This is a genomic window from Microbacterium sp. Cr-K20, assembly GCF_000708325.1.
Classification (GTDB): domain Bacteria; phylum Actinomycetota; class Actinomycetes; order Actinomycetales; family Microbacteriaceae; genus Microbacterium.
Window position 1 is genome coordinate 1 of record NZ_JARE01000021.1, and the last position, 57,243, is coordinate 57,243.

50 protein-coding genes and 1 tRNA gene (1 of these 51 only partly in view) are annotated in these 57,243 nt (G+C 68.2%); 15 read left to right on the forward strand and 36 right to left on the reverse strand.

All coding sequences use genetic code 11. The features are described 5' to 3' along the window. From GZ67_RS0103660 to manA, 3 genes are all read right to left on the reverse strand, one after another. A partial coding sequence (locus GZ67_RS0103660; protein WP_029273763.1) for a glycosyltransferase family 2 protein occupies positions 1–610 on the reverse strand: 610 nt, incomplete at its 3' end. Between the two features lie 120 nt (positions 611–730). Further along, positions 731–1,051, reverse strand: coding sequence for a WhiB family transcriptional regulator (locus GZ67_RS0103665; protein WP_081859873.1), 321 nt, complete (start codon positions 1,049–1,051; stop codon positions 731–733). Positions 1,052–1,202: 151 nt separating this feature from the next. Next, positions 1,203–2,333 (reverse strand): mannose-6-phosphate isomerase, class I, encoded by a 1,131-nt coding sequence (gene manA, locus GZ67_RS0103670; RefSeq protein WP_029261983.1) that lies wholly within the window; start codon positions 2,331–2,333, stop codon positions 1,203–1,205. A 68-nt stretch (positions 2,334–2,401) separates the two neighbouring features. On the opposite strand from manA, the gene GZ67_RS0103675 reads away from it, so the two are divergent. Then, on the forward strand, positions 2,402–3,817 hold the full coding sequence (locus GZ67_RS0103675; RefSeq protein ID WP_029261984.1) for an O-antigen ligase family protein: 1,416 nt from the start codon (positions 2,402–2,404) through the stop codon (positions 3,815–3,817). Beyond that, a complete protein-coding gene (locus GZ67_RS0103680) occupies positions 3,814–5,112 on the forward strand; it encodes an O-antigen ligase family protein (RefSeq protein ID WP_029261985.1) in 1,299 nt (432 codons plus the stop codon). The genes GZ67_RS0103675 and GZ67_RS0103680 overlap by 4 nt, the downstream gene beginning before the upstream one ends. 24 nt (positions 5,113–5,136) lie before the next feature. On the opposite strand, the gene galE is transcribed toward GZ67_RS0103680, so the two are convergent. Beyond that, positions 5,137–6,126 (reverse strand): UDP-glucose 4-epimerase GalE, encoded by a 990-nt coding sequence (galE, locus tag GZ67_RS0103685; RefSeq protein ID WP_029261986.1) that lies wholly within the window; start codon positions 6,124–6,126, stop codon positions 5,137–5,139. Between the two features lie 148 nt (positions 6,127–6,274). Here galE and GZ67_RS0103690 point away from each other — a divergent pair, with 148 nt between their 5' ends. Genes GZ67_RS0103690 through GZ67_RS0103700 form a run of 3 tightly spaced genes read left to right on the forward strand, consistent with a single transcriptional unit; the run spans position 6,275 to position 9,758 of the window. After that, positions 6,275–8,185 carry a glycosyltransferase gene (locus GZ67_RS0103690; RefSeq protein WP_029261987.1) on the forward strand — a complete coding sequence of 637 codons (1,911 nt, stop codon included), beginning with the start codon at positions 6,275–6,277 and terminating at the stop codon, positions 8,183–8,185. Beyond that, positions 8,182–9,144 (forward strand): glycosyltransferase, encoded by a 963-nt coding sequence (locus GZ67_RS0103695; protein WP_029261988.1) that lies wholly within the window; start codon positions 8,182–8,184, stop codon positions 9,142–9,144. The genes GZ67_RS0103690 and GZ67_RS0103695 overlap by 4 nt, the downstream gene beginning before the upstream one ends. Before the next feature lie 2 nt (positions 9,145–9,146). After that, entirely contained in the window at positions 9,147–9,758 is a 612-nt protein-coding gene (locus GZ67_RS0103700; protein ID WP_156027133.1) for a hypothetical protein, read from the forward strand. A 35-nt stretch (positions 9,759–9,793) separates the two neighbouring features. On the opposite strand, the gene GZ67_RS0103705 is transcribed toward GZ67_RS0103700, so the two are convergent. From GZ67_RS0103705 to glf, 3 genes are read right to left on the reverse strand one after another with little or no spacing between them, the layout of a single operon-like run. Then, entirely contained in the window at positions 9,794–10,528 is a 735-nt protein-coding gene (locus tag GZ67_RS0103705; RefSeq protein ID WP_029261990.1) for an ABC transporter ATP-binding protein, read from the reverse strand. Beyond that, on the reverse strand, positions 10,528–11,319 hold the full coding sequence (locus tag GZ67_RS0103710; RefSeq protein ID WP_029261991.1) for an ABC transporter permease: 792 nt from the start codon (positions 11,317–11,319) through the stop codon (positions 10,528–10,530). Before GZ67_RS0103710 ends, GZ67_RS0103705 begins: the two co-directional genes overlap by 1 nt. A 10-nt stretch (positions 11,320–11,329) precedes the next feature. Then, positions 11,330–12,466, reverse strand: coding sequence for a UDP-galactopyranose mutase (gene glf, locus GZ67_RS0103715; protein ID WP_029261992.1), 1,137 nt, complete (start codon positions 12,464–12,466; stop codon positions 11,330–11,332). A 61-nt stretch (positions 12,467–12,527) separates the two neighbouring features. Here glf and GZ67_RS19580 point away from each other — a divergent pair, with 61 nt between their 5' ends. Beyond that, a complete protein-coding gene (locus tag GZ67_RS19580) occupies positions 12,528–12,956 on the forward strand; it encodes a GtrA family protein (protein ID WP_051662318.1) in 429 nt (142 codons plus the stop codon). Next, positions 12,949–13,914 carry a glycosyltransferase family 2 protein gene (locus GZ67_RS0103725; RefSeq protein ID WP_051662319.1) on the forward strand — a complete coding sequence of 322 codons (966 nt, stop codon included), beginning with the start codon at positions 12,949–12,951 and terminating at the stop codon, positions 13,912–13,914. Before GZ67_RS19580 ends, GZ67_RS0103725 begins: the two co-directional genes overlap by 8 nt. Before the next feature lie 48 nt (positions 13,915–13,962). On the opposite strand, the gene GZ67_RS0103730 is transcribed toward GZ67_RS0103725, so the two are convergent. Further along, a complete protein-coding gene (locus tag GZ67_RS0103730; protein WP_029261995.1) occupies positions 13,963–15,258 on the reverse strand; it encodes a nucleotide sugar dehydrogenase in 1,296 nt (431 codons plus the stop codon). A 51-nt stretch (positions 15,259–15,309) separates the two neighbouring features. Further along, the gene (locus GZ67_RS0103735) at positions 15,310–16,383 is read right to left on the reverse strand and encodes an acyltransferase (protein ID WP_029261996.1); all 1,074 of its coding nucleotides are present in this window, start codon (positions 16,381–16,383) and stop codon (positions 15,310–15,312) included. Positions 16,384–16,467: 84 nt separating this feature from the next. On the opposite strand from GZ67_RS0103735, the gene GZ67_RS0103740 reads away from it, so the two are divergent. After that, positions 16,468–17,742, forward strand: a complete 1,275-nt coding sequence (locus tag GZ67_RS0103740) for an ArnT family glycosyltransferase (RefSeq protein WP_029261997.1) — start codon at positions 16,468–16,470, stop codon at positions 17,740–17,742. Here the strand turns inward: GZ67_RS0103740 and wecB are convergent. Genes wecB through GZ67_RS0103795 form a run of 11 tightly spaced genes read right to left on the reverse strand, consistent with a single transcriptional unit; the run spans position 17,688 to position 30,115 of the window. After that, positions 17,688–18,749: a non-hydrolyzing UDP-N-acetylglucosamine 2-epimerase gene (wecB, locus tag GZ67_RS0103745; protein WP_029261998.1), complete on the reverse strand. Its 1,062-nt coding sequence runs from the start codon at positions 18,747–18,749 to the stop codon at positions 17,688–17,690. The genes GZ67_RS0103740 and wecB overlap by 55 nt on opposite strands. A 9-nt stretch (positions 18,750–18,758) precedes the next feature. Beyond that, positions 18,759–19,853 (reverse strand): glycosyltransferase family A protein, encoded by a 1,095-nt coding sequence (locus GZ67_RS0103750; RefSeq protein WP_051662320.1) that lies wholly within the window; start codon positions 19,851–19,853, stop codon positions 18,759–18,761. Continuing rightward, positions 19,850–20,965 carry a hypothetical protein gene (locus tag GZ67_RS0103755; protein WP_081859869.1) on the reverse strand — a complete coding sequence of 372 codons (1,116 nt, stop codon included), beginning with the start codon at positions 20,963–20,965 and terminating at the stop codon, positions 19,850–19,852. Before GZ67_RS0103755 ends, GZ67_RS0103750 begins: the two co-directional genes overlap by 4 nt. After that, complete coding sequence (locus GZ67_RS19585; RefSeq protein WP_051662321.1) at positions 20,962–22,023, reverse strand: glycosyltransferase family 4 protein; 1,062 nt, start codon at positions 22,021–22,023, stop codon at positions 20,962–20,964. The genes GZ67_RS0103755 and GZ67_RS19585 overlap by 4 nt, the downstream gene beginning before the upstream one ends. 1 nt (position 22,024) lies before the next feature. Next, the gene (locus GZ67_RS0103765) at positions 22,025–23,158 is read right to left on the reverse strand and encodes a hypothetical protein (protein ID WP_029262002.1); all 1,134 of its coding nucleotides are present in this window, start codon (positions 23,156–23,158) and stop codon (positions 22,025–22,027) included. Then, positions 23,151–24,947 carry an ABC transporter ATP-binding protein gene (locus tag GZ67_RS0103770; protein ID WP_029262003.1) on the reverse strand — a complete coding sequence of 599 codons (1,797 nt, stop codon included), beginning with the start codon at positions 24,945–24,947 and terminating at the stop codon, positions 23,151–23,153. The genes GZ67_RS0103765 and GZ67_RS0103770 overlap by 8 nt, the downstream gene beginning before the upstream one ends. Beyond that, the gene (locus GZ67_RS19590) at positions 24,944–26,152 is read right to left on the reverse strand and encodes a glycosyltransferase (RefSeq protein ID WP_136025849.1); all 1,209 of its coding nucleotides are present in this window, start codon (positions 26,150–26,152) and stop codon (positions 24,944–24,946) included. Before GZ67_RS19590 ends, GZ67_RS0103770 begins: the two co-directional genes overlap by 4 nt. 49 nt (positions 26,153–26,201) lie before the next feature. After that, positions 26,202–27,188 (reverse strand): Gfo/Idh/MocA family protein, encoded by a 987-nt coding sequence (locus GZ67_RS0103780; protein WP_197021044.1) that lies wholly within the window; start codon positions 27,186–27,188, stop codon positions 26,202–26,204. Continuing rightward, positions 27,185–28,282: a DegT/DnrJ/EryC1/StrS family aminotransferase gene (locus tag GZ67_RS0103785; protein ID WP_029262006.1), complete on the reverse strand. Its 1,098-nt coding sequence runs from the start codon at positions 28,280–28,282 to the stop codon at positions 27,185–27,187. The genes GZ67_RS0103780 and GZ67_RS0103785 overlap by 4 nt, the downstream gene beginning before the upstream one ends. Beyond that, entirely contained in the window at positions 28,279–28,890 is a 612-nt protein-coding gene (locus tag GZ67_RS0103790; protein ID WP_036303408.1) for an acyltransferase, read from the reverse strand. Before GZ67_RS0103790 ends, GZ67_RS0103785 begins: the two co-directional genes overlap by 4 nt. A 46-nt stretch (positions 28,891–28,936) precedes the next feature. Beyond that, positions 28,937–30,115 carry a glycosyltransferase family 4 protein gene (locus GZ67_RS0103795; protein ID WP_029262008.1) on the reverse strand — a complete coding sequence of 393 codons (1,179 nt, stop codon included), beginning with the start codon at positions 30,113–30,115 and terminating at the stop codon, positions 28,937–28,939. 57 nt (positions 30,116–30,172) lie between these two features. Here GZ67_RS0103795 and GZ67_RS0103800 point away from each other — a divergent pair, with 57 nt between their 5' ends. Continuing rightward, complete coding sequence (locus GZ67_RS0103800; RefSeq protein WP_029262009.1) at positions 30,173–30,871, forward strand: glycosyltransferase family 2 protein; 699 nt, start codon at positions 30,173–30,175, stop codon at positions 30,869–30,871. 3 nt (positions 30,872–30,874) lie between these two features. Beyond that, positions 30,875–31,228, forward strand: coding sequence for a DUF2304 domain-containing protein (locus GZ67_RS0103805; protein WP_029262010.1), 354 nt, complete (start codon positions 30,875–30,877; stop codon positions 31,226–31,228). Here the strand turns inward: GZ67_RS0103805 and GZ67_RS0103810 are convergent. From GZ67_RS0103810 to GZ67_RS0103830, 5 genes are all read right to left on the reverse strand, one after another. Then, the gene (locus tag GZ67_RS0103810; RefSeq protein ID WP_029262011.1) at positions 31,212–33,101 is read right to left on the reverse strand and encodes a DUF6541 family protein; all 1,890 of its coding nucleotides are present in this window, start codon (positions 33,099–33,101) and stop codon (positions 31,212–31,214) included. The two genes, GZ67_RS0103805 and GZ67_RS0103810, sit on opposite strands and share 17 nt — an antisense overlap. Next, the gene (locus GZ67_RS0103815; RefSeq protein ID WP_029262012.1) at positions 33,098–33,835 is read right to left on the reverse strand and encodes an ABC transporter ATP-binding protein; all 738 of its coding nucleotides are present in this window, start codon (positions 33,833–33,835) and stop codon (positions 33,098–33,100) included. Before GZ67_RS0103815 ends, GZ67_RS0103810 begins: the two co-directional genes overlap by 4 nt. Further along, positions 33,832–34,770 (reverse strand): ABC transporter permease, encoded by a 939-nt coding sequence (locus tag GZ67_RS0103820; RefSeq protein ID WP_231481684.1) that lies wholly within the window; start codon positions 34,768–34,770, stop codon positions 33,832–33,834. The genes GZ67_RS0103815 and GZ67_RS0103820 overlap by 4 nt, the downstream gene beginning before the upstream one ends. A gap of 81 nt (positions 34,771–34,851) precedes the next feature. Then, complete coding sequence (locus GZ67_RS20050) at positions 34,852–36,924, reverse strand: cell wall-binding repeat-containing protein (protein ID WP_081859871.1); 2,073 nt, start codon at positions 36,922–36,924, stop codon at positions 34,852–34,854. Between the two features lie 100 nt (positions 36,925–37,024). Then, positions 37,025–38,098 (reverse strand): glycosyltransferase, encoded by a 1,074-nt coding sequence (locus tag GZ67_RS0103830; protein ID WP_029262015.1) that lies wholly within the window; start codon positions 38,096–38,098, stop codon positions 37,025–37,027. Positions 38,099–38,220: 122 nt separating this feature from the next. Here GZ67_RS0103830 and GZ67_RS0103835 point away from each other — a divergent pair, with 122 nt between their 5' ends. Together GZ67_RS0103835 and GZ67_RS0103840 are read left to right on the forward strand one after the other, a co-directional pair. After that, positions 38,221–39,984 carry a DUF4012 domain-containing protein gene (locus GZ67_RS0103835; RefSeq protein WP_029262016.1) on the forward strand — a complete coding sequence of 588 codons (1,764 nt, stop codon included), beginning with the start codon at positions 38,221–38,223 and terminating at the stop codon, positions 39,982–39,984. Positions 39,985–40,127: 143 nt separating this feature from the next. After that, positions 40,128–40,715, forward strand: a complete 588-nt coding sequence (locus GZ67_RS0103840) for a hypothetical protein (RefSeq protein WP_029262017.1) — start codon at positions 40,128–40,130, stop codon at positions 40,713–40,715. A 205-nt stretch (positions 40,716–40,920) separates the two neighbouring features. On the opposite strand, the gene GZ67_RS0103845 is transcribed toward GZ67_RS0103840, so the two are convergent. From GZ67_RS0103845 to GZ67_RS0103870, 6 genes are all read right to left on the reverse strand, one after another. Then, positions 40,921–42,375, reverse strand: coding sequence for an LCP family protein (locus tag GZ67_RS0103845; protein ID WP_029262018.1), 1,455 nt, complete (start codon positions 42,373–42,375; stop codon positions 40,921–40,923). Further along, on the reverse strand, positions 42,372–42,839 hold the full coding sequence (gene purE, locus GZ67_RS0103850) for a 5-(carboxyamino)imidazole ribonucleotide mutase (protein ID WP_036303450.1): 468 nt from the start codon (positions 42,837–42,839) through the stop codon (positions 42,372–42,374). Before purE ends, GZ67_RS0103845 begins: the two co-directional genes overlap by 4 nt. Before the next feature lie 144 nt (positions 42,840–42,983). Beyond that, positions 42,984–44,108 carry a 5-(carboxyamino)imidazole ribonucleotide synthase gene (locus GZ67_RS0103855; protein ID WP_029262020.1) on the reverse strand — a complete coding sequence of 375 codons (1,125 nt, stop codon included), beginning with the start codon at positions 44,106–44,108 and terminating at the stop codon, positions 42,984–42,986. Positions 44,109–44,212: 104 nt separating this feature from the next. Next, on the reverse strand, positions 44,213–44,731 hold the full coding sequence (locus GZ67_RS0103860) for a PH domain-containing protein (protein ID WP_081859874.1): 519 nt from the start codon (positions 44,729–44,731) through the stop codon (positions 44,213–44,215). An 86-nt stretch (positions 44,732–44,817) separates the two neighbouring features. Continuing rightward, complete coding sequence (locus tag GZ67_RS0103865) at positions 44,818–45,594, reverse strand: biotin--[acetyl-CoA-carboxylase] ligase (protein ID WP_029262022.1); 777 nt, start codon at positions 45,592–45,594, stop codon at positions 44,818–44,820. Then, complete coding sequence (locus GZ67_RS0103870; RefSeq protein WP_029262023.1) at positions 45,591–46,874, reverse strand: CDP-glycerol glycerophosphotransferase family protein; 1,284 nt, start codon at positions 46,872–46,874, stop codon at positions 45,591–45,593. The genes GZ67_RS0103865 and GZ67_RS0103870 overlap by 4 nt, the downstream gene beginning before the upstream one ends. 169 nt (positions 46,875–47,043) lie before the next feature. Between GZ67_RS0103870 and GZ67_RS0103875 the strand changes: the two genes are divergently transcribed. Beyond that, positions 47,044–48,069, forward strand: a complete 1,026-nt coding sequence (locus GZ67_RS0103875) for a glycosyltransferase family 2 protein (RefSeq protein ID WP_051662327.1) — start codon at positions 47,044–47,046, stop codon at positions 48,067–48,069. Positions 48,070–48,096: 27 nt separating this feature from the next. Here the strand turns inward: GZ67_RS0103875 and GZ67_RS0103880 are convergent, their stop codons facing one another. From GZ67_RS0103880 to GZ67_RS0103890, 3 genes are read right to left on the reverse strand one after another with little or no spacing between them, the layout of a single operon-like run. Beyond that, entirely contained in the window at positions 48,097–49,533 is a 1,437-nt protein-coding gene (locus GZ67_RS0103880; RefSeq protein ID WP_029262025.1) for a CDP-glycerol glycerophosphotransferase family protein, read from the reverse strand. Next, positions 49,530–50,783, reverse strand: a complete 1,254-nt coding sequence (locus tag GZ67_RS0103885) for a CDP-glycerol glycerophosphotransferase family protein (protein WP_029262026.1) — start codon at positions 50,781–50,783, stop codon at positions 49,530–49,532. Before GZ67_RS0103885 ends, GZ67_RS0103880 begins: the two co-directional genes overlap by 4 nt. Before the next feature lie 48 nt (positions 50,784–50,831). Then, the gene (locus GZ67_RS0103890; RefSeq protein WP_029262027.1) at positions 50,832–52,415 is read right to left on the reverse strand and encodes a S1C family serine protease; all 1,584 of its coding nucleotides are present in this window, start codon (positions 52,413–52,415) and stop codon (positions 50,832–50,834) included. A 98-nt stretch (positions 52,416–52,513) separates the two neighbouring features. On the opposite strand from GZ67_RS0103890, the gene GZ67_RS0103895 reads away from it, so the two are divergent. Then, a complete protein-coding gene (locus GZ67_RS0103895) occupies positions 52,514–53,716 on the forward strand; it encodes an aminotransferase class I/II-fold pyridoxal phosphate-dependent enzyme (RefSeq protein ID WP_029262028.1) in 1,203 nt (400 codons plus the stop codon). Positions 53,717–53,746: 30 nt separating this feature from the next. Here GZ67_RS0103895 and GZ67_RS0103900 read toward each other — a convergent pair whose 3' ends face one another. Further along, the gene (locus tag GZ67_RS0103900; RefSeq protein WP_029262029.1) at positions 53,747–54,556 is read right to left on the reverse strand and encodes a carbon-nitrogen hydrolase family protein; all 810 of its coding nucleotides are present in this window, start codon (positions 54,554–54,556) and stop codon (positions 53,747–53,749) included. A 94-nt stretch (positions 54,557–54,650) separates the two neighbouring features. Here GZ67_RS0103900 and GZ67_RS0103905 point away from each other — a divergent pair. Further along, positions 54,651–54,724, forward strand: a tRNA-Met gene (locus GZ67_RS0103905). A gap of 166 nt (positions 54,725–54,890) precedes the next feature. On the opposite strand, the gene GZ67_RS0103910 is transcribed toward GZ67_RS0103905, so the two are convergent. Beyond that, on the reverse strand, positions 54,891–57,243 hold the 3' portion of the coding sequence (locus GZ67_RS0103910; protein WP_029262030.1) for a UPF0182 family membrane protein. The gene runs 557 nt beyond the window's last position; 2,353 of the gene's 2,910 nt are visible here — the last part of the coding sequence; its start codon lies off the right edge, out of view — the gene reads right to left on this strand; its stop codon occupies positions 54,891–54,893.

Genomic DNA, 57,243 nt, shown 5'->3' on the forward strand with positions numbered 1-57,243 from the left:
CGCCCAGGCGCGCACGGACGCCCAGATCGAGGCCTTCGTCGGCGCCGGCGAGCGCGGGATCGGGTCGCAGCGCGTCGCGGACCTCTCCGCGGATGAGGACGCCGCGCACGTCGGAACCGAGCGCGTCGTCCATGCGGTCGTGCTGTCCCTGGTCGAGTTCCCCTGCCGCGAGTTCGACCGAGCGACCGAAGGTCGTCATGCTGACACCGAGTGAGACGATCTCCCGATCGTTGTCGGTCGCGACGAGCTTGGGCGCGACGATCGCCGCGGAGGGCGAACGCTCGAGCGTTCCCCGGAGCCGCTCCAGCGCCCGCGGATGCGGAGCCGTGTCCTGCGCGAGCAGCCAGATCGCGGAGCCTGCGTTCACACGGGGACGCGCGAGCTCCACCGCCTCAGCGAACGAGGTCGTCGTGCGAGCTTCGATGATCCCCTCGACGACGGCCGCGACGGCTTCGCTCTCGCGCAGGGAAGATGCATCGCCGCACATGACGAGCGTCACCGCCTCGGCGGGCGAGGTCTGGGAGCGAACGGCTTCGAGAGTGCGGAGGAGTTGCGCGCGGGACGAGGATCCGGGGCGCGCGACGATGATTGCGTGAACTCGGGCTGGCATGACGTCGTCAGCCTATGCGTGTCAAGACCTGCCCTGGAGCAGTGGACGCGGCGCGCCTGCGAAGCGATGCGGCCGCAGCCCGCGGCGACCGGCTCAGCCGATCAGCTGGCGCGACGCCGATCAGCTGGCGCGACGCTTGAGCTTGCGGCGCTCGCGCTCGGAGAGTCCGCCCCAGATGCCGAAGCGCTCATCGTTGTTGAGCGCGTACTCGAGGCATTCGCCACGCACGTCGCAGGTGGTGCAGATCCGCTTGGCGTCTCTGGTCGATCCGCCCTTCTCCGGGAAGAAGGCCTCAGGATCCGTCTGCGAGCAGAGGGCGTCGGCCTGCCAGGCGAGGGCGTTGTCGTCGTCGGCGGCGTCCGTGCGTCGCACCCCGGGAACACCGAGGTTGATCGGATCGACGAACCAATTCTCCGGTACGTCGGAACGGTATCCCGTCATCTCGATCTCCAACCCTGTCTCCGCCCCCCGGCGGGCCGTGCGCATGACTAATTACACCCGTGTCATTCGCTCCGGTCAAGTCGCGGATCGTAAACCCTCAATACGGTCTTGAAGGTTCATGACGATCCATCGGCGTGTCGCGGCGCGGCGTTCAGCGCCCCGGTCCGGCCACGAACGCCTCGCCCTCGCCGGACACGGTGAGCATGCTCTCGTCGCCGCCCGCGAAAGCCACGCTTCCCACGGGGACCTGCACTTCCTCGCCGGACGAAGAGGTGACCGTGATGGCCCCTGCGGTCGCGAGCACCATCGTCGGTCCCGAGACCTCGACCGTGATCGGAGCGCCCCCCACCGTGACCCTGCTGAGCGCGAAGTCGGGTACGGGAACCGGATAGACCGTGACCGCGTCGCCCTCCGCAGGCCGCAGCACCGGGACCTCACCGGGCGTCGGGTCGAGGATCGCCAGCAGCTCGGGGACGTCGATGCGCTTGGGAGTCAGCCCGCCGCGAAGCACGTTGTCGCTCGCCGCCATGATCTCGACGCCGAGACCCGAGAGGTAGGCATGCAGAAGGCCGGCGCGCAGGAACACGCCCTCTCCTCGTCGCAGCACGACATGGTTCATCAGCAGCGCCACGACCACCCCAGGATCGCCCGGGTAGTTCGCCGCCACGCCCGCGATGGCACTCAGCGTCGTGCCCCACTCCCCCGTGTCGGTTCGCTCCGCTGCCCGCACCACCGCGGCGATGATCTCGTCGACCTCTCGCTGCACGTCGCCTCCGAGCAACCACCCGATGGCATCCCGCAGCTCATCGGCTCCGCCCCCGAGACGGGCGCGGAGCTGTGCGACGCCGTCGCTGTCGTCCAGCAGGTCCAGCAGAGCGAGCGTGTCCTTCACCGGGCGCAGGCCGCTCAGCGATTCGAACCGCTCGCTGAGAGCCACGATGAGTTCGGGTTTGTGGTTGTCGTCGCGATAGTTGCGCTGCGGGTCGTCTGCGGCGAGCCCGCTCTCCCTCGCCCAGCCGTCGCGCGCCTGCGCGATCGTCGGATGCACCTGGATCGAGAGCGGCCCGCCCGCGGCGAGCAGCTTCAACAGGTACGGGAGCGTGCCGCCGGTGATCTGATCGAGGGTACCGCCACCCGCGACGTCCGCGGGATCGCCGGGATGATCCCCGAACCACACCTCCGCCTCGGGGGCACCGGTCGGCGTGCGCCCTTCGAGTCCGGCGAGGAGGGAGTCGGATCCCCAGGCGTAGTCGCGGGGTGCGTTCGTGAGGCTCAGCAGCATGCCACCAGCGTAGAGCCGCGCTGCGGCGTTCAGGCACGCGCCGAGCGCGGCGCGGTAGCCTGAACGCGATGGCCCAGTACACCAAGCACCCGGTGACAGCCCCGCCCTCGGCGCCGGAGCGCGAGTCGACGGGGCACCTTCTGCTGCGCGGTTATGTGATCCTCGTGCTCATCGTGACCTTCGCGCACACCGCGGTGTACAACCTCATCGGCATGGAGGGCGCCGCCGTCACCCTCGTCGTCTTCACTCTCGCGACGCTCGGCATCGGTATCCCGATGCTCGCCCGGAACCGCCCGCAGCCGTTCCGCTGGCGTCGCCTGCCGTGGACGGCGATGGGATACGCGACACTCGCCCTGGTCTCGGTCGCGTGGTCCCAATGGCGAGGACCGACGCTGATCACCTGGGTGCTGCTGGCGGCCGTCACCGTGAACGGGCTGTTCATCGCCCACGTGCTCACCTGGCACGAGATCATCCGGGCCCTCTCGTCCGCCTTCAAGTGGATCCTCGGGCTCTCGCTGGCGATCGAGCTGTGGGTCTCACTCGTCCTGCACGGGCCGCTGCTGCCGAACTTCGCGACCGTGCCGAAGGGGGAGATCGACCCGCAGTGGTACTGGGTCAGGGACAACCTCTTCGACGGCGGACGGATCCAGGGCATCGTCGGCAACGCGAACCTGTTGGCGATCATCTCGCTGTTCGCGATCATCACCTTCGGCGTGCTGTTCGCCGCTCGCGCCCGCTGGCGCACGACGCTCGCCCTGTGGATGCTGCTCGCGGCGTACTTCCTCTTGCGTACGTCGTCGGTCACCGCCCTCGCATGCGCGGCCGCCGCCGCGCTGGTCCTCCTCGTGGCGCTGCTGATGCGCCGCGCCCGCACCCCGGGCGCCCGCACGCGCATCTATGTGACGGCCATCGGCGGCACAGCACTGGCCGCCGCCGCCGTCTGGCTGCTGCGCGAACCGCTACTCGGACTGGTCGGGCGCAGCTCCGACCTCACCGGCCGCTCCGACCTGATCTGGTCGAAGGTGCTCGAGCGGGTGCGGGAGCACCCCCTGTTCGGCAACGGGTTCTCCAGTCCGTGGATCCCGACGGACCCCGCCTTCGACCACTGGATCGTGGATCACGGCATCACGGTGTTCCACGCCCACAACATGTGGCTCGACGTGCTGTTCCAGCTCGGCGTGCTGGGCGTGATCCTGATGGGGATCGCGTACCTGAGCCTGCTGTGGCGCTCCTGGTTCTTCGCGGTCGACCGGCCCCGCTGGGATCTCCACGCCCGACGTCCCTTCTCTCCGCTGACCCTGCTTCCGAGCCTGTTCACCGTGGTGCTGCTGGTCCAGGGCTTCTCGGAGTCGACGCCGATCATGCTCTGGGGGTGGATGCTCCTGGTGCTCCTGTCCTTCAAGCTGAAGTCGGTGCCGCTGGTGGGCGTCGGGGAACGCGATCTGGTCTTCGAACGCGGCACGCGGCAACGGCGGGTTCCGTGACACCGGTCCGGCCGTTGGTCCGCCTGCTCGGCTCCGTGGAGCTCGCGCGAGCCTTCACGCTCACGGCGCTCACCGCCATCTTCGGCTCGTACGCGATCGGACGGATGACCTCGACGGTCACCCTGGCCACGATCATCGCGGTGCTGTGCGTGCTCGGCGCCGCGATCCTCTGGGTGCGCCGCGACGAGCTCTCCCCGCTGCGCATCGCTCCCTCGTCGCTTTTCGCCTTCCTGGGCTGGGCCCTGGTGAGCATGGTGTGGACGACGGACCGCTCGGACACGTTCTTCGGATGGATGTCGCTGTTCGGGTACGCATTCCTCGCGATCACCATCGGCCATATCCGCGACACACTGCAGACCGTGCGCGCCATCGGCGACACCCTGCGTGCACTGTTGGCCCTCTCCCTCGGGGTCGAGATCCTCTCCGGCATCCTGCTCGACGTGCCCTTCACCTTCCTCGCGATCCAGGGCGACCTCGCCGCCGGCGGCCCGGTGCAGGGCCTGTTCGGCAGCCGCAACATGCTCGGATTCGTCGCGGTGATCGCCCTGATCACCTTCGTGATCGAGTGGCGGACGCAGTCGGTGAACGCTCCTCTCGCGGTGGTCTCGGTCGGCCTCGCCGGGTCTCTGGCGTTCCTCTCGGCCTCTCCCACCGTGCTCGTGCTCGCGGTCGCGGTCGGCATCGTGACGCTCGCCCTCACGATCGTGCGGCACACGTCGCCGGCGCGGCGAAACCTCGTGCAGTGGATGCTCGGCGTCCTGGTGGCGCTCGCACTCACGATCGCGTTCGCGTTGCGCCATCAGATCATCGCCCTGCTCGATGCCGGATCGGACTTCTCGATGCGCGCGTCGCTCTGGAACACGATCCTCGACTTCGTCGCCCTCAAGCCGATCCAGGGCTGGGGGTGGTTCGGCGACTGGGCGCGCGGCGAGTACCCGTTCACCTACATCAACTTCCAACTCGACGACCATCACCAGAGCGCGCTGAACGCGTTCTTCGACGTGCTGCTCCAGCTCGGGGCCGCAGGGCTGGTGCTCTTCCTGCTCCTCGGCGGGGTCGCACTGATCCGATCCTGGCTGGTCGCGAGCGTCCGGCGGTCGGTGGTCTACGCGTGGACGCCGATCATCCTCGTCACTCTCGCCGTCGACTCGATGTTCGAGAGCTTCACGCTGGTCGGAGCCGGGTGGTTCATGCTCGTGCTGTGCGCGCTGCGCGCCGGACAGTCGCGCTCCTGGCGCGAGAACATCGATGCCGCCCACACAGGCGCGATCTCGACGCTGCGTTCGCTGGAATAGCCGACGCAGTCGCCGCTCGCGGTGTCAGAGCGTGGCGCGCAGTTTCTCCGCCCAGGCGATCGCGTCGCGGACCCCGTCGTCGACCGACCGTTCGGCGTGCCACTGGAGCACCGCCGCAGCGCGGTCCACGATCGCGAATGCACCGGCCTGATCGCCGGGGCGGCGGTCGGTCTCCGTCACCGGAAGCGGCTCGCCCGTCACCCGCTCGAATGCCGCGACGAGTTCGCGCACCGTCACGCCGTCTCCCGTGCCGAGGTTGATCACCTGGTAGGGGTCGTCCGGCGTGGCGACCTCATCGAACTTCTGCACGGCCGCGACATGCGCGAGAGCGAGGTCCCAGACGTGGATGTAGTCGCGAAGACCGGAGCCGTCGCGGGTCGGCCAATCCGTGCCCGTGATGGTGAAGGCCTCCCCCGCCACGCGCGCCTGCATGATCTTTCCCAGCGCGTGCGACGGCGTCGGGTTCTGCAAACCCGTCCGCAGCCGCGGGTCGGCACCGATCGGGTTGAAGTAGCGCAGCGCGATCGCGCGGAAGTCCCCCGCCGTCGCGGCGTCATCGAGGATCTGCTCGACCATCGCCTTGGTCTTGGCGTACGGGCTCGACGGCGCGAGCGCGCCGCCCTCGTCCACGCCGTCGCCCGTCTCACCGGCATAGACGGATGCCGAGGAGCTGAACACGATACGCGGGATACCGGCGTCGCGCAGACGCCGCAGCAGCGCGATCGTCTTGCCCACGTTGGCGTCGTAGTACCCGAGCGGGTCGGCAACCGACTCCGGCACCACGATGCGGGCAGCACAGTGGATCACGGCGTCGATGTCCGGATGATCCGCGAGCAGCGCCTCCACCACCGAGCCGTCGGCGATGTCGCCGACGTAGAGGTTACGGCCCTCGCCGAAGGATCGAAGCCCCGTGGAGAGGTCGTCGAGGATGACGACGTCGATTCCGGCCTCGATGCATGCCGTCGCGACGGTTGAGCCAATGTAGCCGGCACCGCCGGTGATCAGTACCTTCATCGCGGTCAGTCTACCCAGCGCATCCGAGGGGGCACGGGGCGACTCTCCGCAGATGCGAAGGTCATCGACGGTAGGCTACTCACTGCTCGTCGAGTCCCGCACTGTCCTCTGACAGTGGCCTGCGGCACCAACATCGGAGAACCTGCCAGTGGCCCACGTCCTTCAGAACGTCGTCTTCCCACTTGATCGCGACCCCGACCTTCTTCCGCTCTACGCCGACCCGGAGACCTGGTCCGTGATCGAGGACGAACCCGTCCGCGTCTCGAACCGCGCTCACCTCGGGAACATCCTCGGGCGGCATCGCGCCCGGATCGTGGCGGGGCGGCGTGTGTCGATGGGAACGTACTTCAACGCCTTCCCCGCGTCGTACTGGCAGCACTGGACGAGCGTTCGGCAGGTGCAGCTCACGGTGCGCACCACGGGTCCCGCGACGATCCTCGTGTACCGCTCCAACGGTTCCGGCGTCCGCCAGCGCGTGGCCACCCGCGAGGTGACGGGCGAGGCATCGACGTCCTTCGACCTCGAGCTCACACAGTACAGCGACGGCGGCTGGATCTGGTTCGACATCGTGGCCGATGAGAAGCCCGCCGTGCTCGAGGGCGCGGAGTGGACGACCGACCAGGAGCCGAAGCGCACCGGCAAGGCCTCGCTCGGCATCACCACCTACAACAAGCCCGACTACTGCGTCGAGACCCTGCGGGCACTCGCCGCGTCGCCGGACGCTCTGGAGTTCGTGGATCGCATCTTCCTGATCGATCAGGGGACCCAGCTCGTCGCGGATCAGGAGGGCTACGACGACGTCGCCACGAGCCTCGGCGAGACGCTCCAGGTGATCCGTCAGGACAACCTCGGCGGATCCGGAGGATTCGCTCGGGCCATGCACGAGACGCTCCAGCGTCCGGAGAGCGACTTCGTGCAGCTCCTCGACGACGATGTGCGGCTCGAGCCGGAATCACTGCGCCGCTCCATCGTCTTCGGTCAGTACGCGACGACGCCGGTGCTGGTCGGCGGTCACATGTTCGACCTGCTCGACCGCCCGAAACTGCACGGCTGGGCCGAGGTCGTCGACGAGCATCCGTTCATGTGGCGCAACCTGTATCAGGAGAAGATGCCGCACGACTTCGGCGTCTCGAACCTGCGGCAGTCCACGCTCCTGCACATGCGCATGGACGCCGACTACAACGGTTGGTGGATGTGTCTCATCCCCCTCGATGCGATCCGCAAGGTCGGCCTCTCCCTGCCCGCATTCATCAAGTGGGACGACGCCGAGTTCTGCCTCCGCGCCGGCGAGGCAGGCTTCCCGACCGTGTCCATGCCGGGAGTGGCGCTCTGGCACGTCTCCTGGGTCAACAAGGACGACACGATCGACTGGCAGGCGTACTTCCACGCCCGCAACCGGATCGTGGCGGGGCTCCTGCACTCGAACGCGCCGAGGGGCGGTCGACTGCTCGTCCACAGCCGCCGCGTCGACCTCAAGCACCTCATGATGATGCAGTACTACCCCGTGGCACTGCGTGCACAGGCACTGCGCGATGTCCTGTCCGGACCCGAGCACATGCGTCGCAACCTGGCGACGGCCATGCCCGCCGCCCGTGCCCTCGCCGCCGACTATCCGGAGACGGTCGTGCACCGCGACCCGTCCGCCGTGCTGCACGCGCGTCGCGGCCGCCAGGTGTACAAGCAGCTCCCGAAGAACGACCTGGACAGCCCGAAGGGGATGCGGTTGCGGTTGTTCACCCTCTCCACGCTGACCTCGCACTTCCTCCACCGCCCGAACCCGGCGAACATCGCACAGCCCGAGGTCGAGTTCGGCAAGGAAGACGCGCACTGGTGGCGCGTCCCGGCGTTCGACAGCGCACTGGTGAGTGCCGCCGACGGCTCCGGAAAGAACATCTACACGCGTGATCGCGCGAAGTACCGGCGGATGCTGCGTGACACGGTGCGGCTGCATGCCGAACTCCGCCGCCGCTGGCCGGATCTGCAGAAGCAGTACCGCGAGGCGCTGCCCGATCTCGTCTCACCCCAGTCCTGGCAGCAGATCTTCGAGGAGAAGGCATGACCGCGGCGCCCGCTGCATTCGACCCCACGGCCGCGACGATCGTCATCGTCACCTTCAACCGCTCTCACCTGCTCTCGGGTCTGCTCACGAGCATCACCGCGATGGACCCCAAGCCCGGCCACGTCGTGATCATCGACAACGCCTCGGCAGACGACACCACCGACGTCGTCGAATCGTTCCGCGAGGACATCGGCACCGAGATCGTGTACCGGCGACTCGAGAAGAACACCGGCGGCTCCGGCGGCTTCAGCGAAGGCATGCGCACCGCGTACGAGCTCGGCTCCGAGTGGATCTGGATGATGGACGACGACGTCGAGGTGCTCACCGAGGGGCTCGCGAAGATGGGCGCCTGGAGCAGCCGGTTCAAGAGCATCCAAGGGCGCCGCTTCGACTACGACGGCAGCGAGTTCTACTGGCAGTACCGCATCGCCGAGCGCATGGGCATCCCCATTCCGTTCGCTCCGTCCGGCTTCGACGAGACGGGCTACAAGGAGATGAACAGCGGATGCTTCGAGGGCATGTTCATCCATCGCTCGATCGTGCAGCAGATCGGCCTCCCCGACCCGCGGTTCTTCATCTACTGGGACGACCAGATGTACGGGTGGCTGGCCTCGCGGCTGACGACCGCGGTGATCGTCGACGAGTTCGTGCTGCGCCGCACCCGTGAGATCAAGCAGTGGGACATGGGCATCCGCCACATGAACGCGTCCAGCAATGCGTACCGCTACTACATCATGCGCAACCGCGGATTCATCAAGCAGTACTACCGCGTCCACGGCGTCTACAACCCGGTGCTCTTCGGCCTCGGCACCGCGGCGACGTTCTTCAAGGAACTCATCCGGCTCGTGTTCGTCGAGAGGACCGTGCGCGGCACGAGCAACCTCTTCCGCGGCATCCGCGACGGCGGCAAGGCCGGCCGGGACCGCAGCTGGCAGCCGATGCCTCCTCTGGAGGGGTGACGATGGACGATTCGCAGCCGGAACTGCGCTGGGCACCTCTGCCTCCGCAGCCGAGGCGGACCGGACGGATATGGCTCATCGTCGGCCTCTCGGTCGCCGCTCTCGCGATCGTGGGCCTGCTGCTGTTCTTCCTCCTGCCGCGGGGCGACGCCCCCACCCCGTCGGAGTCCGCATCGCCGACGCCGACGGAGTCGACGACTCCAACTCCGACGACGACGCCGACGCCGACGGCCACGCCGACGACCACCGCCGCTCCCGAGCCGGAGCCGACACCGGCCCTCACGCCTCCCCCGGCGACCGACCCCACCGTCGAGGTGTTCCGCGGACAGGTGAGCGGATGGCTGAACTCCGCACCCCGCGGGCTCGACATCATCGCGGGCGCCAGCGGGCAGGACGCCCTCCCCGTCGTCGACACGCTGCAGCAGGACGCGCAGCGACTGTCGGATGCGCAGGCGCCTTCATCCATCGCCTCGAAGTGGTACGACGGTGTGACGGACTACGCCCAGCGTCTCACGCAACTCCAGGCGGCGATCACGAACGATTCCGGTGTCCCCGCTGCCGTGGATGCGGCACGGAAGTCCGTCACCGCCCTCCGGAGCCTGGTGGGTCTCTGAGCGGACCGTCGATCAGCTCGTCGAAGCGCTGATCGCTACACCGCGTAGTCGGCGTTGTAGCGGTCCAGCACCTCGGCGATCGGCGCATCCAGCGCCAGCGCGCCCTTGTCGAGGTAGAGTCCGCGGGTGCAGAACCGTCGGAGATCGCGCTCGTTGTGGCTGACGAAGAACAGCGTCCGTCCCTCGGCCAGCAGCTCGTCGATGCGCTTGTAGCACTTGTCGCGGAAGGCCTTGTCGCCGACGGCGAGCACCTCGTCCACCAGCAGGATCGGTTCGTCGAGCTGGGACACGACGGAGAACGCGAGCCGGACCTTCATGCCGTTCGAGAGGTGCTTGTAGGGCGTCTCCTCGAAGCCGGCGAGCTCCGCGAACGCGATGATGTCGTCGTAGCGACGGGATACCTCGTCGCGGGACATCCCGTGCAGGCCGGCCGTCAGCCGCACGTTCTCACGCACGGTGAGGTCGCCCACGAATCCGCCGGTGATCTCGATCAGGGGGGCGACGCCGCCGTTCACGGAGACGGTCCCCTCGTCGGGGAGCAGAACCTTGGCGACCAGGCGGAGCAGCGTGGATTTGCCCTGCCCGTTACGTCCCACCACGCCGATCGATTCCCCCGGTTGCACAGTGAAGGACACATCACGGAGCGCCCAGAACTCACCGGGACGCGAACGTCGCGAGGAACCGGAGAAGAGGTCCTTGAAACTGCGTCGGCCCCTCCGGTTCCGGCGGAACCGGACTCCGAGACCCTGCACTTCAATCGCCGCCGACATCACAGCTCCTTCAGCACAGGTCGTTCGAGGCTCCGGAAGGTCCACACACCGAGAGCGAGGATGACGATGCACATCACGGCACTGATGACCACCGGCGCGGTCTGCCACAGGTCGGGGAAGAAACCGACCCGATAGAGCGTGAAGATGCCCGCGAGCGGGTTGAACGCCCCGATGGTGTCGAAGGGCGCCGGGAGATCACGGAAGCTGTAGATGACGGGCGACGCGTAGAACAGGGCGCGGAGAATCAGCGCGGTGGTGCGCTCGAGATCCGAGTACAGCACGCAGAGCGGGGCGACCAGGAGCCCGAGACCGACCAGCAGCATGATCTGCAGGAGTACCGCGACCGGAAACCAGAGCAGCATCCAGTTCACATGAGCGCCGCTGAACACGGCGAAGAGGACGAGCACCGGAATCGAGAGCAGGAACTCGATCCCCTTGCTGAGCACGATGCGGTTCACCCAGATCGAGCGCGGGATCGCCGTGGACCGCACGAGCCGCGCGTCCTTCTTGAACGCCCGGGTGAAGTCGGACACCGAGGTGTTGAACCACACCCAGGGCAGCAACGCGACGATGAGGAAGACGATGTACGGATCTTCGCCGACGCTCCTGTTGAAGACCTGCGTGAAGACGAACCAGTAGATCGCGCTCATGACGAGCGGATCGAGGATCGACCACAGGTAGCCGAGGGAGCTCGTCGCGTACCGGACCTTCAGGTCGCGGGCGGACAGCAGCCACAACGAATGCAGATAGCGCCGGGGCGTCCCGGGCGCCCCGACAGCAGCGTGACTCACGATGTCGAGTCTAGGAGAGAGTGTTGTTCCAGAGCGACAGCGCCGAGCCGATGGCCATGTGCATGTCGAGGTACTGGTACGTACCGAGCCGGCCGCCGAAATGGACCGCCTTCTCCCCCTTGGCGAGTTCGCGGTAGGCCAGCAGCCCTTCCCGGTCGGCCGGGGTGTTCACCGGGTAGTACGGCTCGTCCTCGCGCTCGGCGAAACGCGAGAACTCGCGCATGATCACCGTCTTGTCCTGCGCGTAGACGTCCTTGCGCTCCGGGTGGAAGTGCTTGAACTCGTGGATGCGGGTGTACGGCACATCCATGTCCGGGTAGTTCATGACGCTCGTGCCCTGGAAGTCGCCCACGTTCAGCACTTCCTGCTCGAAGTCGAGCGTCCGCCAGCTCAGCGCCCCCTCGGTGTAGTCGAAGTAGCGGTCGACCGGTCCGGTGTAGACGACCGGGAGTTGACCGACGGTCGCCTTCTTGCTGAGCGGCTGCGCGTCGTCGAAGTAGTCGACGCCGAGCTTGACCTCGATGTTGGGGTGGTCCGCCATGCGCTCCAGCCACGCGGTGTAGCCGTCCGTGGGAAGGCCCTCCCAGGTGTCGTTGAAGTAGCGGTTGTCGTACGTGTAGCGCACGGGAAGGCGGCTGATGATGTCGCCCGAGAGCTTCTGCGGATCGGTCTGCCACTGCTTCGCGGTGTAGTCGCGGAAGAAGGCCTCGAAAAGGGGGCGCCCGACGAGGGCGATGCCCTTCTCCTCGAAGTTCGCGGCCGTCTTGGCATCGAACTCGCCCGCCTGCTCCTTGACCAGTGCACGCGCCTGGTCGGGCGTGTAAGCCGACTGGAAGAACTGATTGATCGTGCCGAGGTTCACCGGCATCGGGAAGACCGTGCCCTTGTGCGTCGTGTAGACGCGGTGGACGTAGTTCGTGAAGCTGGTGAAGCGGTTGACGTACTCCCACACCGTCGCGTTCGAGGTGTGGAAGAGGTGCGCACCGTAGCGGTGGACCTCGATGCCGGTCTCGGGCTCCGCCTCGCTGTAGGCGTTGCCGCCGATGTGAGGGCGGCGGTCGATGACGGTTACCTTGCGGCCGGCTTCAGCGGCGCGCTCAGCGATGGTGAGGCCGAAGAAACCCGACCCGACGACGAGAAGATCCATGCACCAATCGTATCGGCGGCGACTGCCCGAACCTGCGCGTGTCGTCTGAGAGACTGGAACCATGCCGAATCGAGTCGGCGGTGCCGTGCGCCGCATCTGGAGCCACAGCGCGGTTCGCTACCTCGTCATCGGCGGATTCTGCTTCCTGGTCGATGCCGGATTGCTCTGGATCGCTCACGACCTCCTCGGCGTGCCGCTCGCCGTCGCCACCCCCGTCGCCTTCCTCGCTTCGTTCGCCGTCACCTACACGCTGCAGCGGGTCGTCGCGTTCGCCTCCGATTCGAAGGTCGTGCCCAGCGTCGCCCGCTACACCGCGCTGGTGATCTTCAACACGATCGCGACGACGGCGATCGTGTGGTTCGTCGACTCGCTCGGTGGCGGATGGTTCGTCGGCAAGGTGCTCGCCGTGATCGCGACCACCGTCTGGAACTACTTCGCCTATCGTTACTGGGTGTTCACCAATCCACCGGCTCGGAGTTCGGATGTATAAGAATGCGGTCATCGCGGCCGTCGTCCCCGCGTACAAAGAAGAGAAGATGATCGCGAAGGTCATCCAGACGATGCCGGACTACGTCGATCACATCGTGATCGTCGACGACTGCAGCCCGGACGGGACCAGCGACGTCGTCCGCAGCATCGAGGATCCCCGCGTGACGCTGATCCGTCATGAGGAGAACCAGGGCGTCGGCGGTGCGATCATCACCGCGCACCGGACCGCGATGGACCTGGGCGCGGATGTCAACGTCGTGATGGCGGGCGATGCGCAGATGGACCCCGATTACCTGCCCACACTGCTGGACAAGGTCACGGACGGCGGCTTCGGGTTCGCCAAGGCCAACCGCTTCTACTCCCCCGAGTCGTTCCGCGGCATGCCGGGGTATCGAGTGTTCGGCAACGTCGTGCTCTCCTTCTTCACGAAGCTGGCTTCCGGCTACTGGAACCTCTTCGATCCGCAGAACGGGTACACGGCGATCCGCACCGAGGCTCTCGCACGGGTGCCGCTCGAGCGCGTCGCGAAACGCTACAGCTTCGAGAATGATCTGCTCATCCACCTGAACATCCTCCAGGTTCCGGCGACCGACGTGCCCATTCCCGCGGTGTACGGCGACGAGGTCTCCAGCATCCGCTTGAGCAAGGTCGTCCCCGAGCTTCTGCACCGGTTGACGGTCGGCTACTGGTCGCGGATCTGGTACCGCTACGTGCTGTGGTCCTTCTCCCCCATCGCGCTTCTGCTGTTCATGGGCCTGCTGCTTTTCGTCGTCGGGCTCGGCATCGCCGTCTGGGTGATGTTCCAGATCGCGAGCTCGGTCGTGGCGACCGCAGCCACGGTCATGCTCGCGGCGCTCCCGCTCATGATCGGGACGCAGATGCTGATCAGCGCGCTGCAGCTCGACATCCAGGCGACGCCCTCGACGCCGACGTACTCGCCGTTCGACGCCAGGGTATGAAAGAGCGGGCGGCCGACAGATGCCGGCCGCCCGCTCTTCCTCACAGCGCTAGGCCGCCGTGCCGACCACGATGCGGGGAGTGCCCGTCCATCGCTCGGCGTCGGTGGCCGCGCGACCGTCGACGAGCAGCTTGACTCCGGGCAGCTGTGCGGGAGCGAGCTCGCGGTAGTCGGCGTGGTCGGTCTGCAGGATCGCGAGGTCGACCTCTTCACCGATCTCGTAGGGCTCGAAGCCGAGGCCGCGCAGTTCTTCGTCGGTGTAGAGCGGGTCGTGCACCCGCACCTCGGCGCCACGATCCCGTAGCGCCTTGACCGTGGGGAAGACTCCCGAGAAGGCCGTCTCCTTGACGCCTCCGCGGTAGGCCGCGCCCAGGACCACCGCGCGCTGACCGGAGAGCGACCCGAGGATCCCCTCCGCCTGTGCCACGAGACGCTCCGGCATCGACGCGTTGAGCTGACGGGCGACCCGCACGATGTCCGCGTCGGGATCGGTCGCCAGGTAGAGCCGCGGGTAGACGGGGATGCAGTGTCCGCCGACGGCGATGCCGGGCCGGTGGATGTGGCTGTACGGCTGGGAGTTGCAGGCTTCGATGACCTTGTAGACGTCGATGCCGTGGGATGCCGCGAAGAGGCCGAACTGGTTGGCCAGGCCGATGTTCACGTCACGGTAGGTGGTCTCGGCGAGCTTCGCCATCTCGGAGGCCTCGGTGCTCCCGAGGTCCCAGACGCCGTTGGGGCGGGGCAGGTCGGTGCGTTCGTCGAACTGGAGGACGGCCTCGTAGAACTCGCGCGCACGGCGGTTTCCCTCGGCGGAGAGGGCGCCGATGAGCTTCGGGTACTTGCGGAGGTCTTCGAAGACGCGCCCGGTGAGCACACGCTCCGGCGAGTAGGCGAGGAAGAAGTCCTCGCCCTCCGTGAGGCCCGATCCCTCTTCCAGCATCGGCTTCCAGCGGTTGCGCGTCGTCCCCACGGGCAGCGTGGTCTCGTAGGACACGAGGGTTCCCGGGGTGAGGTGCTCGGCGAGCGACGCGGTCGCCGCGTCCATGTACTTGAAGTCCGGCTCCCAGGTCTCGTCGTTCACGAAGACCGGCGCCACCAGCACGACGGCATCCGCGCCGGGAATCGCCTCGGCGTAGTCGGTCGTCGCACGCAGACGACCGGCGGGGATGAGCTCGGCGAGTCTCTCCTGGAGGTGCGCCTCGCCGGGGAAGGGCTCGCGCCCGGCGTTGATGGTGTCGACGGCCTTCTGGTTGACGTCGACTCCGATGACGTCATGGCCGGATGAGGCGAACTGGACGGCGAGGGGAAGCCCGATCTTTCCGAGGGCCACGACGGCGATACGCATGGGGTCCAGTCTACGGGGCGGCAGAGGTCCCAGAGCGCTCGGCGACCGCGGTCAGAAGATGCGCCCGATCACCGGCACACGACGCAACGGCACGACCAGCGCGAACGACAGCACGACCACGATGAGCCACACCAGAACGGCCGACACGACGGACGTGGTCGCGGCATCGGCGAACCAGGGCACGGACCGCACGGCGATCAGGAGCGCGAAATGCACGAGGTAGACCCCGAAGGTCGCCTCCGACAGGGTCCGGATGACCCGCCCCGTACCGGCGCCGACGTCACCGGAGAAGAGGCTGTTGACGAAGACGAAGAGGGTGACGGCGATCACGACCGTGACGGGGCCGAGATAGCTCTGCGGAAGCAGCGCTGCGAGCAGCGACGCGGGGTCGACGGCACCCGCCTGAAGGATCGTCCACCCGATCGCCACTGCCGCGATCGCGCCGCACGCCCACAGGCGCGCACCGGTCAGACGGAGATCACGCAGCGCGTATCCGGCCACGAAGTAGCCGACGTAGGGCAGCCACTGCGTGAGTGCGCTCAGGATGATCGGCGAGGGGCTCCCTGCCCACGCCAGCAGTGCCGATGTCGAGTACGTCGCGACAGTGACCAGGATGAGGACCCCTGCGAACATGAGCGCCCGCCCGCGGCCGCCGTCTCTGAGAAACGGGCGCAGAACCGGCGCGATGGCGTAGAGGCCGACGATGAGCCAGAGGAAGTAGAGGTGTGTGTAGGGCTGTCCGCGCAGGACGAGCGCGAGCATCGTCGCCGCGCTCTCGTCGAGCCCGCTCATCCACTGCCGCACGACGATCAGGTAGAAGACCTGCCAGAAGATGAAGGCCGGCGCGAGGCGGACCAGACGCTGACGGTAGAACGCGGTGGGACCGGCGGCATGCGGCCGCGCATCGAGTAGCAGGGCGCCGCTGATCATGACGAAGACCGGGACCGCCCAGATGAATCCGGCGTTCAGCGCGACCGCCACCCACCAGGAGCGCGAGCCCTCCAGCTCGGGAGACGAGCGCAGAGCTCCGAAGGTGTGGATGCTGACCACGCCGATGATCGCCACGATGCGAAGGATGTCGAGTCCCCAGCGTCGGTGAGTGAGAGTACCTGGAAGCGATGTCACCCCCGTACGCTATCCCGTCCACGACGCGCGCATCGAAACCGCCGAGCCGCCACCGCGAAACCTCCGTGCTAGCGTGATATCGCCATGGCACACTCTCCCGCGCGCACCTGGTTTCTGCGCCACCGCAGCACGCTCCTCCTGTGGACGATCCTCGCATCGACGTTCCTCCTCACGTACGCCACGTATGTGAGGTGGTACCGGATGTTCTATCCGGACTCGCGCTACTACCTCGCCATGGCGTACCTCTTCCTCGGGAACGATCCCGAGACGGCGCGGCAGCTCACCGTGGACTACGCGGGCCCGCGCAACATCGACGTCCCTCCCGTGGAGGATCTGTTCGGATGGGGCCTGGTGCAGCCGCGCGTGGTGCTCCCGACCCTCAGCGCCCCGTTCATCGCACTCTTCGGTCCGGCCGGCCTCGCCGTCATCCCCCTGTTGGCGACGGCCGCACTCATGGTCATCGCGGTGATCATGCTCCGTCGTCGCTTCGGCACCCTCGTCGCGCTTCTCATCGGCCTGCTCCTGAACACGTCGATGTTCCTCGTCTCCATCGGAACCGGGATGCTCACCGAGGGCCTCTCGGCGCTCTTCACCGCCGTCGCACTGCTGCTCGCGTGGCGTTGGCTGGAGAAGCCCCGACCCTGGATGCTGATCGCGATCGGCGCGGTCACGGTGCTCTCGGCCTTCACCCGCCAGGCGACCCTGATCATGGCCGGGGCTTTCATCGCCGCGTGGGTCATCGGCTCACTGATCGAGCGTCGCAACAGCCGCATGATGCTCCCCGCGATCATCGTGGGCGCGGCGACGATCGGCTGCCAAGTCCTGCAAACGCTCATCTTCCCCTCGTTCTCGCAGCTGGACCAGTTCCTCATGCAGGCCGGCGCGAGCTCGCTGGGCGAAGCCCTCCTCAACGTTCCGCGCATGGCATTCGACATCGTCAGAGCTGATGTCGTGACGATGCTGCGCGGCGATCGTTCGTTGCTCGTGCTGATCTGCCTCGCGGTCGCGGGCATGATCATCTTCTGGCGACGCGTGGAGTCGCACCTGCTGCTCGGCGCCATCGCCGCCACGGCGATCTACAACATCACGAACGGCACGCCCACGCAGTTCCGGTACGCGACTCCCGGGCTGATCTTCTGGCTTCTCGCCGCCGGGATGCTCGTCAGCGCGACCGTGACCTGGGTGCAGCGATCGCGGACCAATCCGACCGGCCTTCCGGGCGCGCCCGACGATTCCGAGCCGGAGGCGTCCGAGTCGGAAGGGGCGGCCGAGCCTGACCGCGGGCCTCAGCCGGACGACGGGCCTCAGCCGGCGGACAGCACCTCGACGACGCGTCGCGCCGCGGAGCCGTCTCCGTAGGGAGCCTCGTCGGTCGGCGACGGGGCAGGACGTGCGACGGTCTCGGCCAGTACCGAGGGGTCCGAGACCAGGGCGTTCCAGCCGAGCTGCACGGTTTCGACCCACTCGGTCTCGGTGCGCACGGTCGTGCACGGCACGCGCAGCAGGAAAGCCTCCTTCTGCAGTCCACCCGAATCGGTGACGACGTGTCCGCTGCTGAGCACCGCGGCGATGAGGTCCCGGTACGCGAGCGGACGGTGCACCCGCAGGTTGCCCTGCTCGAGGTCGATGTCGGCTTCTGCTGCCTTGGCCACCAGCCGCGGGTGCGCGAGCAGGACCGTGGGAGTGGCGAGCGCTCCCAGAGCCTCGATGATCTGCGCGAGACGTACCGGATCGTCGGTGTTCTCCGCACGGTGGATGGTCGCGACCTGGAATTCGCCGGGCGTGAGTCCCAGCTCGTCGATGAGCGCGGAGGGCTCACCCGAGAGCTCGTCCCTGGTCGAGTAGAGGACGTCCGTCATCACATCGCCGACCAGGACCGAACGGGCCTTGAGGCCCTCGTCGGCGAGGTGCGCCATGGCGACCTCGGTCGGCGCCAGCAGGATGTCCGCCGCGTGGTCGGTGAGAACACGGTTGTGCTCCTCGGGCATGCGACGGTTGAACGATCGCAACCCGGCCTCGAGATGCGCGACGGGTATGTGCATCTTGACTGCGCTCAACGCGGCCGCCACCGTCGAGTTCGTATCACCGTAGACCAGCACCCAATCCGGTGCATGGGCGTCGAAGACGGCATCGAGCTGTCCCAGCATCGCCCCGGTCTGCACACCGTGACTCCCCGAGCCGACACCGAGGTGCACGTCGGGACTCGAGATGCCGAGCTCGGAGAAGAAGATGTCCGAGAGCATCGGATCGTAGTGCTGACCGGTGTGCACGATGACGTGTTCCACTCCGGCCTCACGCGCGGCGCGGTCGATGGGGGCGAGCTTGACGAACTGCGGGCGGGCGCCGACGACGCTGAGGATCTTCACCCTACGATCCTATGCGGCGCGCGCCGCCCGTCGCGCCCGGCGCTGTGCGAGGAGCGAAGCCGAGAGGAAACGCAGCGGAGCGTCGCGGTCGAGGGTGCGGTGCAGCGACGGCGTGAGCATCGCGCGGGGCTGCGCGTACCGCCGTCGCCGTTCGACGAGAGCGGCGACGTCTTCGACCGCGGCTCGCGCCCGCAGCCGATCGATGAGTTCGACGTCGAGACGCGAGAGCGAGCGCAGCGCCGACGGCGCCGACCTGAGCAGCGTCTCCAGTGCGTTCGCCGCATCGCTCACGACGGTGGCGTCCAGCTCGCGTCGGCCGAGCGCCCCGAGCACGTGCACGCGGATGAGTTTTCGGACCACAGCCGCCCGAGCCGCCTCGCCGAGCGCGCCCCACATGTCCTCGGCGACGAGCAGCGGCGCGAAGGCGAGTTCGGTCGCGAGCGTTCGAGCGGATTCGGTGACCCGGTCGACGGCATCGTCGCCGACGAGGTAGGCGTCGCCGTCACCCGCGGCGACCACCTTGCGCGCACCGAACCACAATCGGAGGCTCGGTGCGATGTCCTCCCCCGTCTCCAATCCCTCCACCGGGCGTGCCTGCTGGCGGAGGTCGGCCGAGAAGAGGCCCATCGTGCTCGTGCGGTAGCTCAGACGATCACGCACGGGGTCCAGCACGACGCGACCGGGACGGCGCGGCGGCGTGGGAAACCCCTCCCCGACGGTGGGGAGCAGCATCGCCGGCAGGACGGCATCCGCCCCTCGTGTCTCGGCGCGGCGGACCCAGCCGTCCAGAGCGCCCGGGCTGAGTCGATCATCAGAGTCGATCTTCGTGAACCACGGAGCGGTCACCCGGTCGAGGGCGAAGTTCATCGGTCCGGCCGGCGACGGGATCCCGTCACGGAACCCGACGACGTCGACCCTGGCGTCCTCGGCGTACGGCCCGAGCGCCGCGCGGATGCGCTGCTCCTCGATGTTGTGCGCCACGACGAGAAGTCGCACCGGCACGTTCGTGTGCTCGAGGACGCTCTGCGCCAGTCGGCGTACCGGCCGCGACTCGGAGTGCACGGGGACGAGCACATCGACCTGTGCGGACGTGACCATCGTCATCGGCCCGCAATCGTGTCGATGGCGCTCTTCCACACCGGCATCTGCGCTTCGGCGGACAGTTCGCGTGCCGCGTCCGCGGCCGCCGCCTTGAATCCGTCGACGCGCTCCGGGGTGAGGGCATCGAGCGCACGTGCCACGGCGTCGGCCGAGAAGTCATCGGCGACGACTCCCAGTCCGTGGCGCGTGAGCGTGGCGGACATCTCCGGCGACGGTCCGATCACGAGCCCGAGTCGCGCCTGCACGTACTCGAAGAACTTGTTCGGCATCGCATACGCGTTGTTGTAGTTGGTGGGCGCGAGGATGTGGATGCCGACGTCGTAGCCGGCGAGGGTGTCGATCAACGAGTCGAAAGGTACCGGCTCATGCATGCGGACCGCCGGCACCCGTGCGGCCGCTGCCCGGAGTTCCTCCAGGTACGCCGGATCATTCGGTGGGAGATACAGGTCGAGGGTGACATCGGCCGACGTCCGCTCCATCGCCTCGATGAGCGTGCCGAGTCCGCGATTGCGCAACGCCGCACCGGCGTGGACGACCCGGATCGGTGACGACGTCGGGTGAGGTTCGCGCTCCGAGTAGGCGGGCGCGTTCATCACGAGCTTCGTGTCGAAGCCGAACTCGCGTCGATAGCGGTCGGCGATGGCACGGCCGACGGTCGTGGTGGAGGATGCTCGCGAGACGAACTTCCGCAGCTGCCAGCGCAGAAACGGAGCGACGAAGAGCCGGAAGGTCAATTTCTCCGTGTGCAACGTGGGCGCATACTCGTGCAGATCGACGTGGAACCCCTTGGACGGCTCGAGCTCGGCGGCCACACCGGCGGACTCCACCTCATTGGCGAGGATCACGTCGAATCGATGACCGCCGAGATGCTCGCGCGCCCACGCGAGCGCCCGGTTTCCCCAGTACGCGCGGCGGTACTGTCGGGCGATCATCGCCACGCGGGGATAGCGCCAGACCGCGAGCTCTTCGGGGATCTCGAAGTGCTCGACGCTTCCCTCCGGCTTCGGCCCGTAGCCGCAGGTGACGATCTCCCAGTCGTCTCGGAACAGCTCGATCTGACGCCGCACTCGCGGGTCCGACTCGATTCGGGAGAACGAGAGGACTAGCAGCTTCATCTTTGTCTCTTCCTGTCCAGCGCCGTCTCGTAGACCGCATCGAAGGCGGCACTGCGCGCGTCGTCCGAGAAACGGAACTCCGCGCTGCGGCGGATCTCTTCGCGGTCTCGATCCAGAACGTCTTCGACGGCGTCCGCCCACTCCGTCGCGTCCGTCGTACCGACCAGTGCCCCGTCTTCGGGGCGGACGTACTCGGTGTGGCCGCCGTCATCGCCCACGACCACCGGAAGTCCATGACGGAGCGCTTCCGCGATCGCCACCCCGAAGGTCTCCCCTTCCGTGGGAAGGAGGAAGACACGAGCCGAGCCGAGCAGGCCTGAGATCTCGGCGGGGTCTACGTTGCCCCGCAGCTCCACCCTGTCCCGCACCCCGAGTTCGGCGGCCCGGGCGAGCACGCGATCGCGCTCGGGGCCGTCGCCTGCCCAGATGAGACGAGGATCCCGCCCCCGTGCCACCAGCGCCGCGACGGTTTCGACGGCGAGCACGGGGCGCTTCCGGCCGATGAGTCCGCCGACGCCGACCATGAGGAGGTCCGTGACGTCGCGTGGCGGTTCGATCGGCGCAGCCACGGCGTTCGGCACGACGACCGTCGGGCCGGTGCGCGTGCGGCGTACGGCGACGGCGAGCTGCTCGCTGACGGCGACCACTACGGCAGGGTACTTGAGCAGTCGCGCCATCCAGCCCCCGGCCACGCGCACCGGGAGAGGCGCGGTACGCGGGCTGAGCAGGCCGGACCAGTGCTCCGTGTGAACCCAGGGAACAGACAGCCCCCGGGGCACGGCAGGCAAGGCGGAGATCGCATGACTGTGCACGATGTCGACACCGGCGGCACGTTCACGGATGGCTCGACGCGCGCGACGAATCCCCCGGAGTGACGCCGCCGCATACGGGATGCGCTCGACGGCCGCGCCGTCGAGCGGCAGATCGGACGACGTGCTCAGATGCAGCACCGACACCTCGTGGGACCGCCGGAGAGTCTCGACGTCGCGTTGCACGAACACGCCGGTCTGCGGATTGTCGACGGTGGGGTACCACGGGGTGACGATGAGGATCCGCATCTCAGCTTCTCTCGCGCCCGGCGATCGCGTCGAGGTTGCGCCGCCAGACCTGGACCTGTTCCTGCGCACCCAACGCGTGGGCGCTCGCGTGCGCGCGCTCCTTGTATCCGCGAACGTCCTCGACGGTCAGCGCATCGATCGTGCGTGTGAGGTCTGCCGCACCGAAGCCATCGGCGACCGCGCCGAAGCCGTACCGCTCCACGTACTCGCGCATCTCGGGCGAGGGACCGATCAGAACGCCGAGACGCGCCTGCACGTAGTCGAAGAGCTTGTTCGGCAGGGCCCACGTGTTGTTGAAGTTCGTCGGCGGAAGCAGATGGATGCCGACGTCGTAGGCATTGATCGTGCGGATCAGGTCCGCGTACGGCACGGGGTCGAGGATCCTCACCCGCGTGCTGCCGGCCGTGAGGGCGCGCAGCTCCTCGAGGTAGTCCGGGTGGTTGGGGGTCAGGTACAGATCCAAGGTCGCGTCCGCGCGCGACGCCTCGACCGCCTGGATCATCTCGTCGAGGTTGCGGTTGCGCAGGCACGCGCCGCTGTGCACCAGGCGCAAGGGCGCCTCGACCGGAGTCGGAGTCAGGTCCGCGAAGGGGGCGGCGTTCGTGACGAGCTCCGGCCGGAAACCGAACTCCTTCTCGTACTCGCGGATCAGGCCGTTGCTCACGGTCGTCCAGCTCGCGGCCTTCGACACATACGTCCGGCAGATCCACTCGTGATACGGCTTGATGCGCCGAGCCCATGCCGCGTGCTCCTCGTTCAGACGCGGGGTGTACTCGTGGAGATCGGCATGGATACCGAGGCGTGGCCGGAGCCACTGCGCGACACCGACCGCTTCGGGTTCGTTCGCGAGGATGATGTCGTACTCTCCGCGGGGCAGATGCTCGCGGACCCACTTGACCGCCGAGATGCGCCAGTAGACGGCGCGGTAGGCGTGGAGCGTGATCAGACGCCCGTTGTAGTCCTGGTAGTCGGCAGACCGCGGCACCTCCCAGTGGGCGGCCACCCCCTCGGGTGCGGGACCGTATCCGACCGTGGTGAGTTCGAAGTCGTCGCGGAAGGCGACGACCTGCTTGAGCACTCGCGCGTCGGAGACGATCGGCGAGAACGAGATCAGCAGCAGGCGCGGCTTAGTCATCCGACGGGTCTTTCGTCAGACCGGCCAGCGCGGCCTGATGGGCGAACTCGGGCTCCTGCGCGATGACCTCGGCGAAGGTGCCGCGAGCGCGGACCTCTCCTTCGCGCAGGAACCACACCTGATCCGAATGCCGGATCGTCGACAGCCGGTGCGCGACCGAGATCACGGTGATCTCTGCGCCGAGCGCATCGATGGAGGCCGTCACCGCGGCTTCCGTGCGCGTGTCGAGGGCGCTCGTGGCCTCGTCGAGGACGAGCACCAGCGGCTCCGCATAGAGGGCGCGCGCGATGCCGAGACGCTGGCGCTGGCCACCGGAGAGCTGCAGCCCTCGGTCGCCCACGCGTCCGTGGATGCCGTCCGCTCTGGCTTCGACGACGTCGAGCAGCTGCGCCTTGCGCAACGCTTCGCGCACGCGGGTCTCGTCGAAGTCATCCGTCCAGGTCAGGGCGACGTTCTGTGCGATCGTGGCGTCGAAGAGCGCCACGTCCTGCGGGACGTATCCCACGCGCCCGCGCCACGCAGCCATGACATCGGTGAGGTCCTGGTCCCCCAGCGCGATGTGTCCTGCCGTCGGGGTGAGGAGTCCGAGAAGCAGATCGACGAGTGTCGACTTCCCGGCCCCGGAGGCCCCGACGATCCCGACCCTGGTGCCGAACGGAATCGATCCGGTCACGTCGGCGAGGGCCGGCCGGGGCGCGTTGGGGAAGGTGAACCCCACCCCGTGGAAGTTCAGCTCGGTCGGAGTCCCGACGATGGGGTCGTGCCCGATGTGCTCGGAATTGTCGCGATAGCGCCGCGACGACTCGATGTCGCGCAGCACGGCCTCCACATGGGGGATGTTGGCGGTCATCATCGAGACGAGCGACTGGAATCCGGTCAGCGAGGGGACGAGACGGAACCCGGCGACGCCGAAGAGGGCGATGGCCGAGACGGCGGCCTCGAATCCCGAGAAGAGCATCGCCGCACCGCCGACGAGCAGGAAGCCGCCCACGATGCCGGCGTCCAGGACGAAGCGCGGCACCGAGGAGAGGAAGTTCAGATTCGCCCGCGCCTTGGCCGACACGCTGCGATCCGCCTGGACGACGCGAGCGACCTCATCGGACTTGTTGCGCAGCGTGATCTCCTTGAGGGCGGACACCATGTCCGTCATCAGCGCGGCGACCCGGAAAGAGTAGTCGCGGTTCACCCGCCCGGCCGTGACGGTGCGGCGCGAGAGCACCACGTACAGCAGCAGCGCGATGAGTCCGAGATAGCAGACGGTCACGAGCGCGGTCAGCGGCTGCATGATCACGATGACCACCACCACGAGAAGCGACGTCGTGAGCAGAGCGGGCAGACTCATGAACGGCAGCAGGAAGCCCGACGTGACGTTGGCGATCCCGACGTCCGCGAGACGGACGAGATGCGTCGTGTTCCGCTGGAGCCTGTCGATCCACGGCGCGTGGATATAGCTCTGGAAGAGCTGATCGCCGATCTCGAGCTCGAAACTGGCGAGCCGTCTGGTCGCGAACCACTGCATGATCAGCGACGCCGTCGACTTCAGGATGATGAGTCCGGAGACGAACACGATGATCCAGATGTAGCCGTCGGGTCCGATGGCCCCGACCACCGGCAGCTGCACCGGAGTCCCGGCGAGCATGGACGAAAGGGAGACGGCGAGGATCATGAGCGCCGCGACATCGAGCGCGGCCAGCAGTGCGGAGAGCAGCACGAAGGTGTTGATGTAGCGACGAGCCGAGTCGGGGAGATTCGGCATGATGTCGCGATAGGTGGAGAAGATCGCTTTCATAGGACTTCCTCGCTCCAGGGAGCGGTCACGCCGAGGAAACCGGCGAGAGCGAGCGCCGAGCGCCGCCCGTCATGGACTCGGCGCACGAACGCGGGACCTCGTGCGGCGAGTGTACGGAAACTCTCGGGATCCGCGCAGATCTCGCGCACGGCGTCTTCGAGCGTGTCGGGGTTCGCGAAGACGCACGGCGGAACAGCGCCGGCCTCCTCGGCCTCACTCACCGCGAGATCGGTGAGGTAGGTCACCACGACGCGCCCGGCCGCCATGGCCTCGACGGCCGCGACGCCGTAATTGCCCATGCGCAGGGCGTCGATGACGATGTCCGCCGAACGGTAGAGATCAGGCATCTCGTCCGCCGGCACCGCGTGCGCCTCCCGGTACTCGATCAGCCCTTCGGCCTCGAGGCGGGCAGCTGCTTCGCGCACGGCCGCCGTGCCTTTGACGATTCCGCTGCTGGGCACATGCATGACGACCGGCTTCGCCCGGGTCAGCGGAGGCTCGGTGCTCGCCCAGCGGTCGGGATCCACCACGACCGGGAGCCAGCTGGCGGGCGGCAGGTGCCGCGCCAGGGTGGCCGTCGAGTAGAACGTCGGCAGGGCCAGCGAAGACGCGAGTGCGCTGCGGACCTGAGCGCTCTGCTCCAGCAGGGGCGTCTGATCCCACTCGTCGCCGTGAAAGGGAGAGTAGGGGTTGTCGGAACGGTGCACGCTCGGGACCCGCACGTCGGTGCCGTGGGCGATCAGCCCCACCTGCAAGCCGGCGTCCCTCATCGCGGCGACCTCCTGCCGGACGTCACCGTCGAAGAGTTCACCGAAGATCGGACGGACCGCTTCCACCAGCACGTGGGAGAACCCATTCACGACGGCGTCGAACTGCGCGCGCTGCCACCGCCGGCTCTTCAGGAACACGGCCGTGGGCAGGGCGTAGTCGGCAGGGAACCCGAAGTCGCCGGTCGGATTGCGATACTGCATGTTCACCGCGCCCACCCCGGGGAGGAGCTCGGCGGCTCGCGCCCACCGGAACGCCTGCCCCGCGAAGTTCACCGGCGCGATGTACAGCCGGACGTCACCGTCGGGGGCGACCACCGGTGCGGGGACGTCTGCGGCGTCGAACCCGTAGCGAGAACCGGCGATGCGGAGCCGGATCCCCTCCGGAAGCGCGTCGAGGACGCGACCGGCGCTCCGACGCACGAAGGAACCGCTCATCGTGCCACCGAGTCGGAAGGCGTCTGGCCACACGGCATGGTTCGCCGACTCACAGCCTCACGGAGTCGCCGTCGCGCGCCGACTCGAGTGCGGCTTCGACGACCACCAGTGTGCGAAGGCCCTGCTCCATGGTGACGACGTCAGTCCGCTGGCCGAGGACGGCATCGCGGAACGCCTCGTGCTCGACGCGCAGCGGCTCCCGCTTCGCGAAGGCGAAACGGGTGACGTCCCCTTCGGAGACACCGCGGAACGAAGAGACGGACTCCCATTCCAGCGGAATCGTCCCGTTCGCGTAGAAAGTCAGGTCGCCGGTGGAGGTGTCGGCGAGGAACGCGCCCTTCTCTCCCGTCACGACCGTCAGCCGCTCCTTCATGGGGCTCAGCCAGTTCACGATGTTGTTGACGATGACGCCCGACGTCGTGCGTCCCGTGATGGTGATCATGTCCTCGTGCTCGCGGCCGCTCTTGAACGCCGTCTGCGCGAAGATGCGCTCGTAATCGCTCTGCACGACCCACGCCGTGAGGTCGACGTCGTGCGATGCCAGGTCCTTGGCGACCCCGACGTCGGCGATGCGCGAGGGGAACGGCCCCTGCCGGCGCGTGACGACCTGATACACGGCTCCGAGTTCGCCGGCTTCGATGCGGCGTCGCAGTTCCTGGACCGCGGGGTTGAAACGCTCTATGTGACCGACGGCTCCCACCAGACCGGCCGACGCGAATGCGTCGACCATGCGCTGGCCGGCCTCGACGCTGTGCGCGATCGGCTTCTCCACCAGGGTGTGCACACCCGCGGCTGCGAGCTTCAGGGCTGCGTCCTCATGGAATCGCGTCGGGACCGCGACCACGGCGATGTCGATGCCCGTGGCGATCAGTGCTTCGATGTCGGGGAGGATCTGGAGATCACCGGCGACGCCGTGCGGGTCGCCCCCGGGATCGGCGATCGCCACCAGTTCGACGCCGTCGATCTCCCGGAGGACGCGTGCATGATGACGCCCCATCATCCCCACGCCGAGCAGGCCTGCGCGCAGAGTCATCAGGCACCCGCCTTCGCGATCGCGTTGACGGCCGCGACGATGCGTTCGAGATCGTCCTGGGTCAGGGACGGGTGGACGGGCAGAGAGGCCACCTCGCGGGCGGCGCGCTCGGTCTCCGGCAGGTCGAGACCCGGGGCGAAGTGCGTCAGAGACGGCAGTCGGTGGTTCGGGATCGGGTAGTACACCCCGGCGCCGACGTTGTACTCGTTCTTGAGTGCGGCGACGAAGCCGTCGCGGTCCTCGGGTACGCGGATCGTGTACTGGTGGTAGACATGCACGGCGCCGTCCGCGACCGGAGGCACGACGACGCCCTCGAGATTGGCGTCGAGGAATGCGGCGTTGGACTGCCGGGTCTTCGTCCAGGCATCGACCTTGGTGAGCTGCACGCGTCCGATCGCAGCGTGGATGTCCGTCATACGGGCGTTGAAGCCGATGACCTCGTTCTCGTACTGACGCTCCATGCCCTGGTTGCGCAGGAGCTTGACCTGGCGGGCGAGCTCGTCGGTCGCCGTGGTGACCATGCCCCCCTCGCCGCTCGTCATGTTCTTCGTAGGGTAGAGGCTGAACATCGCGAAGTCGCCGAACGAGCCGACCGGGCGTCCGTCGAGGGAGGCGCCGTGAGCCTGCGCCGCGTCCTCGTACAGCGCGACCCCGCGGTCGGCGGCGAGGGCCTCCAGCTCCCGCATGCGGGCCGGGTGGCCGTACAGGTGCACGGGGAGGATGCCCTTGGTCTTCGGCGTGATCGCGGCCGCGACCGCCTCGGGGTCGAGCGAGAACGTGTCGGGTTCGATGTCGACGAAGACCGGCGTACCACCGGTGAGGGCGACGGAGTTCCCCGTGGCCGCGAAGGTGAACGACGGCACGATGACCTCGTCACCGGCACCGACGCCGGCCGCGAGCAGGCCGAGGTGCAGGCCCGCGGTGCCGGAGTTCACCGCGACGGAGGGGCGCCCGGGCACGAAATGCGCCGAGAACTCCTGCTCGAACGCCGCGACCTCGGGTCCCTGAGCGACCATGCCGCTGCGCAGGACGCGGTCGACGGCCTCCCGCTCTTCGTCGCCGATGATGGGCTTCGCGGGGGGAATGAACTCGCTCACACGGTCTCCTTGCTCAATGTGCCTTCTGATTCGATGTATCTGTCGCCGGTGCTCGGGCAGACCCAGATGTCCGCGTCGTCGGCGGGCTTCAGCGGGATCCCTGCTTCGCCCACCCATCCGATGCGCCGCGCCGGCACGCCGACGACGAGCGCGTATGCCGGGACATCCTTGACGACCACCGCACCGGCGGCGACCGTCGCCCAGGCACCGATCGTCACCGGAGCGACGCACGTCGCTCTGGCGCCGATGGACGCACCCGTCTCGATGGTCACGCCGACCGGCTCCCAGTCGTGTGCGCTCTTGATCGATCCGTCGGGGTTGATCGCCCGCGGGTAGGTGTCGTTGGTGAGCACCACGGCGGGTCCGATGAACACGCCGTCGCCGAGCTTCGCGGGTTCGTAGACGAGGGCGTAGTTCTGCACCTTGCAGTTGTCGCCCATCTCGACGCCGGTGCCGATGTAGGCGCCGCGTCCGACGATGCAGTTCTCCCCCATCCGCACGCCCTCGCGCACCTGCGCGAGGTGCCAGACGGCGGAGCCGTCGCCGATGACGGCGTCAGGGGACACATCTGCGGATTCGACGATCCGCACGCGAGAGGTTTCAGTCACGGGGGCTCCTAGCACGCCGCCGAGAACTGGCAGCACTGACGAGATTCTACTTGGCGCTGCGCCGCGAACCTCGACGCGCGCCGCGAACGACGTCCGCAGCCCGGGCGCCCACCGTACGCAACGACGCGTTGTCGACGGCCCAGGCGACGCGTGCGGGCCGCGCGTGCTCGGTGGTTCCGTCCGCCCACTCGGTGAGCAGACGCCGCATCGCAGCGGCGACATCATGGGCGTCGAAGCCGACCGCTTCGCCGAGCCCTCCCGCGCGCACGACCTCTCCGCCGGTCTCCGCGCCGGCGAACAGCACAGGCGTGCCGACCGCCGCGGCCGCATACGTCTTGGTCGGTCGCGCGAAGTCGTAGCCGATGCCGGGGACGATGCTCACGAGCGCCGCCACTGCCCCTCTGAGCCACGAGGCGGACTCCGCGGGTCCCACGAGTCCGCCGAAATGCACGCGGCCGGGCGCGATCTCCTCCGCGAGCACCTTGAGTTCCGGTTCCACCGACCCCTGCCCGTAGAACCGGATGTGGACGTCGACCTCGGAGAGTTCCGCCAGGGCACGGATGAACACCTCAGGCTGCTGCCACTCCGACATGGTTCCCGTGTAGACGAAATACGGGACCTCCACCGACGGGACCGATACGTCGGGGGAGAACAGATCGGTGTCGATGCCATTGCCGACACTGATGACCCTCTCGGGACGGCCGCCGATGTCTCCCAGTCGTTCGGCGACCTCCGGCGACACGGCGATGGCGGATGCGGCGCGCCGCAGGACGAAGCTCTCGACGGCGCGCATGACCGCGATCACCGGTCGAGGCGCCTCCATGGACGCGACCGCGTCGGTCCAGACATCGCCCGGGTAGTACACCAGAACGCGTCCGGTGAGCAGGGCGGCGACCGCGGCGACGAGTCCGGTCGTGGGCGGCGCCTCCGCGACGATCACGTCGGCGCGATGCCGCAGCAGACGGAAGAACAAAGGAATGTCGAAGGAGAGGTACTGCACATACCCGCGGATGGCTCCGGTCCGATCACGAAGGACCCTGGCTCGCCGAACGGTGACGCCCGGCTCGTCGGAGATCGTCATCCCCTGGGGAGGGCGCGTCGTGAGCACCACGACGTCGGACTCGGGTGCGAGAGCCCGGACGAGTGCGTCCATCCGGAAGCTGGCGGCTGTGACTTCCGGCGTGTACAGCCGCGTCGCGACGACGACCCGTCTTCTCCTCGGCATCCTGCCCCTGTAGCTCGGTTGATGAAGGTCCGTTCGGACACCTGACACAATAGAACCATGTCCTCGAGCGTCCCCGCGCCTCCCTCCCCCGACCGCAGCGCCTGGGTCGTCATCCCCCTCTACAACGAGGCGAGCGTGATCGGCGGCGTGGTGGAGAGCCTGAAGCCGTTCTTCGCGCACATCGTCTGCGTCGACGACGGCTCTCGTGACGGATCCGCCCGCGAGGCGGCGAAAGCGGGCGCCATGCTCGTGCAGCATCCGGTCAACCTGGGCCAGGGCGCGGCGCTGCAGACCGGATTCGACTTCGCACTCGCGCATCCCGAGTGCGAGTACATCGTGACCTTCGACGCCGACGGCCAGCATCGCATCGAGGATGCCATCGGCATGCTGCAGCTCGCACGCGACGAAGATGTCGCCATCGTGTTCGGATCCCGATTCCTCGACGACCGCACGAATCCCGGCTGGATCAAGAAGGTGATCCTCAAGACGGCCGTGTGGGTCACCAACCTCACCACCAGCCTCAAGCTCACCGACGCCCACAACGGACTCCGCGTCATCCGACGCGACGCCGCAGCGGCGATCGACCTCCGGCAGGACCGGATGGCGCATGCCACCGAGATCGTGCTGGAACTCGGCCGGACCCATCTCTCGTGGAAGGAGTATCCGGTGGAGCTCCTGTACACGGACTATTCGAAGGCGAAGGGCCAGAGCGTGCTCAACTCCGTAAACATCCTCGTCGACCTGGTGGTGAGATAGCCCATGTGGATCCAGATCCTCCTGATCTCCGCGATCGTGGTGCTGGCGGTGTTCATGATGCGCCGGACCGGCGCAGACAGTCACCTCGCGATCCGTCGACTGCTCATGGGCCTGTTCGTGATCGCCGCTGTGCTCTCGGTGCTCTTCCCGCAGTGGCTGAGCTGGCTCGCACAGCTCGTCGGCGTCGGTCGCGGCACCGACCTCGTGCTCTACGCGCTGATCGTGATGTTCCTCGCGTTCGTGTACTCGCAGTACCGCCGCAACGTCGCCCAGCAGCGGCAGCTCACGCTTCTCGCCCGCAAGATCGCCCTGCTCGAGGCGTCAGAGAACGAGAAGCACCCTACTCACAACCCGTGACCTCGTAGAGGACGGCATCGCCGACGCGGTCGACCTCCGTGAGGATCGAGGAGTCGTCGAGGCCGTGCAGGCCGTCGAAGGTCGTGTAGTGGTTCTCGAACAGCACACGGTCGCCGAAGTCGAGGGCGTGCGTCACGCCGAGCCTCTCGATCGCGTCGCACACGGCGGGCCCGCCCTCCACCAGGTACCTGGCCAGGGTCGACGCATCATCGCCGTAGCGCCCGGTCACGTGCGGGAAGACCACGTCGTGCCCGGTGAATGCGAACAACAGGCCGGCTCCGGTCAGCGGGTCGCCGATCACGACGGCGTCGTCAGGCAACTCGTCGTCGATCTCGTCGAACAGCGCCACCTCGTCGGGTGAGAGCCCTTGCGACGCCTCGCTGAACTGGAAGCTCACGCTGCGCATGTAGCCCACGTCGTTGCGAAGTCCCACGAGGTGGGTCGCCCCTGCGACGGCGACGATCGCGACGACGGCGACCACGAGGCCCCTGCGTCCTGCCCGCCACCAGCCTCGGATCCATTCGACGACGACGGACGCGCCGAGCGCGGCGAGCGGCAGCCCCCACACCGCGATGAGCGCTCCGACGCGGGTCGTGTCGTCGTACCAGACGCCGACGAAGACGCTGCGGATCGATTCCACCGGGAACCAGGTCGCCATCAGGAAGAAGAAGATGCTCACGGCGTAAGAGCCGAGGATCCACCACGTCCGGTCCTTCACCACGCGCCAGATACCGATCGCCGCCAGCGGCCCGAGCAGGAGCCCCGTCGACCTGCCGACCGGGCTGAGGAATGCGACCTCGCCGAGAGCCTGCCCCAGAGAGGAGGTGGGAAGCCACTCGTGCGTCGTCACATTGGCCACGATCCAGACCACGGCGAGTGCGACCGCCCCCAGAACCACCGAGAGTGCGACGACGACCCGTGTCGTGGTTCCGCCCGCGCGCGCTGTGCGCCACGCCAACCAGACGAGGTAGGGCACGAGCAGCACCACCGCGCCGAGAAGTGCGGAGGGATGCGCGAGGGCGACCGCACCCGCAGCCGCGAGGGCGATGAGGATGCGCAGCGTCCTCCCCGCCCACGAGAGCGCCGGCGCGAAGGCGATCAGGACGACCGCGAGGAAGATCGGGATCAGCGCGGTGCCGAGCAGGTTGGGATAGAGGACGCCCCAGTTGAGGAAGCCGAGGGGGAAGACGCTGAAGCCCAGACCCACGAGCGGAGCCCACGTGGTGGCAGCCGGGCGGGACGGGAACGCCACGGCGGTCAGGCAGGCGAGGGCGACGGGCCACACCAGCGCGATCACCGCGACGGTGGTCACGTTGGTCGCCGCGACGATGCTGCCCGCGGCCGGCACGACGAGACTGACCAGCGCGTGCCAGAGGGTGGGATAGAACGACGTCGCGGCGCCGGGCACCACCATCGTCATGTGCAGCGGGGAGGCGTCGCCGGTCTCAGCGATGAACTCGACGGCGTTCAGGTGGAACAGGCCGTCATAGAGCTGGGAGGGGTTGCCGGGAGCCCCGATGCCCAAGGCGACGATGCCGATCCAGGCGACAACGGCCGCGGCGAGCGCGATCCATGCGCCCCTCCCCGCACGGGGTGCGGTGTCGACCGCGCGCCGGTCGAAGAACCGGAGCGCCGCGGCGACGACCCAGATGACGACGGTGACCACGGCCACGGGGATCAGTCCCCAGCGCATCCCCAGCAGCGGTGCGAGGAGAGACGCGGCGGCGAGAACGCCGAGGGAGACGGCGATCGCCACACCGACACGCACGATTCCCTGTACGCCGCGAAGGCAGAGCCCGATGGGCAGCCCCGGGACGATCAGAAGGGCGGCCGCGACGAACAGCGCAGGGATCTGACCGATCCAGTCGCTCACGCGTCCACCAGGGCGATGGCGCCCTCGACCTCACCGTCGTAGATGACCTCGCCCTTGTTGATCACGATGCCGCGAGTACACAGCTCACGGACCATCTCCATGTCGTGGCTGACGACGACGAGCGTCTTGCCCGCGGCGATGAGCTCTTCGAACTTGAGTCGGCACTTCTCCCGGAACGGCGCATCGCCGACGGAGAGGATCTCGTCGACGAGGAGCACGTCAAGCTCGACGTGGATCGCGACCGAGAACGCCAGCCGCATGAACATCCCGGAGGAGTAGTGCTTGACCTCCTGGTCGATGAACTGCTCGATCTCACTGAACGCCACGATCTCGTCGTAGCGCGCCTCGATCTCGTGACGCTTCATCCCGAGGATCGCGGCGTTGAGGAAGACGTTCTCGCGTCCGGAGAGTTCGGGATGGAAGCCCGCGCCGACCTCGATGAGACCGGCGACCCGACCGCGGGTCAGGACCTGTCCCTCATCGGGCTCCATGACGCCGGACACCAGCTTGAGAAGTGTGGACTTGCCCGATCCGTTGAGGCCGAGGATGGCGACGGACTCCCCCTCGCCGATGACGAGGTCCACGCCTTTCAGCGCTTCGAACTGGCTGGTGAGCTTCTGCCGCTTGATCCAGGCGACGACGGTGTCCTTGAGGGAGAACGCGTGGTTGAGCGTGAACCGCTTGCGCACGTCGTCGATGATGATGCTCGGCCTGATCGCCGTCTGTTCACTCATAGGTCCTGTGCGAACTTTCCCTCGAGGCGGCGGAAGACGAACTGTCCGATCAGCAGGGTGGCGACGGCGATGAGGAACGTCCACAGCGTGTTCCAGCCCAGGTTCGGCGGCAGTTCGATCATGCCCTTACCTGCGTATCCCGCGGCCGAGATCATGCCCTCGCTCGCCGGGCGCCAGAAAGCGTAATGGAAGAGCTCCACGCCCTGGGTGATCGGATTGAGGAGGTACAGCTCCACGAGCCACGACGGCCAGTGCAGCCGGTCGACGACCGCCTGTTCGACCATGGTCCACGCGTACAGCACGGGTGACGCCCACGTGGCGAGCAGCAGCATCAACTCCACGATGTTCTCGGCGTCGCGGAAGCGCACGTTGACGGCGCCGAAGAAGAGGCCGAGGCCGAGGCTGAACACCATGACGATGATCATTCCCGCGAGCACGGCGAGGATGCTCAGCACCGAGATGTGCGCGATCCATCCCATCAGGAGGCAGACCACCAGCAGCAGCCCGACCTGCGGGAGGAAGTGCACGAACGCGACGATCACGGCCGAGACCGCGAACAGCTGGCGCGGAAGGAACACCTTGCGCACCAGCGGGGCGTTGCCGACGATCGACGTGGTCGCGTTCTTGAATCCCTCAGAGAACAGGTTGATCACCACGATCCCCGAGAACAGGTAGACCGCGTAGTTCGGAATCCCCTTGTCGAGATTCATGAAGATGCCGAGGACCACCCAGAACACGAGGAACTGGGCCGCGGGTCGCACGTAGGACCAGGTCCATCCGAGCACCGAGTTGCGGTACCGCGTCGTGACGCCCGTGCGGACGAGAAGGTTCAGCAGATAGCGCCACCGCACCACGTCGATGAGCCCATGGCTTTTGCCGGGGATGTCGAAGTCGGCTCGCGGGATGATGGCGTAAGGATCGGGTTTGATCGTCACAGGTGTTCCATCCGGGAAAGGAGCAGCCTTCATACTAGCCGGGGCATGCTGAGGATCTGCGCTGCCCACGCGCAGACGATCTCAGCATCGACGAAGCTGGCCGATGCCCTCCGCGGAGAGCACTCCCGTCCCGCCGACCAGGGTGACGGTCGTCGCTCCCCTGGTGCGCAGGAACTCCGCCGCCTGGGGGAACATGCAGGTGCTCTGCGAGAGCACGAGCGGGACCCCGAGCCTGCCGGCGAGGGCGGACCCGGTGAGGGCGTCCGGGAACCCGTCCCCGGTGGCGACGAGCACACGCAACGCCGTCGAGGGGAAGTACGCGTTGTTCACGGCGATGTTCGTCAGGTATCGATCCGTGCCGGAGAGCCGGTTCACCTTGAAGCCCTGGCCCTGCAGCTGGGCGACCACCGAATCCTTGACGACGCCGACGCCGCCCACGACCGTGATGTTGGCGGCCCCGATCTTCCGGAGCGTCGCGATCGTCGCGGCATCGGCGCTGTTGGCGAGTCCGTCCACGAGCAACACCGGAATGCGTCCTGCCCCTCCGGCGGCCGCCGCGCTGAGAGCGTCCGGGAAGTCGGCGCCGGTCGCCAGGAGCACGTTGGCGCTCGCGCCCGAGCTCTCGACGATGGCGCGCGAGGTCGAGTATCGGTCGGCGCCGCTGATCCGCTCGATCTTGGCAGCCGGCACCGCGGCCTTCGCCTGCGCCGCCACCGCGTCCGAGACCACGCCCACCCCGCCGACGAGGACCACCCGGGTCGGTGCGAGCCTCTTGAGTTCCGCCGCGACGTTGGCCGGGATGGCTCCCGGGGTCGTGAGCAGGAGCGATGCCTGCGCCTTGCTCGCCGCCGCCACCGCTGAGAGCGCGTCGGGGAAGTCGAGGCTCGTCGCGAGGAAGACCGTCCTGGTCCCCGTCGGCCACGCGGCACGGGAGGCTTCGACCGCAGTCTGTTCTCGGCTGGTCCCGGAGATCCGGTCGACCTTCACCGTCGTCGCGGTGTAGGCGGCCGACTGTGCCGTCGCATCGACGTAGCCGGCACGCTTCGCCGTCAGCTTGACCTCGAGCTTCGTACCGCTGTCCGCGACGGTCAGGTTGTACGACCGCCCCGTGGCACCGGGGATCGCTGTCCCGTTGCGGAACCACTGGTAGACCGTCGTGGTGGGCGCGGGCGTGAAGACACCCGTCGCCGTGAGGGTCTGACCGGGGATCACGTAACCGTTGACGAGCGGCTTGCCTGCCGTGAAGGTCAGCGTCCGCGTCGGACCGAACCAGTCGGTGAAGTAGTTGTAGAAGTTGCGGTTGCCGTAGGCCGAGCATCCGTCACCCTCGCCGTAGCCGGCGCGCAGGGCGGCCGCGTTGGGCTGGTACGGCGTGTAGTAGTAGAGAGCCGACGTCGCCTTGTTCGCGACGTACACCGGCGCGGAGCCGCAGGACGCCTTCGGGTTGTACAGGATGTTCCACGTCTTCCCCGGTGCGTACCACTGGAACCACTTGCCTTCCATATAGATCTGCATCTGGCGGGCGGCGCCGTAGATCTGGTGGAAGAAGCCGATGAAGTTCGGGTCGCACGGCGCGGTGTCGGGGCATCCCTGACCGAGCGCGATCCGGTAGCGCCAGGCGCTCGGCCACGTGTGGGTGATGAGACCCTGCTCCTTCTGGAGCATCACGATCAGCACCTGCGGGTTGATGTTGCAGGCCTGCGAGACGCGATAGATGATGCGCGCGGCCGATTCGTTCGCGGCGCCCGTGTATCCGCTGCAGTACTGGTCTGCCGGGCGGGTGACCGTGGTCATCCGGAAGTCCTTCAGGCAGACGATCGCCTCGTTGTTCTCGTCACGACCACCCAGGCAGCGCGCGACCTTGCCGTTGAAGAAGGTCTGGATCTGCGCCTCGGTCATCGTGCTCTTGTTCGTGAACACGGCGTCGCTGATGAGGTTGCCCGGAGTGAAGCCGGTGAGGCTGCTTTTCGCGATCCCCGTTTCGACGGGGGCGGCGGAGGCGTTCGCGGCTGCCGCCACGGGCGACGCGACCGTCGCCTGAGCAGCGGCGGCGGGAACGACCGTTCCGAGAACGAGGGCGGAGACAGCGAGGAAACAGGTGAGGAGTGGGGCGGTCCTCAGGGTGTTTCGCGAGCGTGGGGCACGTCGAGACATGTGACCAGTGTGACGGAAGTTGCAGGATGATGCCACTGTTGCGCCTCTTTGGCCACAGCACTCCGGCGTGTCGCGTCGATGCGCAGGTGGCTCCCAGCCCTCAGAGGTCGGCGTGCAGACCCCAGAGCCGTTCGGCAGAACTCGCCCAGGAGAAGGCCCTGGACCGATCCGCCGCCAGGACGCGCAACCGGTCCGCGGCGGCGTCCGTGGCCTCCACCATGGCGTCCGCGATCTCCTCGGCTGCGACCAGCATGCCCCCGTCGGCGATCACGTCCCGGTGCGAGCCGCTGTCGACGGCGACGACGGGGATCCCGAGGGTCATCGCCTCGACCGCGCGCCATGGCCACCCGGCGGAACTGCTCGTCGTGGCGAACAGCGATGCCCCGGCCAGCACGGCCGCACGGTCTGCAGTATCCAGCGCGCCTCGAATGTGCGCGCGCCGCTCGGGGAGCCCTGCAGCCGAAGCGAGCTCGGCGTAACGAGGTTCCGCACCATCGGGAGCGCCCAGCACGACGGCATCGATTCCCGCCGCTGCAGCGCCGCGGAAACCGTCGTGCAGATCCGCCGCCGATCCCGCCAACACCACGTACTGCGCGGGCAACGTCAGTGCCGCTCGCCGGTCGGCGGCGTCTGCGGGCGCCGCGAATCCGCGGGGCGGAGCGCCCGCGACCACGCGGACGCGATCCCCGAGGCGTGCGAGTTCCGACAGCCGCTCGGCGACGGCATGCGACGGCACGACCACGGCGTCGGCATGCTTCACCGCGCGCCGCAGCATCCCGCGCTGCCAGGCGACGAGGCTCTTCGACAACTGCTCCGGTGCGTCCCAGGCGCGCAGATCCCACAGCGTGACCGTGGTCTGGTCGTTGTCATGTACTCGGTCGTGTCGCACGAGCGGTGCCATCAGCGTCGGCGAGTGGATCATCCCTCCGCCGACTCCCGGAGCGATCCCGAGCTGCCAGGAGGCGGCCAACTCGCGGCGCCCGAGCCCGAGGGTCCGTACCTCTCCGACACCGGCGACCGAAATCTCCGCGCCCGCAGGGACGATGGCGTCCACCATGCACCCCGAGGGTGCCGTGGCGATCAGGCCGACCGTGAGATCGAGAGCGGCGGAAGCCTGGTCGGGGTCGACGACATGCACGAGCTGATCCAGAACCACACGCAGCCGAGCACCCATGCGATCAGGCTATCCTCGCCGCGCAGCTCCCCCGTGGAGCGCACCACCCGTGCCGCGCGAATGTCAGCGTTCCCACAGTTTTCGCCCACCGCCGCACCAGCGGTTCATGCTTGAATGCTCGGGTGAGCGATGGTCGTCTTCCCGTCCGACGCCGATGGATCGGGTGGACCGTCGGCGTTCTCCTGTCGATCCTCCTCATCGCGATCGGCTGGGTGACGATCCGCGGGATCGGCGCGGTCAGCGACCTTCAGCAGGTCGCCAATGGCGCCACGCAGCTGAAGGCATCGATCGCCTCGGGCGACCTCGAGGAAGCGGAGCGGGTCTCCGGGAGCATCGCGCGCAATGCGGCGTCCGCCGACGAACTCACCTCGGACCCCGTCTGGCAGGCCTTCGGTGCTGTGCCGTGGCTGGGACCGAACTTCCGCGCGGTGAGCGAGATCGCCGAGATCGCGCACGACGTCTCGACGGACGCGCTCACGCCGCTGCTCGATGTGGCAGGCGGGCTCGATCTGGCAGGTCTGGGCGTCGAAGGCGGCACGATCGACCTCGCCCCTTTCGCGGAGATCGAGAAGCCGCTCGGTACGGCGAGCACTGCGCTCAGCGCTGCGGAGCTGCAGGCCAAGCGCATCGATGCGGGCGCGACGCTGCCACCCCTCGCCGACGCCATCGGTGAGTTGCGATCCGCGGTGACGGGAGCCGCGTCGGTGGTCGGCTCCCTGCACGGCGCCTCCGTGCTGCTGCCGACGATGCTCGGCGGCGAAGGTCCGCGCAACTACGTCCTGGCCATGCAGAACAACGCCGAGTTGCGCTCCTCCGGCGGGATCATCGGCTCGATCGCGCTGCTGCACGCGGAGAACGGCACGATCACGCTGCAGAGACAGGCGTCGACCCGGGACTTCCCGCCGCTGGACACCGCTCTGCCGCTCAGCGAGTCCACGATCGCCCTGTTCGACGACCGCCCCGGTCGCTACCTCCAGAACATCACCGCCATCCCGGACTTCGCCGAGGCGGGCGAGATCATCGCGGCCCGGTGGACGGGTCGCTTCGGCGGGACCGTCGACGGCGTCATCGCCGTGGACGCCGTCGTCGCTGAGCACCTCATGAAGGCGACCGGAGACCTCGCTTTCGGACCCTTCACGGCAACAGCGGACACCGTGACGGACATCCTGCTGTCCCAGATCTATGCGGCCGTCCCCGATCCCGCCACGCAGGACGCGATCTTCGCACAGGCGGCGGGCGGCCTGTTCAGCGCCGCGCTGTCCGGCGGCGACCCCCGGGCTCTCATCGGCGCACTGGCCACATCGGCGGACGAGAGTCGTATCCGCATCTGGAGCGCACACCCGGAGGAGGAGGCCGTGCTCGCCGCCTCCGAACTGGGCGGCACGATCCCCACGGACAGCGACGACGCGACCTACGTGGGCGTGCTGATGAATGACACCACCGGCGGGAAGATGGACTACTACACCCGTGCATCCATCACGACGTCGGTCGGCACGTGTCAGGGCGCTCCGACCACGCAGGTGCGCGTCACGTGGACGAATACGGCCCCGGCGGACGCCGCGACCTCGCTGCCCGCCTATGTCACGGCCGACGGTTTCTACGGCGTCCCCGCCGGCACGGTGCGCACGCTGATCGCGGTGTACGGACCCGAGGGCGCGACGCCCGCCCATGTCGACCGCGACGGCGAAGAGGAAGGCGTACAGACGGCCATGCTCGGCGATCGTTCCGTGGTGCAGCACGAGGTCTCCCTCGCCCCCGGCGAATCGACGACGATCACGGTCGAGTTCGAGGGCACGGGCGCCGGAGCGCGATTCACGGAAGTGCGGCACACACCGCTCATCGAGGCTCCGGACACCGCACGGAAACCGCTGAACTGCGCAACGTGACATTCCGCGCTCGATAGGGTAGCGTTGAGCCACTGGGGAATATCTGGAGTCTGCAATCTTGCCGTGGGGGCAAGACGACTCCACGCAGTCGGATGCAGGGGTGTATTCGGATGCGATTCCGCGTGAAATTCTGGGGAGAAATCATGCTGAAAAAACTGGCTGCAATCAGCCTTACCGCCGGCGCGCTCGTATTCATGGCGCCCGCCGTCGCATCCGCTGCGCCATCGACTGTTCCGGCCGCGTCTTCCGACTCGTACACGACGCCTCCCGGCGTCAAGGTCGGCGACCCGGTCATCGACATCTGCGAAGTCTCGACCATCGTGTTCGGACCGGGGTACTTCCTGCCGTCCGAGAACGTGAGCGTCTCGGTGTCCGGGCTCAACGCCGGGAATGCCGCCGTCTCGGGCAACACCGCCGCGACCGACGGCAGCCTGACGCTCACCTTCCGCCCGCCTTCTGATGGAGAGGGCTCCTACGCCGTCTCCTTCGCCGGCTCGCGCTCGTACACCGCGACGATCACGGTCGCACACGGTCATGATGCCGCTTCGACGTGCGACCACGATCCTGGGGTCGCACCGGCAGGCGCGGAGATGCCGCTCACGGGCGACGGATTCGAGCTCGCCCTCACCGGCGGAAGCGTCTCGCCGTGGGTCCTCGGAGGCGGCGCCGCGGCGCTCGTCGCCGGCGGTGCCCTCGTCGCGGTCGGAGCGTCTCGCCGCAAGCGCGCCTAGGTCCGGCTGCCGCCTCGCGCGGTGGTCGACTGGACGACGGTGATCCCTCCCCCTCCGATCACCGTCGTCTGGTGCATCCGGTGGCACCCACCGGAAGCCCACGGCTCGCCCCTTCTGGGACGGGAGAGCCGTGGGCTTTGTCGCGCGCACGCGGGGGCGGTCCGAATGTCCAGCACCATCTCCGGTCGACGCGGGCTCGCGGTCGTCAGGGAGCGGGGCTCGGCGTCTGCGTCGGCGGATGCAGCGACGTCGCGATCAGGTCGTGGATGAAGCCGTAGTCAGGCTCGTGCTCGTCCACGCCGAAGTCGGGCGTGAGCTCGATCGACGTCACCTTCTGCTCCTTCGCCTTCAGCATCAGGTCGAAGAACTCCGGCAGCTTGTCGGAGGGCAGATCGGTGCTGATCAGTGCCGTACCCGCCGCAGCCACCTCATTGAATCGGGTGAGCACGGTCTGCGGAGTGAACTGAGCGAGGATCGCCTCCTGGAGCTCACGCTGACGCTTCATGCGATCCCAGTCGCTGGTGGTGTAGCGGGATCGGGCGTACCACTGAGCCGTGTCGCCGTTCATCCGCTGTGTGCCCGGCTCGATCCAGCCGATGGCCCATTCGTTCACGTCGGTGCCCGTCCACCCCTCGGGCGGTCCGCCCTTCGGAAGACGCTCGGTGACATCGATCTCCACGCCGCCCAGAGCATCGACGAGCTCCGCGAAGCCGTGCATGTCGACGAACACGTAGTACGGGATCTCAATGCCGAGGACTCCCTCCGCCGCGTCCTTGGTCGCCTCGATCCCCGGGTCGGAGCCGTGGGCGACGGCGTCGGGATAGAGCCCTGCTCCCCCGTCGTCGCGGCACACCTCGGCCGCGTTGCGCACGTGGTTCATCCACCCGTTCCAGCCGCACGTCGATGAGCTGTGCCCTTCGAAGCCGTTCGGATAGAGCTCCTGCATCGGGCTGCCCTCGCTGAACGGGGCGTTCGGGAGCTCGCGCGGGATGCCGGTGATGGTCACGGCGCCGGTGTCGGCGTTCACCGACACGACCGAGATGCTGTCGAACCGCATCGAGTCGCGTCCGTCGCCGCTGTCGGCGCCGAGCAGCAGAATGTTGTAGTAGCCGTCGCTCGGCTGCACGCTCGGGCCGCTCTGACCGAAGATCGAGCCGATCGTGCTGCGCACCGAGCCCACCGCGGTCGCCGCATACGCGGCTCCCCCGCCGACGAGGCCCAGCAGCAGCAGGGCGACGACGGGGATGGCGAGGCGCGACGGCCCGGGGAGCTTCACGAGGCGCACGAGACGCAGGGCGTCGAATGTCAGGACGATCCAGAGGACGACGTAGGCGACGAGAAGCACCTGCACGATCGTGAGGACGGCAGCCGAGAAGAACCCGCCGCCGATCGTGAGCCACAGCAGGACAGGGCGCGCGAACAGCGCGAGGCCGACAGCGACGATCGCGAGGAGCCAGGCGAGCAGAGTGGCACCGAGGCCGAAGCGACCGAGTCGACGATTACCGGCGAGCACCTGGGCCGAGCCCGGCAGCAGGAGATTCAGCGCGACCAGCCACCAGCCGCGCTTCGCCATAGTCCCCGGATCGGAGAGGTCCGGGTGCCGCAGCGGCCGGGTCTCGATCAGTGGGCGCCCTGATGCGCGCGGAGGCGCAAGGGTCACAGTGACCCCTTCAGCCGTTCGTTCTTCTCCTCGACCTGGGCCTCGAGCTCACGCGAGTACGCCTCGACACGGTCGGCGAGGTCGGGGTCTGCCGTCCCGAGGATCCGTGCCGCGAGGAGTCCCGCGTTGCGCGCTCCGCCGATGGACACGGTGGCGACCGGGATCCCGGCAGGCATCTGCACGATCGAGAGCAGCGAGTCCATGCCGTCGAGGTAGGCGAGCGGCACAGGGACACCCACGACGGGAAGCGGGGTCATCGAGGCGAGCATGCCCGGAAGGTGCGCTGCACCCCCGGCACCCGCGATGATGACGCGGACTCCTCGTGAACGCGCGTCACGCGCGTACGACATGAGCTTGTCGGGCGTGCGATGCGCCGAGACGACCTCGACCTCGTGCGGGATTCCGAAGTCCGTGAGGGCCTGAGACGCATCGCTCATCACGCGCCAATCGGAGTCGGATCCCATGACGACGCCGACAAGAGGAACGGCGGAGGAGTGCAGTGGCTCGGTCACCAGATCAGGCTACGGTCTGCCGCTGGGAGAAACCCCGAACGCCGCGCCTCTTCGCGCGCATGTCTCGCGCCGTGTGACGCCGAGAGCGAGCACTGCTCAGTCGAAATGGGCGGCAGCTGCCCGCGCCACGTACACGGCATCGTCGAGGTCATCGTCGACGACGTTCACATGCCCGACCTTCCGGCCGGGTCGCGGAGCCTTGCCGTACGTGTGGATCTTCGCCTGCGGGTGCGCGGCCATCGCCGCACCGAAGCGCTCTTCGAGCGTGCCCTCTTCCGGACCGCCGAGGATGTTCACCATCACGGACCAGGCGGAGCGGGGCGCGGTACTTCCCAGCGGCAGATCGGCGACCGCCCGCAGGTGCTGCTCGAACTGTCCGGTGACGGCGCCGTCCTGGCTCCAGTGCCCGCTGTTGTGCGGGCGCATGGCGAGCTCGTTGACGAGGATGCGTTCGTCGTCGGTCTCGAACAGCTCCACGGCGAGCATGCCCGTGACACCGAGCCCCTCGGCGATCGTGCGACCGATCGCCTCGGCGACCTCCACGAGGCGGTCCGCGGCAGCGGGCGCCGGGGCGATGACCTCGGCGCACACTCCGTCTCGCTGCACCGTCTCGACCACGGGGTACGCGACGACCTGCCCACTCGGGCGGCGCGCCACCTGCTGGGCGAGTTCGCGCACGAACGGAACGAGCTCCTCGACGAGGAGCGCGTCGTCTTCGGCGAGAGCATCGAGCCAGTCCTGCGCTTCGGCGGCGGCACGGACGACCCGCACGCCCTTTCCGTCGTATCCGCCGCGGGGTGTCTTCACGACGCCCGCACCGGCATGCGCATCGAGGAAGTCCTGCAGCTCGGCGATGCTCCGCACGGGAGCCCAGTCAGGCTGCGGCACACCGAGTTCGGCGAGCCGGGCCCTCATGACGAGCTTGTCCTGCGCGAACTGCAGGGCATCGGGGCCCGGATGCACCACCACCCCGTCGGCGACGAGCGCTCGCAGGACGTCTTGCGGAACATGCTCGTGGTCGAACGTCACGACGTCGACGTCCGCCGCGAAAGCGCGCACGGTTTCGAGGTCGCGGTAGTCACCGATCGCGGTGGCCGCGAGCGCGGCGGACATCCCTTCGCCCTCGGCGAGCACTCGCAGGTCGAGACCGAGCTCCACCGCGGGTGCGATCATCATCCGGGCCAGCTGTCCTCCGCCGATCACACCAACACGCAACGCCATGTGCCGTCTCCATTCGTCTGCACCCATTCTCGCGCACCGGGGCGGGCGGAATCGACACGCTCGGGGTCAGCGGACGAGGGCCCGCCCTGCGGCGAGCAACGAGCTCACGATGGGTTCGGTTCGTCGCCGCCGGCCTGCGCGTCGCGATGCGCCAGGATCTGCCCGACCTCGATCTGGTCGGCGAGCGTCTCGTGCACGAGGGTGACGTTCGGGACGTTCGCGAGTCGGAGCGGCGCATCGACACCGTTGGAGAGGGTGATGTTGCCCGAGCCCCACAGCCGCTGGAGCGGACCACGGCGAACCGCGATCGTGTATCCGCGGGCGTGGGACATCTCGCGGCGCCCGCGAGCGCCGATGCCATGGTGCGCGATGACCCGCCTGGTCGTGACCGTCGTGCTGCGCGAGTACCAGATCACGAAGGGGATGACGACCGCGAGGATGACCAGGAGACCGGCTGCGGCGAGCAGCATCCAGTCCTCGAAGCCCGCGGGCAGGTTGCCGTAGAAGTAGGCCGTCGCACCGAAGGTCGCGATGAGCACGAGTGCCGACCAGAACAGCCGACGCGCGTGGCTCCGGAAGCGCGCGATCAGCAACTCCTCCGAAGGCGTACCGGGCGGCGGCATCAGGGGCCGCCCGCCGAGCGTCACAGGCTGGGTCACACCACCATTGTGCCTGTGATCGCCGACATCGCCGTCTGGACGACGGCGTGTCAGTTTCCGGCAGGGCGGACGTGGACGACGTCGCCCGCGGAAATCGCTTGCTGCTCGCCGTCGACGGACACCGCCAGGCGCCCCTCCGAATCGAGTGCTGTGGCCACGCCCTCCAGGATCCGGCCAGCCGGCAGAGACACGCGGACCGCCTGCCCGATCGTCGCGCATCGGGCGGTCGCCGCCGCATGCAGCCCGCTCCTGCCCGCGTCACCCGTCGAGACGAGCGCGGACAGCAGATCATCCAGCGCGGTGAGATACGCGGCCAGGAGCCGATCCTCGTCGACCTCGACGTCGAGGGCCGCGAATGACGTGGCCGTCGGCACCGGAAGCTGCTCGACCGTCATCGCCGTGTTCACACCGGCGCCGACGACCACGGCATCCCCCGTCGCCTCGGCGAGGATGCCGCAGATCTTGCGTCCGTCGACCAGTACGTCGTTCGGCCACTTCACCCCGACGTCGTGCTCCGGCAGCTGCGCTGCGACCGCGTCCGACATCGCCACCCCGGCGGCGAGCGGAATCCAGCCTCGTGTCGCCGGGTCGAGCGGCAGAGCGCGCAGAAGCACGGAGACGGCCAAGGCCGTGCCCGCCGGGGCGACCCAGCTGCGGTCGAGGCGGCCTCGGCCCGCGGTCTGGTCGCGCGTCACGATGGTCGACAGATGCGGCCAACCGACGACATCCCCCGCGTGCGCACGAAGATCGGCGTTCGTCGACCCGGTTCGCTCCCGCACCTCGAGTCGAGGGACGATCGGATGCGCCAGCGAGAAGTCCACGCTCATACTTCCTCGTCGTCGACTTCTTCGTCGTCGTCGTCCTCGTCCTCGCGGATCGCCCCGACCTCGTGGGCCTGCCACCGCTCCCACTCCTTCATGAGCCCGTCGACCGCCGCGTGGAACTTCTCCGTGGCCACTCCCTGTGTCGTGTCACCGAAGTAGTGCTGCACCCACATCCGCAGACGAGCGGTGGCTGCCTCGTCGGCTCGCACCCGTTCGACCTCCGCGACGATGTCGTGCGCGGCCTCCGCCGTCAGCCATTCGCAATCAGCCAGATAGCCCTGCGTGTCGATGGAAGCACGTTCGTCGGTCGGACGCGTGATCATCAGCGGCTTCCCCGCGGCGAGACGGTCGTAGACCATCGCGGAGATGTCGACGATCGCGACATCAGCCGCCGTCAACTGCCAGCCGAGCTCCGGTGCATGATCGTAGACGTGCTGCGCCGTCGGGTCCGCCGCGTTGGCGGCAGCGATCGCCGCGATGATCCGCCGGTGGGCGGCCCCGTACGCCTCGTCCACGACACCGCTACGCGGGTGGGGACGGTAGATCACCCGATGCGCGCCGGTCGCCAGCAGTCGCGTCACGAGCGCTTCGCCGTGCGTGGCGATCGACCCGTAGTGGGCACTCGGGCGGTCCCCCTCCCATGTGGGCGCGTAGAGGACGACGGTCCGCTCGTCCGGCACGAAGGGGAGCGTTCCCGAGTAGTGATCCGCCTGCGGCCGGCCGATCTCGATGGTGCGGCGATCCACGTCATAGTCCCACAACGTGCGCGACAGCCGATCACGCGCAGCCTGACCGGCCACGAAGGCGTAGTCGTAGGCCTTGTACTGATTCGTGGTCATGTACATCTTGTCGGACTCGCCGTGGTTGATGAACACGTGCCACCGCCGCCCGTAGCGGAACATCTGGAAGTTGCGGGTGTTCTGGTTCACGTACAGCACCACGCGGATGTCCTGCGTCGCGATGAACCGTTCGAGGTCGCGGACCTTCGGCACGAAGGCGACGGGAGGGGAATCCTCCTCGAGCAGCCTCTCGGTTCCGGTCGCCTGACGCGAGAGCACGACGACGGGCCACCGCTTCGCGAGTTCGGCGAGCGGGCGGTACCACTGACGCATCTGGTACATGTTCACGGCACCGTCGGCGAAGTACACCGCCACCTGGAAGTGGTCGGTCGGGAGGGGTTCGCGTTCCGAGAGCCGCCGACGCACGCGTTGCACGGCGGTGCGGGATGCGAGCGCCCGCGTCAGCAGTCGGTACGCCTTCTTCGCATCAGACAGTGCACCCATCCCTCCAGAATAGTTCGTCGGGGCGGCGTCGTCCGGCGCCTGCGGACGGATCCGGCGCCGGAAGGGCGATAGTCCGCGTCCTCCTCAGGATCAGTGGGAGCCACCGTGACATGATCGTCATGTGCCAGCCGACGAATCAGCCGCTCCCCTGCCCGGGGTGTCCTTCGTGATGCCGGTGCTCAACGAGCGCGCCTACCTCGAGCATGCGATCGAATCCGTGCTCGCCCAGGACGTCGATGTCCCCACCGAGCTCGTCCTCGCGCTGGGGCCGTCGAACGACGGCACGACGGAGCTCGCTCAGCGCCTGGCTGAGCAGGACGAGCGTATCCGGCTGGTCGACAATCCCGCGGCGCACATCCCCGTCGGACTCAACGCCGCGATCCGAGCGAGCCGCTATTCGACGATCGTGCGCGTCGACGCGCACTCCGAGCTCTCCGCCGGCTACGCCGCCCGGGCGCTCCGGACCCTGGAACGCACCGATTCGGCCAATGTGGGCGGCGTCATGCACGCCGAGGGACGCACACCGTTCCAGAAGGCCGTCGCCCGCCTGTACAACTCCCCCGTCGGACTCGGCGGAGGCGCTTACCACGGCAGCTCCCAGGAGGGCGAGGCCGAGTCCGCCTATCTCGGCGTCATGCGACGCGAGGTCCTGGACGAGGTCGGCCTGTTCGACGAGTCGATCCGGCGTGGCGAGGACTGGGAGCTCAACCTTCGCATCCGTCAGGCCGGGCACCGTGTCTGGTTCGACCCCGAGCTGTCCGTCACCTACTGGCCCCGCGAGAGCTGGATCCGTCTGGCGCGCCAGTTCCGCGCGACCGGCGCCTGGCGCGGCGAGCTCGTGCGTCGGTTCGGTCGCCGCAACGGCATCCGCTACTTCGCGCCGCCTGCGCTCGTGCTCCTGGTCCTGCTCGCCCTCGTGACGGGGATCCTCCAGCTCACCGGAGTGCTCGGCGGCGCGGTCTCGCTGATCGTCTCCCTCATCGTGTACGCACCCCTCGCGCTGTATCTGCTCCTCGTGCTGGGCGTCGCTCTGGCGCCGCGTGGCGGCGGTGTGCGCCAACGGCTGTGGACCATGCTCGTGCTGCCGACGATGCACCTGTCCTGGGGAATCGGCTTCCTCGGCGGCGTGCTCCGCGGAGCCCGCGACACCGTCGACGCGTCTCGCCTCGGCACTCGCAACACTCCGCTGCCCTGAACCGCTCCGGCGGCGAGGACGGCGACGTCAGAGCGTGACGAAGCCGAGATCGAGGATGCGGTCGACGACACGCTGAGCAGCGTGGCCGTCGTCACGGGGGTTGAACTGTCGGCGCCACGCCGCATACCGCTCGGCGAATGCGGTTTCGTGACCCGCGTCCTCGAGGGCGGCGGTGAGCTCTTGCTGCGTGCGCACCAGGGGTCCCGGCGCGCGTTCGGCGAGGTCGAAGTAGAAGCCGCGCAGCTGTCCACGGTAGTGATCGAGGTCGGGCACCAGAAAGTACATCGGCTTGCCGGTGACGCTGAAATCGAACATCACCGAGGAGTAGTCGGTGATCAACGCGTCCGCGGCGAGCAGCAGCCGCGCGGTCTCCGGATACCCCGTCACGTCGATGACGCGCGCGCCGTCGCGGTCGCGGCCCTGTTCGAGCGTCCGGGAATGGCCGCGCACGAGCACCACCGCGTTGGCCTGACGTGCCAGGAGTTCGGGGTCGATGAAGTCGACCATCTCGGTGCGGTCGTCTCGCCAGGTCGGGGCGTAAAGGAGCACCCTCTCTTCGGCCCCGATGCCCAGGGAGCGGCGGATCGCGGCCGGGTCTTCCGAGATCAGCGTGTCATTGCGGGGGTAGCCGTCCACCCAGATCGGGCGCCCGAAGAACGCGTATGCCTTGCGCAGAATGCGTTCCGAGTAAGTGTTCTGCGCCAGGAGGACGTCCCATCGGCGGGACTCCTTGACCACCGCAGCCATGCGTCGCGGATCGAAACCCGGCCGGTGCAGCGCGAGCCGCTTCAGCGGAGTGCCGTGCCAGGTCTGCAGAACCTTCTGACCCGGCTTGCGGGCGAAACGACGCCGCAGCCAGTCGTTGACGACGAGCAGACGCGCCGCTCCCCGCGCATGCCACCACTGGGGGCTCCCCTCGACGACCGCGATCGCGCCCTCCGGGACCTCGACCGAGAGGTCGACGACGCTCCAGTAGCGCCGCACCTGCGGAGCACGAGTCGCGAGCTCGCGGTCGATCGCGCGAGGATTGCAGCCGACGCTGCGACCGTAGAAGCTCTCGAAGAAGACCGCGTTCTCGGTGCCGCCGCTCTGGGCGACGTAGCGCTCCTCGAGCGTCGACCTGCCTTCCACCGTCTCATACACGGGATCGATCGGCGCGGCGATGCGGACCGTGCTGCCGTCGACGGCGATGCGCACGCCGGTCAGGACGACAGGATCGATCCTCAGCTCCTGCAGGTCGACATCCGAGATCCGCAGCTCATACGTTCCGGACGGTAGCGGGAGTGACGGGCCGCCCCAGCGCGACGCCTCCAGCGGGAACGCGGCCTTCCACGTCTTGCCGCCGCCGCTGATGCGGGCCTCGACCCGTGCGCGCGGTCCGACCAACACGGCTTCCGCCGGTCGTGCCCCGGTCCCTGCGACGACCAGCGCCTGTGCCGTGTCGTCGATGCGGGCCGTTGTCATGCTGCTCCCTTCGGCGCGGGAATCCCCCGTGCGCGGATCACGTCATAGACGCGCTCGGTGTTGCGCCCGTCTCGATACGCGTGCATCCCCGCGCTGAGCGTAGCGGACCGCACGGACGCCGCGTCGTACACGCGACGGTCGGCGAGCAGATGCTCGAGCTGCGCGAGCAGCCCCGTCCAATCCGCGGCCGCGTCCTGGCCCGCGACCTCTTCGTACCGACCGTAGAAGCCGCGTGTCCGCGCGTACTGCTGCGCGTCGGGCGCCAGGAAAAGGACCGGCATCGACAACAGCCCCACGTCGTAAGCGAGAGAGGAGTAGTCGGTGACGAGCACGTCCACCGCCGGGAGCACGGGCGTGACGTCGGCGATCACGGTCGAGCCCAGAGCGCGGACCCGCCTGCTCGGCAGAGGCGGTGCGTAGCCACCTTCCCCCAGCGGGTGCGAACGCACGAGGAGAACGGCGTCCTGCGCTTCGAGGAGGCGGATGATCTGAACCCACTCCGCCGCAGACGGAACGGCGGGGTCGGGAGCGCCGTCCCGCCAGGTCGGCGCGTACAGGACTGTGCGCGCGGACACGGGGATGTCGCCGACGACCCGGCGGAGAAGTGCGGATGCGGCGCTGCGCCGCTCCTCCCCCGAACCCGCCGAGAGGACATCGACGCGAGGCTCGCCGGTCACGACGACCCGGTCGTCGCCGAGACCGAATGCGGACTCCAGCCTGCCTCTCGCGCGATGGGACGCGGCGGGCAGCACACGGATCCGCTGCGCGGCGGCGCGGTAGAGCACCGCGATCGCGCGACGCAGCAGCGGCGCACCGGGGACTTTCGGCACCTCGGTCGTCGCCGGCGAGTCCAGCCCGATCCGCTTGAGCGGGATGCCGTGCCAGAGCTGGACGACGAACGCGCCACCGTTCGCATAGCGGTTGACATCGCCCAAGCCGTGAGTGACCACCAGCACGCCGGCCCTGGCGGTCGCCCACCAGCCGCGCAGGCCGCTCTTGCGGGCGAAACGGATGCCGAGGGCGGCCGCCTCGCGGTCTTCGCGTTCGGATGACGTGAGCCAGAGCGTGTCATGGCCCGCCGCTGCCGCGTGCTGGTGCATCGCGAGCGCACCGTCGCCGATCCCGGCACCACAGCCGAACACCCAGCGCCGCCCTCGCGGGAGGAGAAGAGTACCGATGCGTCCGACGGCATACAGCGGGATCCGGAGCAGTTTGGCCGCGTTGCCGGTGCCGAAAGAGAAGGACGCCACCCCGCGAGCCTATCGCGCGGGGTGGCGTCCTTCGCTGTGAGGCTCGGGTCAGCCGGCCAGTTCGCCGAGGGTCACCTCGACGTCGTAGTCCTTGCCGTTGCGGACATATGTGACGGTGGCCTTGCTGCCGGCCGCTGCCGCACGCACCTGCGCGGTGAGGTCGGTCGCGCTGGTGATCGGCACCCCGTTGAAGGAGGTGACGATGTCGCCCTTCTCGATGCCGGCTGCGGCAGCAGCCCCGCCCTCGTTGGCCTTGGCGATGTAGGCACCGGCGACGGTAGCGCCCTCGATGCTCGATGCGTCCTGGACGGATGCGTTCAGCAGACCGTGGGTCGCTGCGCCGTCGGCGATGATCTCCTCGGACACTCGCTTGGCGATGTTCGAAGGGATCGCGAAGCCGATGCCGATCGAGCCGGACTCCTCGGAGCTGCCCGAGCTCGCGATCGCCACGTTGATGCCGATCAGCTCGCCCTTGCTGTTCACGAGCGCTCCACCGGAGTTTCCGTGGTTGATCGCGGCATCCGTCTGGATGACGGCGATCGAGATCGACTCCGAGGTCTGCTGCTGCTCGCCGCTGCCGGGGATGTCGAACTGGAACGGCCCCTGGCCCTGGCCCTCGGGAGACTGCTCCTGCGGCGCGTCTTCGGCGGACGAGTCGGGCAGAGCGGAGGACGCGATCTGGATGCTCCGGTTGAGCGCGCTCACGATGCCGGTCGTCACCGAGTTCGCCAGGCCCAACGGCGCGCCGAGCGCAACGGTCGTGTCCCCGACGTTGAGCTTCGACGAGTCGGCGAAGTCGATGGGCGTGAGCCCCTCTGCGCCCTTCAGCTTGATCACGGCAAGGTCGTAGATCGGGTCGGTGCCGACGACGGTGGCCTCGTAGATCTTCCCGTCCGACGCGGTCACGCGGATGGTGGGATCTGCCGCTGCACCGCCGAGGGTCACGACGTGCGTGTTCGTGAGCACGTAGCCGTCGTCGCTGATGATCACGCCGGAGCCGCTGCCGGCTTCCTGCGAGCCGGCGACCTCGATGGTGACCACGGACGGCAGTGCGGAGGTCGCGACCGCGGTGGTCTCGTTGACCGAGCCGGGGTTGTTGACCGTCACGGTCTGCGGCCCGGTCGCCGTGCCGGAGGACGGGGTGTCCTGGAGCCCGTTCAGCAGCGCACCGCCGCCGAAGCCCGCGACGCCGCCGACGAGTGCGGCCGCGACGATCAGCGCCGCGAACTTCGTGCCCCCGCGCGACTTCTGCTCCTTGGTCTTGGTGCCATCGCCGACGAGCGGCTCCGCGCCGTACGGCTGCGTGGGCTGCGTGTGCGACGCCGTCGGGATGCCGAAGGCCGCGCCCGAAGCGGTGCCCGTCGCCGGCGCAGATGGCGCGCTGAATGCGTGCGGCACCGGCGCGACCTGCGGCGCTGGCGACACGTGCGACGTGAACGTCGACGGCACCTCGTGCCCCTGCACCGGTGCACCGGGCGTCGGCGCGGCGGTGGCAGGCGCGGCGGTTGCCGACCCGGTCGTGTCAGCGGCGGCAGCCGTCGCCGACTGAGCGGCGACCTCTGCAGCCTCGGTGGACGGCACGGCGTCGTTCGACGCGGGTGCCGAGTGGTCCTGGGTGTTGTCTTCGTTCATGGTGTGTGCTCCTTCAACGACCACTTCAGAATGACGCCTGTGTCTGTGTGTTCCTTATGTCGACGATGAGTTTCAGCTATGGCCTTAGCCTGTTCTTCATGAGTGTCACTCCCGGCGCATGGCGGCGCACGGCGGCCGGTGCAGGCCTGCTCGCCGCAGACGGAACCGTCGCGCCCACCATCTTCGCAGAGATGTCCGCCGCCGCAGCCCGTACCGGGGCGATCAATCTCGGACAGGGCTTCCCCGACGAGGACGGACCATCGGAGGTGCTCGAGGCCGCCCGCAGCGCGATCGCCCACGGAGCCAATCAGTATCCGCCGGGTCGCGGCATTCCCGACCTGCTCGCCGCCATCAGCGAGCACCAGCGGCGCTTCTACGGCCTCGATGTGGACCCGGCCGACGAAGTGATCGTGACGGCCGGCGCCACCGAGGCGCTCACGGCGACGCTGCTCGCGCTGATCGACGGTCCCGACGACGAGGTGGTCGTCTTCGAGCCGTACTACGACTCTTACGCCGCGGCGGTGGCGCTGGCGGGCGCACGACTGCGCACTGTCCCCCTCCGCGCTCCCGACTTCCAGCCCGACCTCGATCAGCTCGCCGCGAGCGTGACGGACCGCACCCGGATCATCCTCGTCAACGATCCGCACAATCCCACGGGTGCGGTCTTCGGTCGCGACGTGCTCGAGGAGGTCGTCCGGCTGGCCGCGCGGCATGACGCCGTCATCGTCACCGACGAGGTCTACGAACACCTGGCGTTCCACGCGCCGCACACCCCGATCGCCACATTCCCCGGAGCGGCCGAGCGCACCCTCACCATCTCCTCGGCGGGCAAGACGTTCTCCGCGACGGGATGGAAGATCGGCTGGGTCCACGGGCCCGCCGACCTCATCACCGCCGTCCTCACCGTGAAGCAGTACCTCACGTACGTGAACGGCTCCGCCTTCCAGCCGGCTGTCGCGGTGGGGCTCCGCTTGCCCGATTCGTACTTCACGGATGCCGCGACGGCACTCGCCCGCAAGCACGAGATCCTCGGCGAAGGACTGCGCACCGCCGGATTCACGGTGTACGCCCCGCAGGGCGGCTACTTCACGGTGGCGGACGCGACGGCGCTCGGCGGCGCGGACGCCGCAGCATTCTGTCGTTCTCTGCCGGAGCGCGCCGGAGTCGTGGCGATCCCCCTGACGGCGTTCGTCTCCGAACCCCACCGGCACGAGTACTCGGGCCTGGTGCGCTTCGCCGCCTGCAAGCGCGTCGACGTGCTCGAGGAGGCGGCTTCGCGGCTGGCGCGGTTCTCCGCCTGACCGGCTCTCCGCTCGCAGCGGATCACGCCATCAGCGCGGTACGACCGCGTATCTCCGCGCGCGCAGCGAGGGATTGCTCCGGCGCACCCGCTCGATCGCGGCGGCCTCCACGACCGCGACCGCGATGCCGGGGGCTGTCCCCACCCCCGCCAGGACCACGCCCTGCGGGTCGATGACCTGCGAGTGGCCGACACCGATCGGCGTCGGGTGATCGGCCGCGACCACGTAGACGGTGTTCTCGATCGCGCGCGCGGCGAGCAACGTCGTCCAGTGGTGCTCTTTGAGCGGCCCTCTGACCCACTCGGCGGGGACGACCAGGACGTCGGCCTGCGCGTCGACGAGAGACCGGGCGACTTCGGGGAACCTCAGGTCGTAGCAGGTCATGAGCCCGAAGCGGAGTCCGCCGAGCTCGAACGTCGCGGCCTCCCCCACTTCCCCGGGTTCGATCCAGTCGGACTCGGTCTGCCCGAAGGCGTCGTAGAGATGCTGTTTGCGATAGACGGCGAGGATGCCGTCACCGCGCACTGCGACGACAGCGTTCCGCACTCGATGCCCATCGGAGGCTCGCTCGACGAGGCCGGCGACGATCACCACCGCGCGGTCGGCGGCCAGCGCGGTCAGAGTCTCGACGAACTCGCCGTCGAGACCCTCCGCATTCGCGGCGAGGGTGTCGTCCATCGGGTCGACGAAGTAGCTCGAGTACTCGGGGAAGACGATCAGCTTCGCGCCCCGCGCGGCAGCGTCGGCAGTCAGTTCCGCGATCTGCGCGAGGTTGTCGGCTCGGGAAGCGGTCGGCGCGAACTGGCACACGGCGACGGCGACGGCAGGGGTCTCAGGCATATCCCCATCCTCTCGCATCGACACGCCCGGGGCGTCGCGCAGGGCGGCCCCGATTGGCCGGGCCCCGGGATCCGTGATAAGTTACTTCTTGTGCCGCGGGGTGGAGCAGTTCGGTAGCTCGCCGGGCTCATAACCCGGAGGTCGCAGGTTCAAATCCTGTCCCCGCAACAAATGAAAGGCCCTCTGACTCGGAGAAATCCAGGTCAGAGGGCCTTTCGCTTTGCCCGGACGAGTCCGATGATTGTGAGGACGAGTCCGAGGATCACGTCGGCCGGAGACGAGAATGGGCGCCCCCGAAGGGGCGCCCATTCTGCTCTCCGTGACGAAGGGGTGATCACTCCCCCGCTGCGGACTCCAGCTGTAGCAGCTTCTCGACCGCCGCGGTGAGGCGCTCGTCGGCCTCGGCGAACTTGGCGAGGTCACCGGCCTTCAGTGCCGCTTCACGGTCGATCAGGGCCTCCTGCGCCGAGGCCAGGGCGTCCGCCTCGGCGTTCGTCGGCTGCGTGGGCTCTGTCGGCGTCTCTCCGGTCTCCGGATCCTCTGTCCCGGGTTCGGTGGGTTCGACCTCGTCGTCACCACCGGTCGCACCGGAGTCACCGCCGAAGAGTGTGTCGAGCGCCTCGGTGAGGGTGTTCTCGAACGCGACCCGGTCACCGAAGGCGACCAGCACCTTCTGCAGACGCGGCAGCTGCGTTCCCTCGGACGACTGCACGTAGACGGGCTGCACGTAGAGCAGACCGCCGCCGACGGGCAGCGTCAGCAGGTTGCCGTAGATCACCTCGGACTCACCCTGCTGCAGCAGGTTGAGCTGGGGAACCACCGACGTATCGGAGTTGTAGGTGTTCTGCACCTGACCGGGACCGGGAACCGTGGTGTCGGTGTCGATCTCGAGCATGCGCAGCTGGCCGTAGCCCTCTGCCTTCTTGCCCTTCTCGGAACCGGCATCCGAGTCCACCGCGAGGTAGCCCATCAGCACGTCACGGCTTCCGCCCGCGCCCTGCGAGTTCGGGATGAACGTCGAGAACATCGAGAACCGCGGCGAATCCTGGCCGGGCATCTGCATCGTCAGGTAGTACGGCGGCTGCAGCATCGCCTCGCTGCGCGGGTCGTTCGGCGTCTGCCAGCGGTTGTCCTGCTGAGCGAACGAGCCGGCCTTGTCGACGTGGTAGACGCCGAGGACGTCACGCTGCACCTTGAACAGGTCGGTCGGGTAGCGCACGTGGCTCATCAGCTCGCCCGACATGTCGCTGATCGGCTTCAGCGTCGACGGGTAGATCTTCTGCCAGGTCTTGAGCACCGGGTCTTCGTCATCCCATGCGTAGAGCGTGACGGAACCGTCGTAGGCATCGACCGTGGCCTTGACCGAGTTGCGGATGTAGTTGATGTCATCGATGGCGAGCGTCGGTGACGGGACGTTGGAGTCCGCGATCGCGTCGGACAGGCTGACGCTCGTCGAGTACGGGTACGTCGAGCTGGTCGTGTAGCCGTCGACGATCCACACGATACGACCGTCCACCACGCTCGGGTACGGGTCGCTGTCGAGCTCGAGGTACGGAGCGACCTTCTGCACGCGGGTCTTCGGGTCACGGTCGTACAGGATCTGCGATTCCTCGTTCACCAGGTTGGAGAACAGGATCTGCTCCGACTGGAACTTCAACGCGTAGAGAAGCTTCGTGAACGTGTCGCCGATCTGCGGACCGCCGCTGCCCTCGAACGTGGTCTTCGTCTCGCTCGAGCCGTCCTTGCCGCGCGGGTAGTCGATCTCCGCCGGCTCGGAGCCGTCGGGAGCCCCGACGATCGAGTACTCGGGCGAGTTCTCGCCGAAGTAGACCCGCGGCTCGAAGTTCTCTCGGTCGGACAGGAACCCGGAGGTCGGGATGCCGCGCTCGAGGAACACGGGCTCACCGTCGGTCGTCCGCTGGTTGCCCGCGGCCGCGACGAGGCCGTAGCCGTGGGTGTAGACGGCGACACGGTTGTTCCAGTTGTCTCCGTCGCCGAGACCCGACATGTCGAGGTCGCGCACCGACACCACGGTGTCCTGCATCTTCCCGTCGATCTCGTACCGGTCGACGTCCATCGTCTTCTGGAACTGGTAGTACCCGCGGTACTGCTCGAGCTGACGAACGGTCGGCGGGATGACCTTCGGGTCCATGATGCGCGTGGACGCCGTGGTCTCCGCGTCGGCGCGCAGCTGGCCGGCTTCGGCATCGGTCTTGGCGGCGAAAGGCGTCGTCTCGAGGTTCGCGACCCCGTACGCCTCCTTCGTGCCGTCGATGTTCCGCTGGTAGTACTCGGCCTGGTAGGCGTTCTGGTTCGGCTTCACCTGGAAGGTGGTGACCACCCAGGGGTAGCCGACGCCGACGACCAGGGCGGCGACGATCAGCAGTGCCGTGGCCGCGAGCGGGAAGCGCCAGCGACCGATGATCGCCGTGACGAAGAAGAGGATCGCGACGACGCCGGCGATGATGGCGAGGATCGCGAGGCCGGGGATGGTCGCGTTGACTCCCGTGTACGCCGCACCGGTGATGCGGTCGTCGGGCTGCACCAGCGTCTTGTACTGGTCGAGCCAGAGGCTCGCCGCCTGGACGAGCAGGTAGAGACCCGCGATGACGGCGAGCTGGATGCGGGCGGGCCTGGAGATGCGGAGCTCACCCTGGCCGATGCGCACCGAGCCGTAGAGGTACGAC

Coding starts and splice junctions, on each gene's coding strand:
- GZ67_RS0103870 (WP_029262023.1), bottom strand. CDS start 46,874: ATGGGTGCACTGTCTGATGCGAAGAAGGCGTACCGACTGCTGACGCGG.
- GZ67_RS0103765 (WP_029262002.1), bottom strand. CDS start 23,158: ATGACTAAGCCGCGCCTGCTGCTGATCTCGTTCTCGCCGATCGTCTCC.
- purE (WP_036303450.1), bottom strand. CDS start 42,839: ATGGGATCCGACTCCGATTGGCGCGTGATGAGCGATGCGTCTCAGGCC.
- GZ67_RS0103840 (WP_029262017.1), top strand. CDS start 40,128: ATGCTGAAAAAACTGGCTGCAATCAGCCTTACCGCCGGCGCGCTCGTA.
- manA (WP_029261983.1), bottom strand. CDS start 2,333: ATGCTGCTGAGCCTCACGAACGCACCCCGCGACTACGCCTGGGGATCC.
- GZ67_RS0103795 (WP_029262008.1), bottom strand. CDS start 30,115: ATGCCGAGGAGAAGACGGGTCGTCGTCGCGACGCGGCTGTACACGCCG.
- GZ67_RS0103815 (WP_029262012.1), bottom strand. CDS start 33,835: ATGAGTGAACAGACGGCGATCAGGCCGAGCATCATCATCGACGACGTG.
- GZ67_RS0103865 (WP_029262022.1), bottom strand. CDS start 45,594: ATGAGCGTGGACTTCTCGCTGGCGCATCCGATCGTCCCTCGACTCGAG.
- GZ67_RS0103770 (WP_029262003.1), bottom strand. CDS start 24,947: ATGAAAGCGATCTTCTCCACCTATCGCGACATCATGCCGAATCTCCCC.
- GZ67_RS0103675 (WP_029261984.1), top strand. CDS start 2,402: ATGGCCCAGTACACCAAGCACCCGGTGACAGCCCCGCCCTCGGCGCCG.
- GZ67_RS0103755 (WP_081859869.1), bottom strand. CDS start 20,965: ATGAAGCTGCTAGTCCTCTCGTTCTCCCGAATCGAGTCGGACCCGCGA.
- GZ67_RS0103855 (WP_029262020.1), bottom strand. CDS start 44,108: ATGGCGTTGCGTGTTGGTGTGATCGGCGGAGGACAGCTGGCCCGGATG.
- GZ67_RS0103665 (WP_081859873.1), bottom strand. CDS start 1,051: ATGACGGGATACCGTTCCGACGTACCGGAGAATTGGTTCGTCGATCCG.
- GZ67_RS0103695 (WP_029261988.1), top strand. CDS start 8,182: ATGACCGCGGCGCCCGCTGCATTCGACCCCACGGCCGCGACGATCGTC.
- GZ67_RS0103900 (WP_029262029.1), bottom strand. CDS start 54,556: ATGCCTGAGACCCCTGCCGTCGCCGTCGCCGTGTGCCAGTTCGCGCCG.
- GZ67_RS0103890 (WP_029262027.1), bottom strand. CDS start 52,415: ATGAACGAAGACAACACCCAGGACCACTCGGCACCCGCGTCGAACGAC.
- GZ67_RS0103830 (WP_029262015.1), bottom strand. CDS start 38,098: ATGGGTGCTCGGCTGCGTGTGGTTCTGGATCAGCTCGTGCATGTCGTC.
- GZ67_RS0103750 (WP_051662320.1), bottom strand. CDS start 19,853: ATGACGATGGTCACGTCCGCACAGGTCGATGTGCTCGTCCCCGTGCAC.
- GZ67_RS19580 (WP_051662318.1), top strand. CDS start 12,528: ATGCCGAATCGAGTCGGCGGTGCCGTGCGCCGCATCTGGAGCCACAGC.
- GZ67_RS0103740 (WP_029261997.1), top strand. CDS start 16,468: ATGGCACACTCTCCCGCGCGCACCTGGTTTCTGCGCCACCGCAGCACG.
- GZ67_RS0103875 (WP_051662327.1), top strand. CDS start 47,044: ATGCCGGTGCTCAACGAGCGCGCCTACCTCGAGCATGCGATCGAATCC.
- GZ67_RS0103805 (WP_029262010.1), top strand. CDS start 30,875: ATGTGGATCCAGATCCTCCTGATCTCCGCGATCGTGGTGCTGGCGGTG.
- GZ67_RS0103730 (WP_029261995.1), bottom strand. CDS start 15,258: ATGCGTATCGCCGTCGTGGCCCTCGGAAAGATCGGGCTTCCCCTCGCC.
- GZ67_RS19585 (WP_051662321.1), bottom strand. CDS start 22,023: ATGCGGATCCTCATCGTCACCCCGTGGTACCCCACCGTCGACAATCCG.
- GZ67_RS0103880 (WP_029262025.1), bottom strand. CDS start 49,533: ATGACAACGGCCCGCATCGACGACACGGCACAGGCGCTGGTCGTCGCA.
- GZ67_RS0103860 (WP_081859874.1), bottom strand. CDS start 44,731: ATGCCGCCGCCCGGTACGCCTTCGGAGGAGTTGCTGATCGCGCGCTTC.
- galE (WP_029261986.1), bottom strand. CDS start 6,126: ATGAAGGTACTGATCACCGGCGGTGCCGGCTACATTGGCTCAACCGTC.
- GZ67_RS0103705 (WP_029261990.1), bottom strand. CDS start 10,528: ATGTCGGCGGCGATTGAAGTGCAGGGTCTCGGAGTCCGGTTCCGCCGG.
- GZ67_RS19590 (WP_136025849.1), bottom strand. CDS start 26,152: ATGAGCGGTTCCTTCGTGCGTCGGAGCGCCGGTCGCGTCCTCGACGCG.
- GZ67_RS20050 (WP_081859871.1), bottom strand. CDS start 36,924: ATGTCTCGACGTGCCCCACGCTCGCGAAACACCCTGAGGACCGCCCCA.
- GZ67_RS0103725 (WP_051662319.1), top strand. CDS start 12,949: ATGTATAAGAATGCGGTCATCGCGGCCGTCGTCCCCGCGTACAAAGAA.
- glf (WP_029261992.1), bottom strand. CDS start 12,466: ATGGATCTTCTCGTCGTCGGGTCGGGTTTCTTCGGCCTCACCATCGCT.
- GZ67_RS0103895 (WP_029262028.1), top strand. CDS start 52,514: ATGAGTGTCACTCCCGGCGCATGGCGGCGCACGGCGGCCGGTGCAGGC.
- GZ67_RS0103800 (WP_029262009.1), top strand. CDS start 30,173: ATGTCCTCGAGCGTCCCCGCGCCTCCCTCCCCCGACCGCAGCGCCTGG.
- GZ67_RS0103700 (WP_156027133.1), top strand. CDS start 9,147: ATGGACGATTCGCAGCCGGAACTGCGCTGGGCACCTCTGCCTCCGCAG.